Here is a 47,626-nt window from a genome sequence, read left to right as displayed (position 1 = left end):
GTGCGCTTCGAGGTGCTGCACTTCGCCGATACCGAGCCGCTGAGCCTCCCTCAGCCGCGCACCACCCGCCGATGAATCCTGTTCCCGAATCCCTGCCGCCCATCAAGACGGCGGTGCTGCTGTGCAACCTCGGCACGCCCGACGCGCCCACGCCCGAGGCCACCCGCCGCTACCTGGCCGAGTTCCTCGCCGACCCGCGCGTCGTCGAGATCCCGCGCCTCCTGTGGCTGGCCATCCTGCACGGCATCATCCTGCGCACCCGGCCGAAGAAGTCGGCCGCCAAGTACGCCTCGGTGTGGATGACCGAGGGCTCGCCCCTGAAGGTCTGGACCGAGCGCCAGGCCAAGCTGATGCAGGGCATCCTGGGCGAGCGCGGCCACCGCCTCACGGTGCGCTACGCGATGCGCTACGGCAGCCCGGCCATCGCCACCACGCTGGACGAGCTGATGGCCCAGGGCATCGAGCGGGTGCTGGTGCTGCCGGCCTATCCGCAGTACTGCGCGGCCACCACCGGCAGCGTCGTCGACGCCGTCTCGCGCTGGGCGCTGAAGACCCGCAAGCTGCCCGAGCTGCGCTTCGTCAACCGCTATCACCAGGACGGCGACTACATCAACGCGCTGGCCGACAGCGTGCGCCGGCACTGGCAGGCCAACGGCCAGTCCGAGCGCCTGGTGATGAGCTTCCACGGCATGCCGGCGCGCACCACCGCCCTCGGCGACCCGTACCACGCCGAATGCCTGGAGACCGGCCTGCGCCTGGCCCAGGCGCTGAACCTGAAGGCCGAGCAGTGCCTGGTCACCTTCCAGAGCCGCTTCGGCAAGGCCAAGTGGCTGGAGCCCTACACCGAGCCGAGCCTGGTGCAGCTGGCGCGCGACGGCATCCGCAGCGTGGACGTGATATGCCCGGGCTTCTCGGCGGACTGCCTGGAGACGCTGGAAGAGATCGACCAGGAGGCCCGCAAGGCCTTCCTCACCGCCGGTGGCCAGGCCTTCCACTACATCCCCTGCCTGAACGACAGCGCGCCGGGCATGCGCGCACTTAACGCGTTAGCTGAGCGGCATCTCCAGGGCTGGTCCTAAGCCCCAACTTCGACGGCGCCTCTACACTCCCCCCGAAGAATCTGCCGGGGGACGAGATGGCCGACAAACTGCTCACCGACGGGGCCTGGAAGGCCTTTGCCAAGAAGAAGGACTACAAGGACGCGGCGCTGCTGAAGGCCTTTGCGCGGCTGGATGCCGCCGAAGGCGAGAAGCGGCTGCAGGCGCTGGACGAACTGGAAAGCCAGTCCGAGCTGCTGCTCAAGGCCAACAAGGCCGACAAGGAACTCGCCGCCTACCTCGGCGACCTGCGCAAGGCGCTGGACAAGGAGCGCCGCGCGGCAGAGGACGAGGCGAAGAAGGCCGCGGCCGCCGCCAAGGCCTCGGCGGCGTCGGACGACGACGAATCCGGCCCCGCGGTGCTGACCACCAAGATGGTGCCGATCCTGCGCGAGGTGGCCAAGGGCGGCGAGGCCTTCGCCCGCATCGCCGTGGCCGGCAAGGTACTGGGCGTGCTGGTCTCGCGCAAGCCGCTGACCGGCGGCTCCAAGGCGGTGATGGCCGAGTACCTCGGTGTCGGCGGCCTCAAGTACTTCGATGCCAGCTGCATCTTCGAGGCCGGCATGCACACCTTCGTGATGGAGGCCCGTCCGTCCGGCGTGGCCAAGCTGCTGAAGAAGGCGCTGCTGGACCAGACCGGGCTGCGCTGGAAGGTGCGGGTGCGCGGCCAGGATCCGGCCGACGTCGAGGACGCCGGCGACGAGGAAGAAGAAGGCCGGCAGGCCGAGGGCGAGGAGGTCTCGGCCACCGGCACGACACCCGGCACGACACCCGACCCCGACGCCGCCCGCTACACGCAACTGCTCGCCGAGCTCGACCCCCGCCTGCAGGCCGCGCTGAAGCAGCCCGGCGCCGATGCCTCGAAGCTGCGCGCGGTCTCCGACTTCGCCCAGGGCAAGGCCGAGGCCAGCCAGTACGGCGCCGCGATCCAGGCGCTGCAGCGGCTGGCCGGCATGATCGACGCGCTGGCGGCAGCCCCGTCGCCGATGGACGAGATCAAGCGCCGCCTCGAAGCCGCCATCGCCGGCCTGCGCGGCGCCCCGGGCCTGCCCGGGCTGGACGGCCTGCGCCAGTCGCTGGCCGAGGCCGGCGCCGCCGCGCGGGACCGCCTGTTCGATGCCGCGCTGGAGCTGATCGGCAAGGTCGAGACCGCGCTGGCCAATGCGCCGCAAGGCGGCCCGGCCCGCGGCAGCGTGGTCGCGCTGCAGCAGGCGCGCCTATCCTGGGACGGCCTGCGCAAGGCCTTGCAGGGCCAGCTCCAGGGCCTGGAGAAGCAGCTGCTCGCCGACGTGCGCGCCCACAACGCCGACCCCGATGCGCCCGACCTGCTCGACGAGGCCGAGGTCACCACCGCCGTGCGCGAGGTCTACACCGTGCTGGACCTGCTCGACACCCGCCTGATCGACAAGCTCGACGAGGCGCTGAACGCCGAGGGCGCGGCCCGCCAGGCCCACCAGGCCGAGGCCGCCGCGCTGGTGCAGGAGTACCAGCGTCTCGTTGCCAGCGATCCCCGCATCGCCGACATCGACGACAACGGCTTCTTCCCGACCTCGATCCGCGCCGAGGCCCAGCGCACGCTGAACGCCCTGCTCCAACAGCTCTAAGAAGCGACCATCATGCCGCTCACCGAACACCAACGGGCCTTCGTCTCGCAATTCCTCAAGGTCGGCTTCCGCGCCAAGTCGAAGAACGAGAAGATCCTCGGCGCCTTCGAGGCCTATGCCGATCTGGAGTCGCGCTTCAAGGTGCTGGCCGCCGAGATCCCGCGCGACCAGGATCCGATGCCGGCACTGATCAGCGGGCTCACGCCGGTGCTGGCGCACAAGAACGCCGGCCGCTTTGCCGAGGCGACCGAGGGCTTCAAGCCGCTGGTGCGCGACGCCGAGGCGCTGAAGCTGCGCGTGGCCGAGCAGCGCAAGCAGCTGCGCGCGCGGCTGGAGCAACTGGTCGAACCGACCAATGCCGTGGACCCGGAACTGACGCAGATGGGCCAGCTGCGCGTGAAGATCCTGGAGCTGCTGGTGCCGGCGCTGCCGAGCAAGGCCGCCGCCGGCGAGGCCGGCACCAAGCTCGACGAGCTGCAGCAGCTGATCGACAAGTCGCTGAAGGCCTGGAAGGAAGCCGGCGCCGAGGCGCTGAAGAACCTCGCCGTCCCGACCAAGGGCAGCGGCCCCGACAAGGACACGCTGGCGAAGCTGCGCGAGCAGATCACCAGCCTGCAGGGCAAGACCCGACCCTCCCGCGAGGAACAGGCCGCCGCCAATGCCGCGCTGGAGCGGCTCAAGCGGCTCACCACCGACCTGGGCAAGGGCATCGCCGTGCGCGACAGCGACTCGGTGGATGCGCTCAAGAGCAGCGGCCGCGTGAAGACGGCCGCGAAGGCGCAGCTGCTGCTGGAGCAGGTTGGCGGCGCCCTGGGCGACACCGAGGTCACGCCCGAGCTGGTCTCGCAGGCCGACACCGCGATCGCCGAGGCCAAGCAGAAGCGCCAGCAGGCGCTGGACGCGCTCGACGAGATCAACAAGCGCACCGTCACCAACCCGCAGCAGCAGCAGCAGATGCTGCGCGACCGCGAGGCCAACCGGCTCAAGCGCGAGGAGGCCGATGCCGCCATCGCCGCCGCCAACAAGCGCCGCAACCAGATCGCCGCGCGCCAGCTGCTGCCGAACATGCTGGCCGGCGGCCCGCTCTCGTCCGAGGCCCGCGGGCCGCTGGACGACGACGACATGGAGAAGCTGGTCGGCGCCTACGGCAAGGACGCCCGCCTGGCCGACCAGGTGGTCAGCGACATCGGCAGCGCCAGCCATCCGAAGGCAGTCGCCGGCCACCTGGACCAGCTCTGCGACATGAGCGCCAGCGGCTTCGCCAGCAGCGGCGGCACCGCCTTCACCAACCCCGACTACGCGCGCAGCTACGCCGCCAACATCCTCAAGCAGGGCGGCAGCATCGGCGAGGAGGCCTTCAGCGGGCTGGACGACTACGTCCGCGCCGGCGAGCAGTTCAAGCCCAACCCGCTGGAGAACCCGGTGCCGGGCACCTTCGGCGAGCTGACCCAGGTGCGCACCCGCTCGCTCGCCAAGGGCATGGTCGGCGACGACGGCCAGATCAACCCCACCGCCGGCAAGCTCGCCGTGCAGCACCTGCTGTTCCATCCCAAGGTGCTCGGCAACCCGACGCCTGAGCTCGCCCGCAACGCGGTGCAGACGCTCAAGCTCTTCACCGACCCCGGCACCAAGGCCGGCGTCCAGCAGGTGCTGGACGGCGCCAATGCCTCGGCCAACGATCCGTCCGCCAATCAGCTGGTGAAGGGCGCGCTGGGCATGGGCACGAGCGACGTGGTCGGCGACAAGGACGTCAAGCACGCCATCGTCAGCGCCATGTTCGCGCCGCTGACCCAAGGCCCGGTGGGTTCCTGCTTCTCCACCGCGCCGTGCCGGCGCCAGCGCGAGATCGACCCGCTGGCCACGATGAAGAGCTACACCGAGCTGGCCACCAAGGGCAAGCTGACGCCGTCCAACGGCGTGCCGCCGGTGCCGGCCGTCACGCGCCTGCCGGACCACGAGAACCCGCTGATGCGCTCGCTGGAGTACACGCTGGCCAGCGCCGCGGCGCGCGCGCCGGGCAGCGACCGCGGCGGCAAGTTCAGCCGTGCGCTGCAGAGCGGCGTGGACGCGCTGCGCCCCGAGGGCACCGCCGGCGGCACCGCCTGGAACGCGCGCAAGGGCAAGCTGATCCAGGACGTCACCAAGGCGCTGACCTGGGTCTACGACCCGCTGATCAAGACCGCGCCGTCCAGCGACGGCTCCTCCAGCCAGGGCCGCTACGTGGTGCGCCGCGTCTCCGACGGCAAGGAGATCTCGACCAAGGAGGCCTTCATCTCCGTCATCACCGACATCGTGCTGGCCGAGCTGCAGAAGGACGACCCGAGCCTGGAGCGCTCGGCCATCGAGGCCAAGGTCAGCGCCCCCGCCTTCCTCGACCAGGTCTGCGCCGGCAACTACAAGCCCTGGGAGCTCAGCAGCGGCGGCTACGACAAGGAGATCATGCAGGCCATGGGCGGCGGCACGGTCAACGTCAAGCCGATGCTGGGCGTCGGCAACGGCACGCAGAGCGAGGGCGAGCGCACCACGGCCATCCTCGGCAACCTGCTCGGCAGCTTCCAGGGCCGCGGCGACAAGATGGCCATCATCAAGACCGAGACCCAGCACACCTTCAACGCCCTGCCCAACGATCCCTCGCTGGCTCCGCTGAAGGGCAGCAACCCGACCGAGACGGCCCAGAAGCTCAAGGACAAGCTGGTCGATCCGGGTAAGCGCATCAGCGAGACCGCGCTGTCCACCGAGCGCGCTGTCTTCCTCTACGAGCAGCAGCTCAAGGGCAAGCTGGCCGCCGAGAAGGTGGACGAGCTCAAGGAGCTGCTGAAGACCGCGCTGGCCGCCAAACCCACCAAGGCGATGACGCCGGCCCAGCTGGACAAGGCGCTCACCGATGCGCTGGCGCCCTACCAGGCGCGCAAGTCCGCGCTGGACACCGAGGCCTGGGTCACACAGCAGACCACCGCCGGCAAGACCGTCGACACGGTGGCCAAGGACAAGTACGCGGTCGAGCGCCTGGCCAACCTGAAGAAATGGCAGGCCGGCGACAACCAGGACCTGCTGGTCAAGGCGACCGGGGCGCCGGAGTTCGCCATCGCCGACTCCAACTGGGGCGACGGCACCAACTTCATCCAGTTCGTCATCGCTCCCGATCCGCGCACCGGCGAGCCCCTGTTGTTCAAGAAGACCCTGCCGCCCGGCAAGCTCTCGCCGCTGGGCCGCGAATGGACGGACAAGGCCTGGAGCATGGTCGAATGAGCAGGCAACGACAGCAAGAACACGACAACGCAACGCGTAGCGCAGGAGTCACCGCATGAGCAGCAGCAGCCCCGCCTCGAACATCATCCTCGGCATCAACGACGGCCGGTCGGTCGTGCTGCTGCCGGACGGCAGCGCGTTCGCCGAACTCGCCCCGCTGCTGGCCGCGGTGCCTAGCCTGCTGGAACCGGCCCAGGCCGGCCAGTTGGCCCTGGCGGTGAACCAGCTGGCCCACGGCATCGAGTACGAGGTGATCCTGGACCCCGCCGCCTATGAGGCCGCCAGCCGTGCGCGCCTGGCCGCGGAGGATCCGAACGAGCCCTGGCGCGAGGGCGTCGAGCGCCTGGGCGACTACGGCGTACCGGACTTCGCCGCCATCGTCCCGCCGCGCCGGATCGGCGAGGGCCTGCGCTTCTACGCGGCCGACCGGCTCAGCGGCGTGCCCTACCAGGTGGACCTGGCCGCGCTGGACCGGGCCCCGGCCTACGACCCGCTGCGCCTGACGCCGCTGCCGCGCACGCCGGCCGCCTCCGGCCCGCGCACCCAGCCGGACAGCGGCGACGACGACGCCACCGAGACCGTGCCGCGCGACCCCGGCTGAGCCGCCGGTCCGGTCCCTCCTTAGAATCCGCCCATGAAAGAGAAGGAACCGGGCGGAGTCCGTCTGGACAAATGGTTATGGGCGGCGCGCTTCTACAAGACCCGCGCGCTGGCCGTCGAGGAAATCGGCAAGGGCCGGGTGCTGATCAACGGCCAGGCGGCCAAGGCCTCGCGCGACATGAAGCCGGGCGACCGGGTGCAGCTGCGCCAGGGCGTGATCCAGCGCGAGGTGATCGTGCGCGGCCTGTCGCACATCCGTGGCCCGGCCCCGCAGGCTCAGGCGCTGTACGAGGAAACGGCCGAAAGCACCGCAGCGCGCGAGCAGGCGGCCGAGCAGCGACGCCTGGCGCCCGAGCCGGCCCAGACCATCACCCAGGGCCGCCCGACCAAGCAGGACCGGCGGCGCCTTGCCGACTGGGGCGACCGGTGGAGCGCCGGGATCGACCCGGACTGAGGGCTGCCTAGCACCCCGGGAAATCCCGCGGCGATAATTCGCAATTCCCCCTCTTGAAAAGCGGGACATCGGGCCCAGTTGGGCTCGATCGCCCCGTGCGGCATTGCCTTTTCCTCTTCGAGACATGACGACCGACAACACCAACCCCGCACCCGAGACCGCCGACGACGCCAGCGTCGCCCCGGAAGCCGCCGCAGCCACCTCGTCCCCCGAAGCCCAGATCGCCACGCTGGAAGCCCGCCTGGCCGAGATGTCCGACGCCTACCTGCGCGCCAAGGCCGAGGCCGAGAACACCCGCCGCCGCGCCGACGAGGACATGAGCAAGGCCCGCAAGTTCGCCGTCGAATCCTTCGCCGAGGCGCTGCTGCCGGTGATGGACTCGATGGAAGCGGCCATCGCCACGCCGGACGCCAAGGTCGAGACGGTGCTGGAAGGCGTGCATGCCACCAAGCGCCAGCTGGCCGCCGCCCTGGAGCGCAACAAGGTGCTGGAGATCAACCCGGCCGCCGGCACCAAGTTCGATGCCCACAAGCACCAGGCCATCTCGATGGTGCCCGCCGAACAGGAGGCCAACACCGTCGTGGCCGTGCTGCAGAAGGGCTACTCGATCGCCGAGCGCACGCTGCGCCCGGCCCTGGTCACGGTGGCTGCGCCGAAATAACGCGTTATCTGGATGCTCGTGAAGCCTTGAAACAGCGCGAGTTATCCACAGCTTAGAAGCATCGAATTCTTCAAATTCACGGAGCAAGAAAAATGGGAAAGATCATCGGCATTGACCTCGGCACCACGAACTCGTGCGTGTCCGTCATGGAAGGCAACACCACCCGCGTCATCGAGAACGCCGAGGGTGCCCGCACCACGCCGTCCATCGTCGCCTACCAGGAAGACGGCGAAGTGCTGGTTGGCGCCTCGGCCAAGCGCCAGGCCGTCACCAACCCGCGCAACACGCTGTACGCGGTGAAGCGCCTGATCGGCCGCAAGTTCACCGAGAAGGAAGTGCAGAAGGACATCGACCTGATGCCCTACACGATCGCCGCCGCCGACAACGGCGACGCCTGGGTGGAAGTGCGCGGCAAGAAGCTGGCGCCCCCGCAGGTCAGCGCCGAAGTGCTGCGCAAGATGAAGAAGACCGCCGAGGACTACCTCGGCGAGGAAGTGACCGAAGCCGTCATCACGGTGCCGGCCTACTTCAACGACGCCCAGCGCCAGGCCACCAAGGACGCCGGCCGCATCGCGGGCCTGGACGTCAAGCGCATCATCAACGAGCCCACCGCCGCGGCCCTGGCCTTCGGCCTGGACAAGCACGGCAAGGGCGACCGCAAGATCGCCGTGTATGACCTCGGCGGCGGCACCTTCGACGTGTCGATCATCGAGATCGCCGACGTCGACGGCGAGAAGCAGTTCGAAGTGCTGTCCACCAACGGCGACACCTTCCTGGGTGGCGAGGACTTCGACCAGCGCATCATCGACTACATCATCGGCGAGTTCAAAAAGGACCAGGGCGTCGACCTGACCAAGGACGTGCTCGCGCTGCAGCGCCTGAAGGAAGCGGCGGAGAAGGCCAAGATCGAGCTGTCGAACTCCTCGCAGACCGACGTCAACCTGCCCTACATCACCGCCGACGCGACCGGCCCGAAGCACCTGAACGTCAAGCTGACCCGCGCCAAGCTGGAGTCGCTGGTGGACGAGCTGATCGAGCGCACCATCGCTCCCTGCCGCACCGCCATCAAGGACGCCGGCGTGTCGGTCTCGGCCATCGACGACGTGATCCTGGTCGGCGGCATGACCCGCATGCCCAAGGTGCAGGAGAAGGTCAAGGAGTTCTTCGGCAAGGAGCCGCGCAAGGACGTCAACCCTGACGAGGCCGTGGCCGTCGGCGCCGCGATCCAGGGCCAGGTGCTGGGCGGCGAGCGCAAGGACGTGCTGCTGCTGGACGTGACCCCGCTGAGCCTGGGCATCGAGACGCTGGGCGGCGTGATGACCAAGATGATCGCCAAGAACACGACCATCCCGACCAAGTTCGCGCAGACCTTCTCCACCGCCGACGACAACCAGCCGGCCGTGACCATCAAGGTCTACCAGGGCGAGCGCGAGCTGGCCCAGGCGAACAAGTCGCTGGGCGAGTTCAACCTCGAAGGCATCCCGCCGGCCCCGCGCGGCACGCCGCAGATCGAGGTGAGCTTCGACATCGACGCCAACGGCATCCTGCACGTCGGCGCCAAGGACAAGGGCACCGGCAAGGAAAACAAGATCACCATCAAGGCGAACTCGGGCCTGTCGGAAGCCGAGATCGAGAAGATGGTGAAGGACGCCGAGGCCAATGCCGCCGAGGACAAGAAGAAGGTCGAGCTGGTGCAGGCCCGCAACCAGGCTGACGCGATGGTCCACAGCGTGCGCAAGTCGCTGGGCGAGCATGGCGACAAGCTGGAAGCCGGCGAGAAGGAAAAGATCGAGACCGCGCTGAAGGATGCCGAAGAGTCCATCAAGGGCGAGGACAAGGCCGACATCGAGGCCAAGACCGAAGCGCTGATGACGGCCAGCCAGAAGCTCGGCGAGAAGGTCTACGCCGAAGCCCAGGCCGCTGCCGGGGCTGCTGGAGCAGGCGCTGGCGCGGAAGGTGCTACGCATGCCGAAGCCCAGCCGCAAGCCGGCAAGCCCGCCCAGGACGACAACGTCGTGGATGCCGAGTTCAAGGAAGTCAAGGACACCAAGTAACTCGTTACCTGGACGTCAGAACGCCGCGCCGAGGCTCCAGGAGTCCGGCGCGGCGCTCTTGCTAGGAAGACCATGGCAAAGCGTGACTATTACGAAGTGCTCGGCGTCGCCAAGAACGCCGCCGAGGACGACATCAAGAAGGCCTACCGCAAGCTGGCCATGAAGTTCCACCCTGACCGCAACCAGGGTGACGGGGCGAAGGCAGCCGAAGAGAAGTTCAAGGAGGCCAAGGAGGCCTACGAGATGCTCTCCGACGCGCAGAAGCGCGCGGCCTACGACCAATACGGCCATGCCGGCGTCGACCCCAACATGGGCGGCGGGCGCGGCGGCCCGGGCGGGGAAGGCTTCGGCGGCTTCGCCGAGGCTTTCGGCGACATCTTCGGCGACATCTTCGGCCAGCAGGGCGGCGGGCGACGCGGCGGCGGGGGCCAGCAGGTCTACCGCGGCAGCGACCTGTCCTATGCGATGGAGATCACGCTGGAGGAAGCCGCCCGCGGCAAGGAAACCCAGATCCGCATCCCGAGCTGGGAAGGCTGCGAGACCTGCAAGGGCAGCGGCGCCAAGCCCGGCACCAGCGCCAAGACCTGCGGCTCCTGCCAGGGTTCGGGCACGGTGCACATGCGCCAGGGCTTCTTCAGCATCCAGCAAACCTGCCCGCACTGCCACGGCACCGGCAAGATCATTCCCGAGCCCTGCACCACCTGCAACGGCCAGGGCAAGGTCAAGAAGAGCAAGACGCTGGAAGTCAAGATCCCGGCCGGCATCAACGAGGGCATGCGCATCCGCTCGGCCGGCAACGGCGAGCCGGGCGTCAACGGCGGCCCGGCCGGCGATCTCTACATCGAGATCCGCATCAAGCAGCACGAGATCTTCGAGCGCGACGGCGACGACCTGCACTGCACGATGCCGGTGAGCATGACCACCGCGGCGCTGGGCGGCAGCATCGAGGTGCCCACGCTGGGCGGCAAGGCCGAGATCGACCTGCCCGAGGGCACGCAGCACGGCAAGACCTTCCGCCTGCGGGGCAAGGGGATCAAGGGCGTGCGCTCGAGCTACCCGGGCGACCTGTACTGCCACATCGCGCTCGAGACCCCGGTCAAGCTGACCGAGTACCAGCGCAAGCTGCTGAAGGACCTGGACAAGAGCCTGCGCGAAGCGGGGGACAAGCATTCACCGAATGCCAAGAGTTGGACGGATAAGGTGAAGGATTTGTTTAAGTGAGCCGCGGGGACTCACAAGACGGTTGCTGAATCGGTACTCCGGTACCGTCAACGTCATTTATGAGCGCCACGAGCCTGCCGGCCGTGGCGCTTTTTCGTTGACATCTGAATCAGTGGGAAACGGATTTGCAGAGCCAACATTTGGACAGATCAGGCAGAGGGCGGCGTTAGAGACTTACTCTTCCATTCATTCAAACCATTTTTCAGAATCCCAACATTCGAATAGTTATTATCCCTATCCCTAGCGCGAAACCAACCCGGAACGAATTTTGACGCCAACCACACGCCACCAGAAGTCAAGTCACGCACCCTAATCAATAAATTCTTATCCAACCTCCCACACTCATCAAAGCAAGCCACCGAGATCAATTCATTTTCCACATAGAATTGAAGCAAGGCGGCAAATTGAGCCTCAACCTGCGCCTTGTAGGATAAACTTTTTGAGGCCCCGAGAATTGCGGCAATATCAAATACAACACTTTCATCGTGATTAATATTTTCCATAAGACCTTCATTTAACTCTGATAATTCTCGACAACCCCGTCGTGGGAGCAAGTGTCTGGGAGCCTGGCAAGCGAATGAATATCCCGCCGGCACTTCGTATTCTGAGTTCCTTTGCAAGCTGCTCTGTCTTGGGGGCAGTTCTACTCGTAACTTCAACTGGATGCCATTGACCGTCGGCCAAGCGCACATGAAAGTCTGGACGCCTAGCTGTCCCGTCGCCCGATGCGCCTTTGTCCTGAACGACATTCCCTTTGGAATCCCTCAAGTATCTCTCACTCACCACGTTATCCTTCCCGAATCGAACTTCGAGTCGCCTCCTTACGCGTGTCTCTCTCGCAGTTCCGTTCGTCTTATTTAAGATGCAACTTAGACCCCAGGGATCAATCCATCCTAGGCTGTTTGGTGCGTAAGCGTATAGATTGAGCCCACCGAGCAACCCAATCGGATCCTGGCTGACAAACCTCCCACAATCCGGGTCGTAATACCTGAACGTGTTGTAGTGCAGCCCGACTTCCTCATCCGCATACTGCCCCTGGAAGCGGATCGGCTGGTGTTCCAGCTTCGGCTGCGCGAAGCGATCATCCTGCGCCTCGGGCTGTTCCTGCAAGGCCAGGTTGCCCCAGGTTTGGTAGCGCCCTCGCCAGGCCACGTGGCCGTCCTCGTCGGTTAGTTCTTCCGGCGCGCCGGCGGTGTTCGTATGAAACCAGTACATCCGCGGCTTGATGCTGCCATCGACGTCCTCGCGCGAGGCCCGTGCTTGCGGTGCCAGGCTGTCCACCCGTGCCATCGGCGCGTAGCTGTCCGAACTCTCGTAGACCAGCGTCGTGATCCGTGAACCTTGCTGTTCCTGCAACAGGCGAAGCCCGTCCCACACGAACTGCGTGGCGCCGAAGGCCCCGCTGCGCTTCTCGATACGTCGCCCGAGCGCGTCGTAGCTGAAGCTCACCGATTGTCGAATCCCGTGGCGCTCGCTGTGCACGGCGACCAGTTGGTGTTCGGCATTCCACTCGAAGCGCTGCTTCGTATGACTGCCGCTGCGCTTGAGGATGAGCCGCCCCAGCGTGTCGTAGTCGTAGCGCTTGTCCTCGAACACACGCAACCGGTTGTGCTCGACGCGACCTCGAGCCTCAACGCCGCGAGGCAGCGGGTTGGAGGCGGCGTCCCAGTCGAAGCGCTCCTCCTCCGGCGGTTCGGGCCGTAGCGGATCGGAGCGTACAGGCCAAGTCTGACAGCGAATGATCCGGCCACTGGCGTCATAACTCAGTTGCTGCTCGCCCAGCAGGTCATCGCGCCGCGCGACCAGTTCGCCATCCGGGCTCCAGCGCCAGGCCTTGCTCTGGCCCGTCAGCGAGGTCTCGCCAGCGGGGCGCAGCATCTCGGCCCAGCGCTGCTGTTCGGCCCGTCCAGGCACAGGCCGGTTCGCCTCGCTGACCAGTTGCGCTTGCACGCGGCCCAGCGGATCGCGCTGCCACCGCGTCCGCAGCCGGCCCTGGCTGCGCTGTTGCTCGCGATGCAGCGCGTCGCGCTCCACATCGCAGATCACCCGCCCGTCCAGATTCACCTGATGCAAGTGCCCCGCGCCATAGTGCAAGAAGTTCAGCACCTCGCCTTGCGGCAGCCTGGTCGCGGTGCGCACGCCCAGTGGGTCATGATGGTGGACAAGAGCCGTCACGCGCGGCGATGAACCCGGCGAGACCTCACGCGTCTGCGGCCAATGGCAGGCGTGCTCCTGGGTCAGGCGGCCGTGACCGTCATGAACGAAGCGATGCTCGTCCCACAAGGGGCCTGCCGCGTCATCGTCGCCATCGGTCGCCGCGGCCCAGCGTTTGATCGCGACAAGTTGCTCACCCCCATAGGTGTAGCGGGTCAGCGTCCCGCTGGTGCGCTTGACGGTCAGGCGACCGAGGAGGTCGCGCTGAAAGGCCGTTCGCTGCGCCTGCGCCGTCCCTGCTGCCTCGAGAATCTCAACCGGCAAACCTTCCGTGTCCAGTGTCAGCTCGGTGCGGAGCCCGTCTCCGGCGATCTGGGCAGACACCCGGCCGGCCTCGTCAAGCTCGAAGCGGGTGCGGTTGCCGGCCGGATCAACCAGTTCCTGCAACTCGCCCAGCGCGTTGTAGTGCCAACGCGTGGTCTCTCCCAGCGGGTCGATCTGGAGTCGAGGCAGGCCCTGGACCTGGTACTGCCAAGCCCGGCGGTGCCCCGCCGCGTCCAGGTGTTCCAGCAGCAGCCCGGCCCATCCCCATCGCCAGCGCTGGATCGATCCGTCGGCGGCGCGCTCGACCAGCGGCTGACCCTTGGCATCGCGCTCCCAGTGGGTCACCTGGCCCAGTGCATCGGTCTCCTGCAGCAGCTCGCCGTACGGGTTCCAATGCCAGCGGGTGGCCTGGCCGGAGCAATCTCGATGCTGGCGTAGCAGGCCTTGCGAGGTATAGGCGTAGTAGCGCAGGCCGCCAGCAGTATCGGTATGAGCAACGGTCTGACCGTACTCATCCAATGCCCAATGCTCATTCAGAGAAGCACTGCCGGCATCGCTGGCCAGGCGCTTGTAGCTGCATAGATTGCCGAAGTCGTCGTAAGCCCAGCGTTCGCCATGGCCGTCGGCATGCTCGCGCTCAAGAGGCAGGGAGAGCTCGGGATGCCAGCGGGTGCGGGTCGTTTGGCCCTGCGGGTCCTGCAAGGCCCTGATATTGCCGCGCTCGTCGTACGCCAACTCGAAGCGCGCGCCATTTGGTGATTGATAGGCGAGCAACACGCGTCGCTCAGGATGCCAACTGCACAGATGGCTGTGGCCCAGTGGATCGGTGTAGCGGGTCACACGCAGCAGTTCGTCCCACAGCCACGATTCGCTGCGGTCCACGCTAGGTGCTCGGGTGCGAGCCCGGGCCCGACGCAGCGGCAAGTCATAGTCGATATCGGTGCGTTCGCCCAGGCTGGTCTGCCACGCCGTGACACGCCAGTGGCCACCACTCTCAGCGCTGACCTGCATGGGCTGTGCTGGCACGTCGAAGCGCTGCCACTGGTAGTCGATCTCCAGGCCCGTCGGCAGACGCTGGTGATGCATCAGGCATTGTGCGTTGTAGGCGAAGCGACGGGTGATGTGAGGGATCGCATCGATGACTTCGATGAGCTGACCAGCGCAGCTGTAGCGGTAGCGCGAGAGAAGGCGCGATGCGCTCCCGTCGGCCGGGTTCAGCGTGATGACGCTGGGTTGGCGCTCGCCATCGGCGTAGTCCAATCGCAATGCCTGACCGCAGCTGGTGCTCACACGAATGAGCCGGCCGGCATCGTCATGAAACAGGAAATGGCGGTTGGCGTTGGTGTCTTCGATCACGCGCAGGCACAAGGTCTGCTTGTGACCACCGCCGGCGGCCTCATCGAAATCGAAGACCAGGCCCTCGTTGTTCATCACGACGTATCGGCCGGGCCCGTCCACGGCCATGCGGGCGAAGGTCAGGCCTTCCTGCACGAGCGCGAACTTCTCGCCGGGCGCGAGCGCTGGCAGCGGCAGCAAGCGCCCCTGCTCGTCCAGCAGCGCATGGGCAGCCGCATGGTCGCCAATGCCCAGCGCGTCCGGATGATTCAGAAGCAGGCGCGTGTCCCATCGCGTTGTCCAGCCGCGCCCGAACATGCCCTCATGGACATTGGCAGCGTTGTAGCGGCGAACCAGCAGCAGCGGAAGGCGCGCGGCGACCTCGAAGTCGAGGTCGTGTTCGCCATCCAGGATCTTGTTGCCGCTGGGCAGGTGGACCGGATAGCCCTTGACGGCCGATACGGTGCGGGCGAGGGCCGCGCCTGCAACCATGCCGAGGCCCATGTTCGTGCCGAAGCACAGGACCTTCTGCAGCAAGGGGCCACGGCCGCGCAGGGCCTGGCAGACAGCGAGCGCGAATCCGGCCCACTTGGAAACGAACCCCAGCCAGCCGGGTGTCTCCGACATGATCGTGCGGACGGTGACCGTGCCGCCACCGATGCCGACATTGCCGCGGCGGCCCGGCTTGACGCTGAGTACTGCGTCACAGGTGGTCCTGTCACCGGCGCGTGCGGCGGGCTGGCTGTTGATGAAGACGGTAGCCGAGCCTTGGGCGATGTACTGCGGAGGCGCGTGCTTCTTGCAGCTAACCTTGTCGTCGTCGGAGGGCGTGGTGCCTGCGTCGGCCGGTGTCTCGCCAAGGATGCCCAGGAAGGACTGAACGGCGTGCCAGGTGGGCTCCGGCGGCTGGGCTGGCGCGTCGCCACTGACCTTACCCGCGGCGCGCGCGGCCTTTCTGCTGTTGATGCGGACGTTGGGTGAACCCGTGGCGATGGAGCCCTTGACCTCGCCTGGCAAGGCCTTGTCGATGAGCGCCATCATCGGGGCCGTGATGAAGTCTTCCAGGCTATGCCCGGTCAAGGCTTCGGACGCCGCGTCAAGCCCAGCGCCGATGACCGCGCCAACCACCGCGCTGAGCACAAGAGCGCCCAGGCCCCCAGTGCCGACGATGAAAGCTGCGGCCAGACCAACTCCCGCGCCGACCAGCAGCCCCACGCCAATCGTCGCTGCGACCTTGAGAATCTGCCCCAGCAGTGGCGTGTGGCGAATGTCGTCGTCGATGCAGGCTGCGGCTGGCAGGCTCATGACGCAATGCGGGGATCCAGAGGCATGATCAGCTGCGACCAGAGGCGCTGGTGGCCCTCGTTGATCGGAATGGCGCTGGCTAGCGTGATGACCAGCAACTGGCGCGGCTTCGTCGTTTGCAGCATGGTCTGCAACTGATGCTGCAGCTTGCCCGCCTGGACGAAGCTGGTCGTGATCATGTGGATCGGCTGCATGCTGCCTTCACGTTCGGTGACGCTTCGACGGACCAGCTTGAATTGCTTGACGTGGCGGGTCAGCAGACCGATCTGGCGGTCGAAGCACTGCTCGATCGATTCGTCACCCAGCAACTCGTCGCGGTTGATCACGATCTGGAATGGCACCTGCGTGTCGGGCTCGACAAAGCTGAGCACGTTGACGCTGCGGTCCTTCAACGGTTCGGGGAGGACCAGGTCGGCTTCGGGAATGCGGTACATGGAATTTCGCTCGCGGCTGGGGGTGGACGACAGGCTTCTCTTGCGGTTCGATCACGCGAAGCCCGTGAAATTGCCCATCGCGTCGAACTGAGGCTCGGGCGGAGCGACTGACTCGCTCGGCACTGGTGCCGGGCTGGCATCCGGGTTGATGTCAACTTGTTCTGGCCCGTCGATCACGATGTTTCCGTCGGAGATCGTGATCGAGCTGGAGCCGACCTGCAGGCGGATCTGTTGTTCTGCGGTGATGAGGATCGACTGCGTCTTTGAGTCCAAGGTGATACCACCACCTTTCGAGGTGATCTTGACGTCGCCCTGGACCGTCTCAGTCGAGCCGGCGTCGGAGACGACCAGCGTGCGCTGCATCTTGATGACTTCGGTATGCGTGCCGCCTACTTGCTCATTGCGGTTGGACCCGACCGTCGTGTTCTCATGGCGGCCAATGGTCTTGCTCCGGTCAACGCCGACGCTGTGGGTCTCGCAGTGCTCGACCTCCGTGCGCAGATCCTTCTCCGCATGCAGCCACACCTCCTCGCTGCCCGCCTTGTCCTCGAACCTGAGCGCATTGGCGTTGGCCGGCCCGCCCCCTTCGCTGGAGCGGGTCAGGATCCCCGTCTGCGTCATGTTCGCCGGCAGCGCCCATGGCGGCATGTTCAGCCCGTTGTAGACCCGCCCCGTCACGATCGGCCGGTCCGGATCGCCGTTCTCGAAATCGACGACGACCTCCTGCCCGATGCGCGGCACCGCCATCACGCCGAAGTTCGTCCCCGCCCACAGGCTCGCCACGCGCACCCAGCAGGAGCTGTTCTCGTCCTTCGTGCAATAGCGGTTCCAGTGGAAGCTGAGCTTCACCCGGCCGTACTGGTCCGTGTAGATCTCGCGCCCCTCCGGCCCGGTGACGATGGCCGTCTGCGGGCCGTGCGTGTGCGGCTTGGGCCTCGTCTGCGCGCTGCGAAAGGTCTGGCTCGCCGCCTGCACCTCGAAGCTGCAGTGGCAGTGGTAGCCGCCTTGGCCGCTCGCGCCGCCCACTTCTTGGATTACCAGCGAGACCGACAGCAGCAGGTACTCGGTGTTGGCCTTGGCCTGCGGGTGGCGATCCAGCGCGAAGGTGTGGCCGCAGACCATGCCGCGCAGCTTGCCGCCGCCGCTGGCACGGCTGCCGGGCGCGCCTTCGTGTTCCATGCGAACGCGGGCCAATTCCTGGCCCTCTTGCGCATCCGCATAGTCCCCCGGCCAGCGATACAGCTCCTGCTCGGCGTGCCCGGTCTTGCGTGGCATCACCACCGTCTGCTGCAGCAGCGCGCGGGGACGCTTGAAGTCGAAGTCATCAGTCACCCAGCGGCCGGGCTGCAGGCCCTCGTGGGTGGTGAACTGATCGCAGTACTCCTCGTCGATCTTGTGGCCGGGCGGGTAGTAGCTGATCTGCTGATAGGCCAGGCTCGGATTCGGCGTATGGGCGGCCGGGTCGTCGACGATGGTCAGCCGGTGCACGCCGTCCGCATGGACGAAGAAGTAGTACAGGCCCCATTCCTGCATCAGCCGCTCGAGGAAGGCCAGGTCGGTCTCGCCGTACTGCACCTGGAACTCGCGGGGCGGGTACTGACGGAACAGGCGTATCTCGCTCGCGTACGGGTAGTCGGCCAGCACCTCGCGCAGGATCTGGTCCACGCTCTTGTTCTGGAAGATGCGGTGATCGCTGGTGCGCTGGGCCAGGGTCAGCCAGGGCTCCAGCAGCAGTTCGTAGACGGCGCGGCGGTTCTCCAGGCGCAGGAAGCGGGCGGCGGTGACGAGACCGTTGACCTGGCGTTCGCCGGCGCCGATGCCGGCCGGCGAGCCACCGGGCAGGCCGGCGACGAAGCTGCCGCGGCCTTCGAGCTCGATCGTGATGCAGGCCTCCTTGCCGACCAGCGCCTTCACGTCGACATTGGCGGCCAGCGATTCGGGGATCAGCGGGTTGTCGGGCGTGGCCAGCAGCAACTGGTAGCTGTACAGCTGCCCCAGCGACTCCTAGCCTTGCAGGGCCTGGAGCACCAGGGCCGGCGATCCCAGCAAGGCGGGCAGCGCGGGACTGGCAAAGGACAAGGTATGAGGCATGCCGGCGATTGCGCCTCAGCCCCCTGTCGGTCTCAAGCCCTAAGCCGGCAGTGAATTCTCTACATCCATCCAAGGCTTGACCTGCGACTGCGCCACAATCTCGCGCTTCCCGACACCGTCGACACCATGCGCCTGCCTTCCCTGAAATCGCCGCTCACCCTGGCCTGGCTGGCCGCGCTGTGGATGGGGCTGCTCTCCAACTGGCCGCTGTGGCAGCGCCTGCATTCGCTGCCCGAACTGGCCAATGCGCGCGGGCTCGTGTTCATCGGCGTGTTCGCCGCGATGGTCGTCGCGCTGCAGGGCGCGCTGCTGAGCCTGTTCGCGTGGAAGCGGGCGATCAAGCCGGTGCTCGCCGTCGTGCTGCTGACCGCCGCCTCGCTGGCCTACTTCATCTCCAGCTACGGCATCGTGATGGACCCGACGATGGTCGTGAACACGCTGCAGACCGACGCGCGCGAGACGCGCGACCTGCTGAGCTGGCGGCTGTTCGCCTCGCTGCTGCTGCTCGGCGGCCTGCCCATCGCATGGCTGTGGCGCCGGCCGCTGGACTCATCGGTGCGCTGGACGCGGCGCCTGGGCTTCAACCTGCTGGGTTTCGTGCTGGGCCTGGTGGCGGCGGCGCTGCTGATCCTGTCGACCTTCGCGGACTTCGCCGCCACGATGCGGACCTATCCGACGATCCGCTACATGATCAGCCCGGTCAATGCGTTTTACTCGTTAGGGACCGTGGCCGCGCGCAGCGGCGCCAAGCCCAAGGGCCCGCCCGAAGTGATCGGCGCCGACGCGAAGCTGGCGCCGCGGGCTGAAGGCAGCAAGCCGCCGCTGCTGATGCTGGTCGTCGGCGAGACGGCGCGCGCGGCCAACTTCTCGCTGGACGGCTATGCCCGGCCAACCAACCCGGAACTCGCCAAGCTGCCGATCCTGAACTTCAGCAACGCCTGGTCCTGCGGCACCAGCACCGCCGCCTCCCTGCCCTGCATGTTCTCGCCGCTGGGCCGCGAGGCCTACGGCAAGTCCAAGGGCAACCAGGAGACGCTGATGGACGTGCTGCAGCGCGCCGGCCTGGCGGTCCTGTGGATCGACAACCAGAGCGGCTGCAAGGGCGTCTGCGACCGCGTGCCGAACACCTCGACGGCCCAGCTGCCCGCCGGCGCCGCGCCGCTGCCGCAGGGCCTGTGCGACGGCGAGGAATGCCTGGACATGGCGCTGCTGCACGGGCTGGACGAGCGCCTCGCCACGCTGGACCCGGAGCGCGTCAAGCGCGGCGTCGTGCTCGTCATGCACCAGATGGGCAGCCACGGCCCGGCCTACTTCAAGCGCGCGCCGGCCGACCGCAAGCCCTTCATGCCCGAGTGCACGACCAACGCGCTGCAGCAGTGCCCGCGCGAGCAGGTCGTCAACGGCTACGACAACTCGATCGCCTACACCGACCATGTGCTAGCCAGCGCGATCGGCTGGCTCGACAAGAAGCAGGCGCAGTTCGACACGCGCATGTTCTATGTTTCCGACCACGGCGAGTCGCTGGGCGAGAACAACCTCTACCTGCACGGCGTGCCCTATGCCGTGGCGCCCGACGAGCAGAAGCACGTGCCGCTGATCCTGTGGCTGGGGCAAGACCTGGCCCCGGTGGGCGAGTGCCTGAAGCAGCGGCTCGCGGAGCCGGCCTCGCACGACAACCTGTTCCACACGGTGCTGGGTTTCATGGGCGTGCAGACGAGCCTGTACCGCGCCGACTGGGACCTGCTCACGCCCTGCCGCAAGTAAGCGGTCAGAACAGTTCCCCCTGGGGCGATGGCGGCGGTGGCGGCGATGGCGGTGCCGCGGGCCGCCTGAAGCGCGTCAGGTCCAGCGGCTGCCGCACCCGGTTCAGCCCCAGCCGCGCGCAGGCCTTCTTCATCCGCTGCGCCAGCAGCTCGGCCCACAGCCCCTCCCCGGTCATCCGCGCGCCGAAGCGGGCGTCGTAGTCCTTGCCGCCGCGCATGTCGCGCAGCCGCGCCATCACGCGCGCGGCCCGGTCCGGGAAGTGCAGCTGCAGCCAGTCCTGGAACAATGGATCGACCTCCCAGGGCAGCCTCAGCACGATGCTGAACGCCGAGCGCGCGCCCGCTTCCGCCGCGGCTTCGAGGATGCGTTCCAGCTCCGGCTCGTTGATGAAGGGAATGATCGGCGAGACGCTGACGCCGCAGCGCACGCCCGCCTCGGCCAGGGTCTTCAGCGTGCGCAGGCGCCGGTGCGGCGCCGCCGCGCGCGGCTCGAGGATGCGGGCCAGCTCGCCGTCCAGCGTGGTGATCGAGACGTAGACCGAGATCATCCCCTGCGCCGCCATCGGCGCGATCAGGTCCAGGTCGCGCTCGATGCCGGAGGACTTGGTGACGACCGAGAACGGGTGCGACGCCTCGCTCAACACCTCCACGAGCCCTCGCGTGATGCCCAGCTTGCGCTCGACCGGCTGGTAGGCATCGGTGGCGGTGCCGATGCACAGCGAGCGCGGTTCATAGCGCGGGTGGGCCAGCGCGGCGCGCAGGCGCTCGGGCGCATTGACCTTGGCGATGATCTTGGTCTCGAAGTCCAGGCCCGGCGACATGTTCAGGTAGCTGTGCGTGGGCCGCGCGAAGCAGTAGATGCAGCCGTGCTCGCAGCCGCGATACGGGTTGATCGACTGCTCGAAGCTGATGTCCGGCGACTGGTTGCTGGAGAGGATGGTCTTGGCCCGTTCCTCGATGATCTGCGTGGCCGGCGCCAGGTGTTCCTCGCTGGCCTCCTGGTCCAGCGAACCCCAGCCGTCGTCGTACTGCTCACGGGCCTCGCCGGCGAAGCGATGCGCGATCGCCCAGCCGCTGCCGCGGCCCTTCAGCGCCTCGGGCTGGATGTAGACGGGGCGGGTCTTGTCGACCGGGTGGAACTTCTTCGCTGACATAACTGTATTTTTATACAGTATTTAAGAAAATGCACGGCCCGGTCGCCTTCACGTTCCATGGCAGAGCAGGACATCAGCAGCACCCTCCCAGAATCCCTCGCGCAGGCGCTGGCCGAATGGGCCGGCGGGCTCGCGAAAAGCGCCGCCGCCCCGCTGCGCGAGCAACTGGCCGTGGCCACGGCCGAGCGCGAGGCCACCATCGAGCGGCTGACGATCGAGCTGCGCAATGCCCGCGACATCGCCTCCAACGCGCTGGTCGGCAAGGCCAAGGATCAACTGGCCATCGAGGGCAAGGACCGCCAGCTCGCCGATCTGCGCCGCCAGTTGGAGCAGCAGGTCGCCGCCTCGGCCGCGCAGTCGGATGCTTGCCTGGCGGCCGAGATGGAGCTGGTCGGGGCCACCACGGCGCGCGACAACCTGGCGGCCGAACTGGCCGAGGTGCGCGCCCAGCTGGACGCCTTTCGCGCCGGCCGCGTCGCGGCCTGATCGCCGATCAGTCGATCACTCCCCGCGCAGCGCGGGAAAGTCGTCCTCGAAGTACTCCTGCTCGCCGCGCGCGCCGTCGCTGCCGCGCAGCTTCACTTCCTGCGCCCGCAGCTGCACGCGGCGGATCTTGCCCGAGATGGTCTTGGGCAGCTCGCCGACAAACTCCAGCCGGCGCAGCCGCTTGTAGGGCGCCAGGCGCTCCCGCGAGAAGGCGAAGATCGCCTGCGCCAGCTCCGGCGCCGGCTCGCGCCCCGGCCGCAGCATCACGCAGGCCTTGGGCACGGCCAGGCGCAGCGGATCGGGGCTGGGGATCACCGCCGCCTCCATCACCGCCTCGTGCTCGATCAGCACGCTCTCCAGCTCGAAGGGGCTGATGCGATAGTCGCTGGCCTTGAAGACGTCGTCGGCGCGGCCGACGAAGGTGATGTAGCCGTCCTCGTCGCGCATCGCCGTATCGCCGGTGCGGTAGTGCCCGTTGCGCATCACCTCGGCGGTCTTCTCGGGACTGTCCTCGTAGGCGGTCATCAGGCCGATGGGGCGGTCGGCGAGGACGATGGCCACCTCGCCTTCCTGCGCCTCGTGCTCGTCCAGGTCCAGCAGCGCGATGCGGTAGCCGGGCAGCGGCCGCCCCATCGAGCCGGGCTTCAGCGGCTGGCCAGGGCTGTTGCCGACCTGGGCGCAGGTCTCGGTCTGGCCGTAGCCGTCGCGCAGGTCCAGGCCCCAGGCCTCGCGCACCTGGCTGATGATTTCCGGGTTTAGCGGCTCGCCGGCGCCGATCACCTCGCGCAGCTTCAGCCTGTCGCGATAGGCCGCGAGGTCCGCCTGGATCAGCATGCGCCAGACGGTCGGCGGCGCGCACAGGCTGGTCACTTCATGCGTGGCCAGCACCTCCAGCATCGTCGGCGCGTGGAAGCGGGTGTAGTTGTAGATGAACACGCAGGCCTGCGCGTTCCAGGGCGCGAAGAAGCAGCTCCAGGCGTGCTTGGCCCAGCCCGGCGAGGAGATGTTGAGGTGCCGGTCGCCGCGCTGCAGGCCCAGCCAGTACATGGTGCTGAGATGGCCGACCGGATAGCTCTGCTGGGTGTGCAGCACCAGCTTGGGCTTGGACGTGGTGCCGGAGGTGAAGTACAGCAGCAGCGGGTCGTCCGCCTGGGTGACGCCGTCGGGCTCGAAGCGCGCATCGGCTGCCCTCGAGTCGGCGAAGTCATGCCAGCCGGGGGCGGCCCCGTCGCCCACGGCGACGCGCGTGTAGTCGCCGGCCAGTCCGTCGAACTTGGCCGTCTGCCCCGTGGCCGCCACCACATGGCGCACCGCGCCGCGGTCGAGCCGGTCGCGCAGGTCGTCGACCGTCAGCAGCGAGGTGGCCGGGATCATCACCGCGCCGAGCTTGATGCAGGCCAGCATCAGCTCCCACAGCGCGATCTCGTTGCCCATCATCAGCAGCACGCGCTCGCCGCGCTTCACGCCGAGCCCGCGCAGATAACTCGCTACCTGATCGGAGCGGCGCGCCATGTCGTCGAAGCTGCGGCGCAACTCGCTGCCGTCCTCGCCGACGATGACGATCGCATCGGCCGCGTTGCCGCGCGCCATCGGGTCGAAGTAGTCGAGCGCCCAGTTGAACTCGGCCAGCTCGGGCCGCGGGTAGTCGCGATAGGCGGTAGCGTAGTCGCTGCGGTGGCGCTGCAGGAAATCGCGGGCCTGCAGGAAGGCGGCGGCGGTCATCGGCATGTCTCCTTGTCCTTGTCGGTGCCGGCCATTGTGGGCCAGCGCCGGCGAGGAAACAGGCCGCCGCCGATTCAGGTCGCCAGGGCCACCTGCGCCCGCCGAGGCAGCCGCGTGAAGGCCAGGGCGGAGAGGCAGGCGCCCAGGCCCAGCGCGAACGCGCCGATGAAGAGCCAGGCGTAGCTGGACGTGCTGTCGTAGATCAGCCCGCCCAGCACCGGCCCGAGCGCCATGCCCAGGCTGCTGGCCATCGTGCAGCTGCCGATCACCGTGCCCATCATGCGCAGCGGAAAGTTGTCGCGCGCGATCACGGCGAACAGCGGCATCACCCCCGCATAGGTGAAGCCGAACAGGCCGGCCACCGCATAGAAGCCCGCCAGCTGGGCCGCCGCCACATAGCCCAGCACCACCAGCGCCTGCGCCAGCAGCGCCAGCACCAGCACGCGCGCGGCGCCGAAGCGGTCGCCCAGCAGGCCGAACACCAGGCGCCCGCCCATGCCCGCCAGCCCTTCCAGGCTGTAGATCGACACCGCCGCCATCAGCGGAATGCCACAGGCCACGGCGTAGTTCACCGTGTGGAAGATCGGCCCCGAATGGGTGGCGCAGCTCAGGAAGCTGGTGAGCACCAGGATCAGGAAGGGCGCGGAGCGCATGGCCTGGGCGACGGACAGGGCGGGCTCAAGCGCCGGCGCCGCGCCACCACCGGGCGCCGGGGCGGCCAGCCCTGGCGGCCTGCGCACCAGCAGGGCCACCGGCAGCATCAGGGCCGCCACCAGCGCCGCGATGATCTGCAGCGCGCTGCGCCAGTAGTGCGTCTGCACCAGCCAGGCGGCCAGCGGGGACATGGTCATCGGTGCCATGCCCATGCCCGCCGAGACCAGCGACACGGCCAGGCTGCGCTGCGTGTCGAACCAGCCGGTGACGCAGGCCATCATCGGCGCGAAGATGGCGGCCGCGCTGAGGCCGACGACCACGCCGAACAGCAGCTGGAAGGCCGCCAGCGAGGTGGCCAGGCTGGCCAGCGCGAGGCCGCCGGCCAGCAGCACCGAACCGGCCAGCACCACCGGCCGCGGCCCCAGCCGGTCCGACAGCGTGCCCCAGACGATGCTGCCCAGCGCCAGCGCCAGGAAGGCCAGCGTCATCGCGGCGGAGATCCCGGTGGTGGACCAGCCGGTGTCCTGCGCGATCGGCCGCAGGAACACCGGCAGCGAGAACAGGCCGCCGATCGCCAGGCAGCCCAGCAGGCCGCCGGCGGCGACGATGATCCAGCGGTAGTGCTTCGTCGGGGTGCTCATCGCCGGCGCCGTTCAGGGCTGGCAGCCGAACTCGGGGCCGTCAAGCTGGCGCACCTCGCACTCGAGGTCCCAGTCGTCGCCGTGCACGCGCAGGAAGCGCCGGGTCAGCTCGACCGCCTCGGCCATCGACGCGGCCTCCAGGATCGCATAGCCGCCGATCACCTCCTTGGCCTCGGTGAAGGGACCGTCCGTCGTCGCCAGGCGGCCGCCGCGCTGCAGGCGCACCCGCACGCCTTCGGCGCTCGGCCGCAGGCCGGCGGTGCTCACCAGCTGCCCGCTGCGGGTGAGTTCGTCGATCAGCCGGCCCATGTCGGCCATCAGGGTCTCGCTGGGCGCCTGGCCCCGGCTCTCGTCGATCCGGATCATCGAAAGGAATCGCATGCTCGTCGCTCCCGCAGGAAGGTGGCGCGACGGAACGCTTCCGCCGCTTCATCCCCACGACGAACGAGCCGGCCGGCAATCGACACCGGCCGCTTCGATGCCCGTGATCAGTACTCGTCGCCGCCCGGGCTCACATAGCCGGGCGCCAGGTTCTCGAACTTGGTGTGCATCTTCTGGAAGGCCAGCTTCACCGTGCCCACCGGGCCGTTACGCTGTTTCGCAATAATGATCTCCGCCACGCCCGGTTCCTTGCACTCGGTCTTCGTGTAGTACTCGTCGCGGTAGATGAACATGATGATGTCCGCGTCCTGCTCGATGGCGCCGGATTCGCGCAGGTCGGACATCATCGGACGCTTGTCGGGCCGGGTCTCCACCGAGCGGTTCAGCTGCGACAGCGCGATCACCGGGCACTTCAGCTCCTTGGCCAGCGCCTTCAGGCCGCGCGAGATCTCGCCGATCACCGTGGCGCGGTTTTCCTCGTTGCCGCCGTTGCCGCTCATCAGCTGCAGGTAGTCGATGATGATCAGGCCCAGCTGGCCCGAGATGCGGGCCTGCCGGCGCGCACGCGCGCGCACTTCGGACGGGCTCAGGCCGGGGCTCTCGTCGATGTAGATCGCGGCCTTGCCGAGCTTGTCCACGGCCTCGGAGAGGCGGCTCCATTCGTCGTCGGCCAGGCGGCCCAGGCGCAGGCGGCTCTGGTCGATGCGGCCGACCGAGCCGACCATCCGCAAGGCGAGCTGCGCCGCGCCCATTTCCATCGAGTAGATGACGACGGGCAGGCCTTCGTTGATGGCGACGTTCTCGCCGATGTTGACGACGAAGGCGGTGTTGTGCGTCACCACGTCCTGGTCCGTGATGTACAGGTGCGAGGGGTGGCTGACCGCAATGCACTGGCAATCGGCCCGGCGGCTCGGCTCGATGCACGAGACGGTCAGCCGCTTCTCGCGCTGCCAGCGCTGCGGCGCCCGGGCCTGCTTCTCCGACAGCAGGAACAAGGACCGCGGCTCGGGATGCGAGATGTGCAGCACATGGGCCGGCAGCCCGGCGACACGCAGGCCGGCCACATCACGGTAGTGCGGCTGCTTGACGCTGGTGCTGCACCAGCCGCCCAGCGAGCGCACCAGTTCGGCCATGTCGGCTGCCAGCCTTGCGCTGCTCGTCGAGAAGCGCACGCTGCCCCAGCGCTCGATCCAGCCATCGGTATCCAGCAGGCCGCGCAGCAGTTCCAGCCGGCGTTCGCGGCTGGCCGTCAGGTACAGGCGCGGAATGAATTTCTGGTCGCTGGACAGGCCCGAGAGTTCCAGCGCCTCCAGCGCGACGCGCAGCGGATTGCCCTGGGCGCCGAAGAATCCTGTGGGATGGTCCCGGTCCTGGCGCACGATGCGGTAGTCGTAGCCGCCCGCGGCCGTCACCATCATCCCAACGCCGGCACGCGCGCCCACTTCTTCAAGCACTTGCGTCGAGGCCGTGGAAAAGCGCACCGACCCGGTCCCCGTCAGGTTGCCGTCGCCCAGCAGGCAACCGAGCAGCCAGGGGTCGACCGGCAACGGTTCATCGTGGCCGAAGTCCCCGCTGGCCCGCTCGATCCACAGGCGGCCCTGATAGCGCTTGAAGGCCAGCAGACGCCGCAGTTCCGCCGTGCTCACGACCCGCGGCGCCGACCACTCTCGGTACATCACCTGCCACAGGTGCTCATCGCAGCATTCGGCCGACCGCCCATCGGAAAAATGGACGCGCCAGACGTCCTTGACGCCCTGCGGGAAGATGCCCTGCACGATCGATGGCCGGCCGTCGACCGAGGCCAGCGCATCGCCTACCTCCAGATCGCCCATGCGCTTCCAGCCGGTACGGGTGCGCACCTGGGCGTCCATCGGCTGAGCCTTGCCCATCGAGGGCCGGGCCGCCAGGATGATCAGGTCGCCGGGCTGGAAGCCGGCGGTCATGTTGTCGAGGTCGTAGAAGCCGGTGCGCACGCCGGTGACGTCCTCGGCGCCGTTTTCTGCCAGTTCGTTGACGCGGTCGATCAGGTCCACCACCAGCCGGTCCATGCTGTGGAAGCCCTGCTGGCTCTTGCCGCCGTCCTCGTTGATCTTGAAGATCTTGCCCTCGGCCTCGTCGACGATGTCCTTGGCCACGCGGCCCTGCGGGCTCATCGCGGCGCTGGCGATCTCGTCGCAGGCGGTGACCAGCTTGCGCAGCACCGAACGCTCGCGCACGATCTCGGCATAACGCACAAGATTGGCGGCACTCGGGACGCTCTGCGCGAGCGCGTTCAGGTAGGCCAGGCCGCCGCAATCCTCGGCGCGGCCCAGCGAGGTCAGTTCCTCGAACACGGTCACCACGTCGGCTGGCTTGCCGGCGTTGATCAGCTTGCCGGTGGCGAGATAGATCTGCTTGTGCTCGTAGCGGTAGAAGTCCGACTCGGCGAGCATGTCGCCGGCGCGGTCCCAGGCGGAGTTGTCGATCAGCAGGCCGCCGAGCACGCTCTGCTCGGCCTCGACCGAGTGCGGCGGGATGCGCAGGCGGGCGACTTCGGGATCCTGGGAAGCGTTGTTGATCGTGAGCGAGGACATGGGGAGGAACTATAAGCCGCGACCCCAATTCCGACCTGTGGACAGGTCTGGGGAAAAGCGGTGAACTGCGCGGGAAAACTCGTCCACGAAAGTGAAAGAGCCGATGGCCTCGCGGCCATCGGCTCTTGTCGTTCAGGTGCGAACGAAATCGAGTTTTTTACTTCTCGGTTTCGGCGACGACCTGCACCGTCACGTCGACGACCACGTCGTGGTGCGGCGCGACGCCGACGGTGAACTCACCGACGGTCTTCAGCGGGCCCAGCGGCAGGCGGACCTGAGCCTTGGCCACGGCGAAGCCCATCTTGGTCAGCGCTTCGGCGATGTCGGCATTGGTGACCGAGCCGAACAGGCGACCGTCGACGCCGGCCTTCTGCTCGATGCGAACGGTCTTGCCATTCAGGCTCTCGCCCAGGGCTTGAGCGGCGGCCAGCTTCTCGGCGGCAGCCTTTTCCAGTTCGGCGCGCTTGGCTTCGAATTCCTGGATCGCGGCGGCCGTGGCACGGCGTGCCTGGCGGGTCGGGATCAGGAAGTTGCGTGCGTAGCCGTCCTTGACCTTGACGACGTCGCCCAGGTTGCCCAGGTTAGCGACCTTTTCCAGCAGGATGATTTGCATGGTGGTGGCTCCTTAGACCTTGTGCTGGTCGCTGTACGGCAGCATGGCCAGGAAGCGCGCGCGCTTGATGGCGACCGTCAGTTGACGCTGGAAGAACGCGCGGGTGCCCGTCAGGCGAGCCGGCGTGATCTTGCCGTTTTCGCCGACGAAGTCGCGCAGCGTGTCGATGTCCTTGTAGTCGATCGACTCAACGCCGGCGACCGTGAAGCGGCAGAAGCGCTTGCGACGGAACAGCAGGGATTGTTGGTTGCGCTTGGGCTTCTTGTCTTTCGAGAAGCGACCTTTTCCGCGGGGTGGTGCCATTTTGGACCTCGTTTAATTTCTATCCGGAACGAACATAACGGTGAATCAGAGCGGCTCTTCGGCGAGTGCCGTGACGTGGAAGACGATTCCCCGTCCGTTGCGCTGGTTGCTGAGGAAGCCCGTGAATCGGGCCTGGCCTCCTGCGCCCAGCGCCAGCAATCGCTTGCAGATCTCGCCGATCGCCACCGCCTTGATCTCCATCGAGACCTTGCGTGGCTTGCCAGCTTCCTGCGCCTCGCCCTCGTGCTTCAAGCCGAGGTCCAGCGCCATCAGTCCGGCCGGCGTGTATCTGATCTGCCCCACTTCAAGCAGTGACGCTTGCAGGGTGAGCTGATTCACCAGGCTTTATCAGGCCGCTTCTTGCTGCGCAGGAGCCTTGCGGGCTTCTTCGCGCTCGACGCTCTTCATCATGACCGACGGGGTCGTCTCGGCCTTGGCCTTGACCACGGTCAGGTGACGCAGCACGGCGTCGTTGAAGCGGAAGCCGGTCTCGATTTCAGCCAGGGTTTCCTTGCTGCACTCGATGTTCAGGCACAGGTAGTGCGCCTTGGCCAGCTTCTGGATCAGGTAAGCCATCTGGCGACGGCCCCAGTCCTCGACGCGGTGAACCACGCCGCCACCGGTGGTGACGAGGCCCTTGTAGCGCTCCAGCATGGCCGGAACCTGCTCGCTTTGATCCGGATGGATCAGCAGAATGATTTCATAGTGACGCATTGATGCTCCTTGTGGATTCCAGCGCCTGCGCCAGGATGGCGCGGGCTCTGTGGAAGCCGTGTCACAGCGTCAAAACTTGTGAGCACGGCAAGGGGGAACCCGCGATTCTAGTACGAAATTCCCTAACTGCCTAATCAGACGGCAGGCGGGCTGCGCAGCAGGCGCACGAAGTCGGCCTGCTCGGCGCGCGGCGCCGGGGTCAGCAGGCTCACCGCCAGGGTCGCGGCGAAGCCCGCCGGGATGCCGAACAACCCGGCCGAGATCGGCTGGATGCCCCACCACAGCGTGGCCGCGCCGGGGATGCCCAGGGCCGCGCGCAGCGGCCCGTGGGCGCAGGCCAGGTACCAGGCCGTCACACCGATCCCCAGCAGCATGCCGGCCAGCGCGCCGGCCGCGTTGGCGCGCTTCCAGAACACGCCCAGCACCAGTGGCGGCACGAAGCCTGCGCCCGCGAAGGAGAAGGCGGCGGCCACCATGAAGAGGATGTCGGCGGGCTTCTGGGTGGCGATCGCACCGGCCGCCAGCGCGGCCGCCAGCAGCAGCGCCTTGGACAGCGTGACCCGCCGCGTCGGCGAGGCGCCCGGGTTGACGACGCGGAAGTAGATGTCGTGCGACAGCGCGGCCGAGATCGTCAGCAGCAGGCCGTCGGCGGTGGACAGCGCCGCCGCCAGCCCGCCTGCCGCCACCATGCCCGAGACGACGAAGGGCAGCCCGGCCAGCTCCGGCGCGATCAGCGTGATGATGTCCCCGTTGATGCGCAGTTCGGCCAGCTGCAGCACGCCATCGCCGTTCACGTCGGCCACCGACAGCAGCGAAGGATCGACCCGGGCCCACTGGCCGATCCAGCCCGGCAGCTGGTCGAAGCGCATGCCCACCAGGTGGTTGAAGACCTCGTACTTGACCATCACCGCCAGCGCCGGCGCGCTCAGGTACAGCAGGCCAATGAAGAACAGCGACCAGGCGACCGAGCTGCGCGCCTCGCGCACCGTCGGCGTCGTGTAGTAGCGGGCCAGCAGGTGCGGCAGGCCGGCCGTGCCGACAACGAGGCAGAACACCAGGGCCAGGAAGTTGCGGCGCGATTCGTCGAACTGCCGGCGCTGCTCGGGCGTGCCTGCCGGGTCGCCGGCGAAGGCCTGCGCATGCGGCGGCATGCCGGCCAGCGGCAGGGCGCGCGCCTCGTTGTCGGCCTGTTGCCGGCGCCAGCGTTCCGCGGCCTCGGCGGGCGTGTGGGGCAAGGCGGCCAGGCGCTTCTCGGCCGCCTGGATCTGCGACAGCGGCGCCTCGCCGGACTTCAGTGTGAGCACGGTCCGCTCGGCCTCGAGCCGCTCGGCCGCCAGCGCCGCGGGCACGTCGGCCAGGCGGCGGCCCAGCGCTTCCGCGCGCTGCCGGTAGAGCGCCCTCACCTGCTGCTCGCGCGGGTCGGCGAGCAGCTCCTGCTCGCGGCGGCCGATCTGCTCCAGCTGCCAGCCGTACACCGCCTGCGGCACCGGCGTGCCGCCCTGCTGCAGGCCCATCCAGACGACCGGCAGCAGGTAGGCCACGATCAGCACGATGTACTGCGCCACCTGTGTCCAGGTCACGGCCCGCATGCCGCCGAGGAAGGAGCACACCAGCACGCCGCCCAGGCCCACGAACACGCCCACCTCGAAGCTCATGCCGGTGAGCCGGGTCGTGATCAGGCCGACGCCATAGATCTGTGCGACGAGATAGAGGAAGGAGACGCCGATCGCCATGCCGGCCGCCAGCAGGCGCAGCGCGCCGCTGCCGTAGCGGGCGCCGATGAAGTCCGGCACCGTGTACTGCCCGAAGCGCCGCAGGTAGGGCGCCAGGCACAGCGCCACCAGGCAGAAGCCGCCGGTCCAGCCGAGCACGAAGGCCAGGCCGCCGTAGCCGCTCAGGTACAGCGTGCCGGCCATGCCGATGAAGGAGGCGGCGCTCATCCAGTCGGCGCCGGCGGCCATGCCGTTGAAGATGGCCGGCACGCGGCGGCCGGCGACGTAGTACTCGGCCGAGTCGGTCGTGCGACTGACGATGCCGATCACCGCATAGACGCCCACCGTGGCCGCCAGGAAGCTGAAGCCGATCCAGCTCTTGGACAGGCCGGCCCGCTCCAGCAGGGCCAGCGCCAGCACGAAGAGCAGGAAGCCCACGGTGTAGCGAACGTAGGCGCGCGTGAGGCGCCGCGCGAAGGAGGAATCCTGTGTCACGCCGCGATCATCGCGACCGCGGCGTGAGCCGTCGATTCAGGCGAACCCGCCCGGAACCGATCAGCGGCGAGCAGCCAGGCGCTGCCAGGTATCAATGACCGTGTCCGGGTTCAGCGACATCGACTCGATGCCCTCGGCCGCCAGCCAGTCGGCGAAGTCCGGATGGTCGCTGGGGCCCTGGCCGCAGATGCCCACGTACTTGCCGGTGGCGCGGCAGGCGGCGATGGCGCGCGAGATCATCGCCTTGACGGCCGGATCGCGTTCGTCGAAGTCGCCGGCCAGTTGCTCCAGGCCGGAGTCGCGGTCCAGGCCCAGCGTGAGCTGGGTCAGGTCATTGGAGCCGATGGACATGCCGTCGAAGTGCTCAAGGAACTGCTCGGCCAGGATGGCGTTGCTGGGCACCTCGCACATCATGATCACGCGCAGCTGGTTCTCGCCGCGCTTGAGGCCCTTCTCGGCCATCATCTCGACGACGCGGGCCGCCTGCTTCACCGTGCGCACGAAGGGCACCATGATCTCGACGTTGGTCAGGCCCATCTCGCTGCGCACGCGCTTGAGCGCCTCGCACTCCATCGCGAAGGCATCGCTGAACTCGCCGCTGATGTAGCGCGAGGCGCCGCGGAAGCCCAGCATCGGGTTCTCTTCGTCCGGCTCGTAGCGCGAGCCGCCGATCAGCTTGCGGTACTCGTTGCTCTTGAAGTCCGAGAGACGAACGATCACCGGGCGCGGGAAGAAGGCCGCCGCGATCGTCGCGATGCCCTCGACCAGCTTGTCCACGTAGAAGGCGCGCGGCGAGGCATGGCCGCGGGCCACCGACTCGACCGCCTTCTTCAGGTCCGCATCGATGTTCGGATAGTCCAGGATCGCCTTCGGGTGGACGCCGATATTGTTGTTGATGATGAACTCGAGGCGGGCCAGGCCCACGCCGCCGCCGGGCATCTGCGCGAAGTTGAACGCCAGCTGCGGGTTGCCGATGTTCATCATGATCTTGATCGGGCAGTAGGGCAGCTCGCCGCGATGCACCTCGCTGACCTCGGCTTCCAGCAGGCCGTCGTAGATGTAGCCGGTGTCGCCTTCGGAGCAGGCCACCGTCACCAGCTGGCCGTCCTTCAGCGTCTCGGTCGCGTCGCCGCAGCCGACCACGGCCGGGATGCCCAGCTCGCGGGCGATGATGGCCGCGTGGCAGGTGCGGCCGCCGCGGTTCGTCACGATCGCCGCGGCGCGCTTCATCACCGGCTCCCAGTTCGGGTCGGTCATGTCGGTGACCAGCACGTCGCCGGGCTGCACGCGTTCCATCTCGGCCACGCTGGAGACCAGGCGGACCGGGCCGGTGCCGATCTTCTGGCCGATCGCGCGGCCTTCGGCCAGCACCGTGCCCTGGCCCTTCAGCTTGTAGGCCATCTCGACCTGGCCTTCGGCCTGGCTCTTCACCGTCTCCGGGCGGGCCTGCAGGATGTAGAGCTTGCCGTCGACGCCGTCGCGGCCCCACTCGATGTCCATCGCGCGGCCGTAGTGCTGCTCGATGATCAGCGCGTACTTGGCCAGCTCGATCACCTCGGCGTCCAGCAGCGAATAGCGGTTGCGGGTCTCGGGCGCGGTGTCGATGGTCTTCACCAGCTTGCCGCTGGCGGCCTTCTCTTCGGGCGTGGCGAACTCCATGCGGATCAGCTTGGAGCCCAGGTTGCGGCGGATGATCGGCAGCTTGCCGGCACGCAGCGCGGGCTTGTGGACATAGAACTCGTCCGGGTTCACCGCGCCCTGCACCACCGTTTCGCCCAGGCCGTAGCTGGACGTGATGAAGACGACGTCCTTGAAGCCGCTCTCGGTGTCGATCGTGAACATCACGCCGGCAGAGCCGAGGTCGGAGCGCACCATGCGCTGCACGCCGGCGGAGAGCGCCACGTCAGCGTGCGCGAAGCCCTTGTGCACGCGGTAGCTGATCGCGCGGTCGTTGTAGAGGGAGGCGAAGACCTCCTTCATCTTGTGCAGCACTTCCTCGATGCCGACGACGTTCAGGAAGGTCTCCTGCTGGCCGGCGAAGGAGGCGTCGGGCAGGTCCTCGGCGGTGGCCGAGGAGCGCACGGCGAAGGACACGCCGGGGTTCTCGGCGGTCAGCTTGGCGAAGGAGTTACGAATCTCCTTTTCCAGGTCGGCCGGGAAGGGCTGCGCCTCCAGCCAGCCGCGGATCTCGGCGCCGGCCTCGGCCAGCGCGCGCACGTCGTCGGTGTTCAGCGTTTCCAGGCGGGCAGCGATGCGCTGGTCCAGACCCTCGTGCTTGAGGAACTGGCGAAAGGCATGGGCCGTGGTGGCGAAGCCGCCGGGCACGCGGACCCCGGTGGCGCTGAGCTGGGAGATCATCTCGCCGAGGCTGGCGTTCTTACCGCCAACGACCTCGACGTCGTCCATTCTCAGGTTCTCAAACGGTACGACCAGGGCGGTCGACTCATAGCGTGCAGACATGGGAAAGCTCCGTAAGGTTGTGAATTCCGGGCTCCCGCGCAGAACGACACAACCACGCTTGTGGATTCGAGTTGTGGGTGGGGCGTCGTCATGGCTGCTGGCGAGATGTTGCGCGCGATTCTAGAGCCTATGATCGAAAAACACTCAAGAAGTCCGGACATGACCGATCGCACCGTCTATTTCGTCTCCGATGGCACCGGGATCACCGCCGAAACCTTCGGCAACTCGATCCTGGCGCAGTTCCCGATCAAGCCGCGCCACGTCCGCCGCCCCTTCATCGACACCTCGGAGAAGGCCTACGCCGTGGTGCGCGAGATCAACGACATGGGCGAGCGCGAGGGCAAGCGCCCGATCGTCTTCCTGACGCTGGTGGACCGCGAGGTGCTGAAGATCGTCCGCGACCACTGCAAGGGCCGCATCATGGACATGTTCGGCACCTTCATCGAGCCGCTGGAGGAAGAGTTCGAGGTCAAATCGAACCACCGGGTCGGCCGCTTCTCCGACGTGGCGCGCAGCCAGGAGTACCACGACCGCATCGAGGCGATCAATTTCTCGCTGGCCCACGACGACGGCCAGTCGGCCAAGAACCTGGACGTGGCCGACGTGATCCTGGTCGGCGTATCGCGCAGCGGCAAGACGCCCACCTCGCTGTATCTCGCCATGCAGCACGGGATCAAGGCCGCCAACTACCCGCTGATCCCCGAGGACTTCGAGCGCGGCAAGCTGCCCGCCTCGCTGGCGCCGCACAAGCGCAAGTGCTTCGGCCTGACGATCGACCCCGACCGCCTCAGCCAGATCCGCAACGAACGCCGCCCCGGCAGCAAGTACGCCGACCTGATCAACTGCCGCTACGAGGTCAACGAGGCCGAGAAGATGATGAAGCGCGACGGCATCAACTGGCTCTCCTCCACCCACAAGTCGATCGAGGAGATCGCGACGACCATCCTCAACGACATCCGGCCGGACCGCCTCGTCTACTGATGCTGGCGGCGCTGCTGGCAGCGGCGGCCGCCACGACCTGCGGCGGCTTCCCTGCCCTCCCCGTCAAGCCCCGCCCGGCACCTGCGTGGCCGTGATCGCGGACGCGAAGTCCGGCCTGCGCTTCCCGCGCGGCCTGCTGGTGGTGGGCGACGACGAGGTGCTGCTGACCGATCCCGGCGGCTGGGAGCCCCGGCGGGGCCGGCTGTGGTGGGTGAAGGCCGGCGCGAAGCCGGTCGAACTGCTGAAGGGCCTGGACCGGCCGCACGGCATAACGCGCAGCCCGGACGGCGCCGTCGTCATCGCCGAGACCAATCGCATCCAGCGCTTCGCCTGGCCCTCACCCGGGCCCTTGAAAACTGAAGTCGTGGTCGACGGCCTGCCCGGCCGCGGCCGCCACCTGCTCAAGCAGATCGTCTTCGACCGCGACGGCGCGCTGCTGATCAACGTCGGCTCCGCCACCGACCGCTGCGACGGACCGAACGGCCAGCCGCCCTCGCCGCCGCATTGCGACGAAGCCGGCGGCGCGCGGCCGCTCGGCGCGGTCTACCGGCTGGCCCGCGGTGCTCCGGCGGCCCAGCCCTGGGCCACCGGCCTGCGCAACTCGATGGCGCTGGCGGTCCACGCCTCGGGCACGGTGCTGGAAGCCGACAACGGCATCGACCTGCCCGACGCGGACCAGCCGCCCGAGGAGATCAATGTGCTCAAGGGCGGGCTGGACTACGGCTGGCCCTTCTGCGTGGGAAAGAGCCAGCCGCTGCTCGGCGCCACCGCCGCGCAGTGCGCGAAGACCGCGCCGGCGCTGCTGACGATGCCGGCCCATGCCGCCCCGCTGGCGATGCGTTACACCAGGCGTTGGGCCGGGCCCAGCCAGGCCGAGGCGCTGCTGATCGGCTTGCATGGCTACCGCGACAGCGGCCATCGCATCGTCCGCTACGCCGTCAACGCCGACGGCACGCCGCGCGGCCGGCCCGAGCTGCTGCTGGATCTCGTCTGGCAGGACGACAAGGGCCAGCGCCACAGCGGCGCGCCGGTGGACCTGGCCGAGGACGAGCAGGGCCGCCTCTGGTTCACCGACGACCGCAACCGCCTGCTGCTGCGCCTGCAAAAACAGTAGATGCCGCTGCACGCCCTCGCCCTCGTCCTGCTCGCCGCCCTGCTCCATGCCGCCTGGAACCTCGGCGCCAAGAAGGCCGGTGGCGACCATCACTTCGTGCTGGCCGGCGCGCTCGCCGCCGCGCTGCTGTGGCTGCCGCTCGTCGCGCCGGCGGCATGGGAGATGCTGCCGCGCTGGAGCGCGCTGGCCTGGACGATGGCGCTGGCCAGCGCGCTGCTGCACCTGGTCTATTTCCGCACGCTGCTGCTGGGCTACCGGGTCTCGGACCTGAACATCGTCTACCCGGTCGCCCGCGGCAGCGGCCCGGCCATCTCCGCGCTGGCCGCGCTGGCGCTGCTGGACGAGCAGCTGGGGCTGGCCGGGGGGCTCGGCCTGGCCGCGGTGATCGCCGGCATCGTGCTGATGGCCGCCGGTCCCGCGCTGTGGAAGCCCGGCGATGCCGCCGCGAAACGCCGCCGCTGGCTCGGCATCCTCTGGGGCTCAGCCACCGGCCTCACCATTGCCGGCTATACCGTGGCCGACGGCTACTCGGTCAAGGTGCTGCAGCTCTCGCCGCTGCTGCTGTACTACATGAGCAACCTGCTGCTCGTGCCCTTCGGCCTGCCCGCGGTGCTGCGCGAACGCGCCGGCTTCCTGCCCGCGCTGCGCAGGCAGTGGCCCTATGTGCTGATGATGGCGGTGCTGAGCCCGCTGGCCTATGTGCTGGTGCTGTACGCGCTGCAGCTGGCGCCGCTGTCGCGGGTGGCGCCGGCGCGGGAACTCTCGATGCTGGTGGCGGCGCTGGCCGGGGGCAAGTTGCTGGGCGAAGGCGAGCGCGGATGGCGGCTGGTCGGCGCCGCGCTGATCGCCGGCGGCGTGATCGCTCTATCGGTCGTCTGAGCGTTCTTCCCTGAGACTCGTCGCCAGCGCCTCGCGCACCGCCGGCCATTCGCCGGCCAGGGCCACGGCCACCCGCGCATCGTCGCGCCCCTCGGGCCGCTCGCCCAGCCAGCGGCAGAAGCGGTCGGCCTCGATGTAGAAATGGGTATGGCCACGCGGTTGGGCCTGCCAGTACAGCGTCACCAGGCCCGGCAGCCGCTCGCCCAGCGCATGCAGCGTGGCGCGCAGGTTGATCGCCAGCGGCGTGATGCGGTTCATCCGGTACACGCTGCAGGCGGCCTGCATGCCGCTGTGGCGGGCCAGCGCGACGAGGCGGCGGCGCTCGCGCTCGTCCAGCACATAACGGCCAGACAGGACGGCCTCGTCCTCGCGCACCGCATTGCACCAGGCGGGCGAGGCCACGATGTCGGCCATGGCCTGCTGGAAGTCGCTCAGCATGATGGCGCGGGCGCCGTCGAGGCGCAGTGCTCGGCCAGCTCGTGCATCAGCTCCAGTTCGCGGGCCAGCGCCGCCAGGCCGATCTGCTCGAAGTAGCTCTCCTGGTACTCCAGCGTGATCGCGCGCAGCCGCCGGCAGCGCGGCAGGAACTCGCGCGCCAGCTCCCAGACCGGCTGCGGCGTGACGGTGGCATGGCTGTCCATGTAGAAGCCGCCGAACTCGTCGCCGCCGGCGAGGTGCACCTCCTCCACGCTGTCCGGGTCCAGGGCCTCGAGGTAGGCGAGCGGATCCGTCACGCCGTTGCGCTGGCAGACATAGAGGTTGTGCAGGTCCAGCAGCGTGCCCGACAGGCCGGCCCGGTACAGCCGGTTCAGGAACTCCGGCTCGCTGCAGTCGAGATCGGTCAGCGGCGAGAACTGCGCCGGGTTCTCCAGCAGCACGCGGCAGCCTAACGCGTCTTTCAAGCGGCGCAGCTTCGGCGCCAGCAGCGCGAAGCTTTCGTCGCCATAGACGACCGGCAGCCCCAGGCCCGCCTGCGCGTTAGGCACCGCGGCACCGCCCGGCGTGACGAACACGCTCAGGTGCTCGCTGTACCACTCGAAGCCGCCGACGCCCTCCGCCACCTGCACCACCGCACCCAGCATCGCGCCGTCCAGCGGCATCGCGCTGGGCAGCGAGAGCCCGAGCCCATGACCGGCGAGGCTGCGCCCGCGCGCATGGCCGGCCAGTTCGGCGATGGCGCCGTGCGCATGGCGAAAGCGCTGGCCGACCGGCTCGTCGCCGAAGTCGAACCACATGCGGTCCGGCATGGCCGAGAGGTGCTCGACCAGGCCGGGCGCATGGGCCAGCAGGGCCGGCGTGCTCGGGTTGTAGAGCAGGCCGACGGCAGGTCGCATGGCGGCTTCAGCCGGTGATCAGCTTGTCGGCGACGAGGTCCACCGCCATCGCGCGATTGACGAACAGGTCCTCGAACTCGAAGCGGAAGCGGCCCGACAGGCAGGGGTGGCCGGTCAGCTTGGAGATCAGGTCGAAGGCATGGGCGGTGACCTTGCCGAAATCGGCACGGCCGGAATCCGGCGGCATCGAGGCCCGCAGGACGGGCATGTCCGCGCTGGGCACCAGGCGCAGCGTGGCAGTACGGGCGGCGACATCGACTTTCGTGACCATGGGGAACTCTCCTCCAGCCGGCACGACAGCAGCGCATCGAGATGAATGAGCGCCCGAGCCGGTCAGCCGATGGTCAGGAAAATAACGCTGAGAGTCATCAGCACGCCGACGGAGCCTGGCAAGTAACAGTTCCTTGAATTCGGCCGATCAGCGGCTATGAGCGGAGTCGCGCTGGCGCGCGCTCTCGTACAGGCAGATCGCAGCGGCCGCCCCGACGTTCAGCGACTCCTCGCCGCCCGGCTGCGGAATGCCCACCGTCAAGGCGCAGCGCTGCATCAGCCCCGGCTGCACGCCCTGCCCTTCGTGGCCCATCACCCAGGCGCAGGGCTGGGGCAGCACCGTCCGATGGACCTGGGCATCGGCGTGGGAGCTGGTCGCGATCATCGGCACCTGCAGGGCATCGAGATCCTCCGGCGCCAGGCCCTCGATCAGGCGCAGGCCGAAATGCGCACCCATGCCGGCGCGCAGCACCTTGGGCGACCACAGCGCGGCCGTGCCCTTGAGCGCGAGGATCTGGCGGAAGCCCAGCGCCGCGGCGCTGCGCAGGATGGTGCCGACGTTGCCGGCGTCCTGCAGCCGGTCCAGCACCACGGAATCGAGGCCCGGCGTCAAGACCTGACCCCCGTCGTGCGGCACCTCGAAGCCGATCTGCGCCGGCGACTCCAGGCCGCTGATGGCCTTGAACAGGGCTGTCGGCACGACCAGCATCCGCGGCGCTGCTTCAGCGAGCGCACGCAGCGCCGGATCGGCGGCCGCGGCCTCGGTCAGCACCGCTTGAGTCACGGGGTACTTGCGCAGCAGGCAGGCACGCGCCAGGTGGTCACCCTCGAGCCAGATCAAGCCCAGCTTGCGGTAGGCGCCGCCATCCTGGCTCAGCTTGCGCAGGCGCTGCAGGACCGGGTTGTCCTTGGACGTGATGTGCAGGACCGTCGAACTCGTCATCTTCTTTCACTCTCGCGCACCGGCGCGAAGCTGCGGCGGTGCCAGGCAGAGGGCCCGTGCTCGCGCAGCGCCGCCAGGTGCTCGGCCGTGCCATAGCCCTTGTGAGCGGCAAAGCCGTAGTGCGGCAACGTCTCGTGCATCTGCAGGCACTGGCGGTCGCGGTGGACCTTGGCCAGGATGGACGCCGCCGAGATCGCCTGCACCTTGGCATCGCCACCGACGATCGCCTCGGCCGGGATGCGCAGCACCGGGATGCGGTTGCCGTCCACCAGCACCTTGATCGGCTTCAGGCGCAGGCCCTCGACGGCGCGGCGCATCGCCAGCATCGTCGCGTGCAGGATGTTGAGCCGGTCGATCTCCTCGACGCTGGCCTCGGCGATGCAGAAGCACAGGGCCTTGGCGTGGATCTCGTCGAACAGGCGCTCGCGTTTCTTCTCGGTCAGGACCTTGGAGTCGTCGAGGCCCTTGATCGGGTTCTCGTCGTCGAGGATCACCGCCGCGGCCACGACCGGGCCGGCCAGCGGGCCACGGCCGGCCTCGTCGACGCCGGCCATCAGGCCGATGCCGTCCCAGCTGAGGCCCAACTGCTCAGGCTTTGCCAATGACTTGCGCGATCGCATCGCTGGCCCTTTGCGCGGTATTGCAGCGCAGCAGCTGGTGTTGTTCCTGGAAGCGGGCCCGGACGGCGGCGCAGCGCGCCGGGTCGTCCAGCCAGGCCAGGCCTTCGCGCGCCAGATTCTCCGGCGTGCACTCGTGCTGGATCAACTCCGGCACGATGAATTCGCGCGCCAGCACGTTCGGCAGGCCGACCCAGGGCTGGTAGTTCCTGCCCTTCATCCGCCACCAGTTCAGCGCATTCATCCGGTAGGCGATGACCATCGGCCGCTTGAACAGCGCGGCTTCCAGCGTGGCGGTGCCGCTGGCGACCAGCGTGATGTCGCAGGCGGCGAGCGCTTCGTGGGAATGGCCGTCGAGCAGCGTCACGGGCAGGCTCGCGGGCACCAGCGGCTCGATCAGTTCGCGCAGGCCCGGGGCCACCGGCACGATGAAGCGCAGGTTCGGGCGGGCCTTGTGCATCAGCGCGGCGGCCTCGAGCAGCGGGCCGGCGATGTACTTCACCTCGCTGCGGCGGCTGCCGGGCAGCAGGGCGACGACGGTCTCTTCGTCGCCTAACGCCAAGGCTCGACGGGCCGCGGCACGCGGCGGCTCCAGCGGGATCGCGTCGGCCAGCGGATGGCCCACATAGCTCGCGCCGATGCCATGCGCCTGCAGCAGCTCGGGCTCGAAGGGGAACAGGCACAGCACATGGTCGGCCGAGCGCCTGATCTTCTCGACCCGCTCGGCGCGCCAGGCCCAGATCGACGGGCAGACGAAATGGATCGTCTTCACGCCGTCCTGCTTGAGCCGTTCCTCGAGGCCGAAGTTGAAGTCCGGCGCGTCGATGCCGATGAAGGCCGCGGGCCGGTCGACCAGCAGCCGGTCGCCCAACTGCCTGCGGATCGCCAGCAGCTCGCGGATGTTCAGGAGCGCATCCACGTAGCCGAAGATCGACAGCTTGCTGTGCGGCCACCAGGTCTGGAAGCCCTGGGCGATCATCTTCGGGCCGCCGATGCCGTGGCTCTGCAGCTCGGGCCAGCGCGTGCGCAGCCCCGCGAGCAGCAATCCGCCGAGCAGATCGCCGGACGCCTCGCCAGCGACCAGGCCCAGTTTCATCAGCGGACGATCCCGCGCTTGGCCGTGGCCAGGAAATCGCGCATCAGCAGCGCATCCTCGCCGCCCAGTTGCCCGATCTGCTGAATCGCCTCATCGAGGGTCAGGCCTTGCCGGTACAGCAGCTTGTAGACCTGGCGGATCGTGGCGATGCGCTCGTCGCTGAAGCCGCGGCGCTTGAGGCCGACGATGTTGACCGCGCGCGCGGACAGCGGATTGCCGTCCACCGTCATGAAGGGCGGCACGTCCTGCGAGACATGGGCCTGGAAGCCGATCATCGCCTGCGAGCCGATGCGCATGCGCTGCAGGATGCCGGTCAGGCCGCCGATGGTGACGTGGTCGCCCACCTCCACATGGCCGGCCAGCGTGGCGCCGTTGGCCAGCACATTGTGGTTGCCGAGCACGACGTCGTGGGCCAGATGGCAGTAGGCCATGATCCAGTTGTCGTGGCCGACCGTGGTCACGCCCTTGTCCTGCACGGTGCCGATGTTAAAGGTGCAGAACTCGCGCACGACGTTGCGGTCGCCGATGACGAGCCGGGTCGGCTCGCCGGCGTACTTCATGTCCTGGTTGTCGGCGCCGATCGAGCTGAACTGGTAGAACCTGTTGCTCTCGCCGATCGTCGTGTGTCCCTCGATCACGCAGTGCGGGCCGACCTTGGTGCCGGCGCCGATCTTCACATGCGGGCCGATCAGGCTGTAGGCCCCCACCGTCACCGACGGGTGCAGCTGCGCGCCGGCTTCGACGATCGCGGTCGGGTGGATGTTGGCCATGCTGTTCTTCAGGGCGTGATGCGGCGCATCGTGCACATCAGCTCGGCTTCCGCCGCGAGCTGGTCGCCCACCAGCGCCTTGGCGCCGAACTTGTAGATGCCGGCCTTGGCGCGGTCCAGCGTGACGTCGAGGAACAGCGCGTCGCCCGGCTCGACCACGCGCTTGAAGCGGGCGTTGTCGATGCCGGCGAAGTAGACGACCGTCGTGTCGTCCAGCACGAGGTCGGTGCTGGCCAGCGCGAGCAGCGTCGCCGCCTGGGCCAGTGCCTCCAGGATCAGCACGCCGGGCATCACCGGGCGGTGCGGGAAGTGGCCGTTGAAATGCGGCTCGTTGATGGACACGTTCTTCAGCGCGCGGATGCGCTTGCCCTTCTCGACTTCGAGCACGCGGTCCACCAGCAGGATCGGGTAGCGGTGCGGGAGTCTCTTGAGGATTTCGTGGATGTCCATGGTCTTGTCTTCTCTAGCGATTCTTCTCTAAGGCGCGGATGCGCTCGCGCAACCCGTGCAGCTGCCGCAGCGTCGCCGCGTTCTTCTCCCAGCTCGCGTTGTCGTCGAACGGGAACACGCCGCTGTACTGGCCCGGCTGGGTGATGCTGCGGGTGATGGCCGTGCCCATCGAGATGTGCACGTGGTCCGCCAGGGTCAGGTGGCCGATGATCATCGCGGCGCCGCCGATCGTGCAGTGGCGGCCGATGGTCGTGCTGCCGGCGATCGCCGAGCAGCCGGCCATCGCCGAATGCGCGCCGATGCGCACGTTGTGACCGATCTGGATCTGGTTGTCGAGCTTGACGCCGTCCTCGATCACCGTGTCGGCCAGCGCGCCGCGGTCGATGCAGGTGTTGGCGCCGATCTCGACGTCGTCGCCGATCGTCACCGCGCCGAGCTGCTCGATCTTCACCCAGGTGCCCTTGTCGGGCGCGAAGCCGAAGCCGTCGGCACCGATCACGACGCCGCTGTGGATGATGCCGCGCGCGCCGACCTTGCAGTCGAAGCCCAGCGTCACGCGCGGCGCCAGCCGCGTGCCGGCGCCGACCACCGCGTTGCGCTCGACCACGCAGTGCGCGCCGATGCGCGCGCCGTCGCCGATGCGGGCGCCGGCCTCGATGACGGCCAAGGGGCCGATGTCGACGCCCTCGCCCAGCACCGCGGCCGGGTCGATCACCGCGCTCGGATGGATGCGCGCCGGCGGCACCGGCCGCACGCGCGCCGCCCACCACTGGGTCAGGCGAGCGAAGTAGAGGTAGGGGTCGGGCGTGACGATCGCGGCGCCGCGAGCCGCTGCCGCTTCGGCGAAGGCCGGCGCGACGATCACGCAGGCCGCGGCGCTGCTCGTCAGCTGCGACTGGTAGCGCGGATTGGCAAGGAAGCTCAGCGTCGTTGCGTCGGCTTCTGCCAATGGGCCGATCTTGCCGATCAGCGTTTGCGAATCACCAAGCAAATCGCCGCCCAAGGCGGCGATCACATCGGCCAGTGTGACTGGCTGGGACATAACGAATTACTTCTGCGCATTCAGCGCGTCGATCACCTTCTTGGTGATGTCCACGCGGGCGCTGAACCAGGGCGCATCCTGCAGGATCAGGTCGTACTTCTCGTTGTCGAAGATCTGCTTGATGACCTTGTTCGCGCGGTCGACCACGGCGGACAGCTCTTCCTGCTTGCGCTGGTTCAGGTCTTCCTGGAACTCGCGGCGCTTGCGCTGCAGGTCGCGGTCCTGCTCGACCAGGTCGCGCTGGCGGCGGCCCTTCTCGGCCTCGGACAGCGTCGGGGCGTCCTTCTCGAGCTTGTCGGCGGCGCCGCGCAGCTTGGTTTCCAGATCCTTCAGGTCCTTGTCGCGCTTGCCGAACTCGGTCTCAAGCTTCAGCTGGGCGGCCTTGGCCAGGTTGGCTTCACGCAGAACCCGGTCGCTGTTGACGAAACCGATCTTGAGGGGGCCGTCCTGCGCCTGGGCGGTGAGGGCCGAGAGGGTGACCACGGCAGCCACGGCCAAAGACTTCAACAGCTTGCTCTTCATCAGAATGCAGTCCCGATCTGGAATTGGAATTTTTCGATTCTATCGCGCGGATCCTTGCGGATCGGCGTGCCGTAGGACAGCCGCAGCGGGCCCATCGGCGATGTCCACGAAAGACCGATACCGGCCGAGGCGCGGATCATGTTCGGGTTCTGGCTGGTCAGCACATTCCAGTTGAGCTTGGTGTCCTCGCTCCACACGCCGCCGGCGTCCATGAAGCCGAACAGGCGGAAGGTCTTGTCATTGCCGGTGCCGGGCACAGGCAGGTAGAGCTCGGCGTTCAGGTTGAAGCGGCGATTGCCGCCGACGTAGGAGCCGGTGACGTCGGGCGTGCCCAGCGTACCGGCCTCGAAGACCCGCACCGAGCCGAGGCCGCCGCCGTAGAAGTTCTTGAAGATCGGGTAGGCCTTGCCTGCCAGGCCCACGCCCCAACCCAGTTCGGAGTTGATGCCCAGGCTGATCTTGCGGGTGATGTCGAAGTATTCCTGGTACTGCAGGTTGGCGCGCGCGTACTTGGCCTGGCCAGCGCCGCTCAGTTCCAGGTTGACACGCTGGTAGCGGCCCTTCTGCGGTGCCAGCACGCTGTCACGGCTGTCGCGCTGCCAGCCGATCGTCAGCGGGAAGCCGGTGGCGTCCTGGCCGATCTCGTTGATGTAGATCAGGTAGGTGTTGGGCAGGCCGGCGCTGGTCGAGATGCGGGTGCGCTCGTAGCCGAGGCCGAAGAACACCGTGTCCAGTTCCGAGAAGGGCACGCCGAAGCGCACCGAGCCGCCGTGCGAGATCAGCTCGTACTGCTCGCCCAGCGAGTTGTAGGGCTTGGTGGTGCGGTAGAACACATCCACCGCGCGCGAGACGCCGTCCACCGTGAAGTACGGGTCCACCGTCGAGATCACCGCCGAGCGGCCGGTGTAGGCGGTGTTCAGGTCGATGCCGAGGTAGTTGCCCGAGCCGAACACGTTGTCCTGCCGCACCGAGCCGGTCAGCGAGAGCTTCTGCTGGCTGGAGTAGCCGGCGCCCACGCTGATGTTGCCGGTAGGACGCTCGGTGACGTTGAGGATCACGTCCACCTGGTCCTGGGCGCCCGGGACTTCCTGCGTGTCGACGGTCACTTCCTTGAAGTAGCCCAGGCGCTCGACGCGGTCGCGCGAGTTCTTGATGCGCTGGCCGTCGTACCAGGCCGATTCGAACTGGCGGAACTCGCGGCGGATGACTTCGTCCCGGGTCCGGGTGTTGCCCGACACGATGACCTTGCGCACATAGACGCGGCGCTGCGGCTCGGCGGTGAAGGTGACGACGACCTGGCCAGTGGCGCGGTCGATCTCGGGACGGCTGTCCACGCGGGCAAAGGCGTAGCCGTAGGTGCCGAACAGGTCGGTGAAGGCGCGCGTGGTCTGGGCCACCGCCTCGCCCTGGTAGGCCTCGCCCGGCTTGAGCTTGATCAGGCGCTTGAAGTCTTCCTCGCGGCCGAAGAACTCGCCTTCCAGCTTGACGCCTGTCACCGTGTACGGCTGGCCTTCGCTGACCGTGACCGCGACGATGATCTTCTGCTTGTCCGGCGAGATCGTCACCTGCGTGGAGGTGACCTGCATCTCCAGGTAGCCGCGGTTCAGGTAGTAGGAGCGGATCGTCTCCAGGTCGGCGTTGAGCTTGGCGCGCGAGTAGCGGTCGGTCTTGGTGTACCAGGTCAGCCAGCCGCTGGTGGTCTGCTCCAGCAGGCCGGTCAGCGTGCTCTCGGAGAACACCTTGTTGCCGGTGATGTGGATCTCGGCGATCTTGGCAGGCTCGCCTTCGGCCACGTTGAAGGAGACGTTGACGCGGTTGCGCTCCAGCGGCGTGATGGTGGTCGTGACCTCGGCGCCGTAGAGGCTGCGCGTCAGGTACTGGCGCTTGAGCTCCTGCTCGGCGCGGTCGGCCAGGGCCTTGTCGAAGGGCTTGCCTTCGCCGATGCCCACGTCCTTCAGCGACTTGGTCAGCGCCTCGGTGTCGAACTCCTTGAGGCCGACGAAGGAGACGTTGGCGATGATCGGCCGCTCTTCCACGACGACGACGACCGAGGTGCCGTCGATGTCGATGCGCAGGTTCTTGAACAGGCCGGTGGCGAACAGCGCGCGCAGCGCGGCCGCGCTCTTGTCGTCGTTGTAGGTATCGCCGATGCGGAAGGGCAGCGAGGCGAAGATCGTGCCGGGGTCGGTACGCTGCAGGCCCTCGACGCGGATGTCCTTGATGACGAAGGGTTCGACCGCCCATGCGGCGCCCGACTGCACTGTGGCGACGATGGCAACGGCAGCCAAAGTCGGAAGTGTGGGGCGCAGGGGCGCTCCAGGCTTGAAGAATGAGGACATGGAGGGGATCAATGCAGGCCCGGCAGGCGGGCAACGACGTCGTTGGAAAGGGCCAGAACCATCATCAGGACCAGGATCAGCGCGCCGGCGCGCTGCAGTTGCTGTTGCCACCATTGCGAGAGCGGGCGGCCGGTCAGACCCTCGAAAAGATAATACATCAGGTGTCCGCCATCGAGCATCGGCAGCGGCAGCAGGTTGAAGACCCCGAGACTCACGCTTACAAAGGCGAGAAATCCCAGAAACGCGGGCAGGCCGAGCCTCACCGACTGGCCCGCGTAATCCGCGATGGACAGCGGCCCGCTGAGGTTCTTCAGCGAGGCCTCGCCGATGATCATGCGGCCGAACATCTTCAGCGTCATCCAGGCGGTGTCCCAGGTGCGCTCGGCGCCGCGGACGATGCCTTCCACGAAGCCGTAGCTGACGCGGGTCATCGCGGGCTTGCCGCCGATCTGGATCTCCAGGCGGCCGACCTTGCTGCCCGCATCGTCGACGACGGCCGGGGTCACCTCCAGCGGCAAGACCTGCCCCCCGCGCTCGACGCGCCACTGCATCGTGCGCCCCTGGCCATCGGGGCCGATGGCCGCGCGGATCAGCTCGCGCAACTGGGCGCCGTCGCTGATCGGCTGCTCGTCGATGGCCAGCACGCGATCGTCCACGTGCAGGCCTGCACGCTCACCGGCGCCGCCCAGCACGATGCGCCCGACCACCGGCTCGCCGAACAGCGCCAGGCCGAGCCGGCGCTGGGTGGCCGCGTCGATCTCGCGGGATTCCAGCGTGTCGGTCGCCAGCACCAGCGTATGCCGGCCGCGGCCGGCGGCGCTGCCGTCGACCTGCAGGTAAAGCTTGCGGCCGTCGGCGATGGCGGCCAGCGCCTCGCTGGTCAGTTCGGGCAGCGACTGCAGCGCCTGCCAGTCCATGCCATCCGCCGAACTGGCCAGCACCTTGTCGCCGGAGTGCAGGCCCGCCCGCTCGGCCAGCGAACCGGCCGGCGGCGTGCCCATCAGCGCCACCGGCTC

General features: G+C 68.0%; 40 protein-coding genes. 13 read left to right on the top strand and 27 right to left on the bottom strand.

Annotation, left to right across the window (positions count from 1 at the left end; all coding sequences use genetic code 11):
- Window positions 1–71: 71 nt before the first annotated feature.
- From hemH to dnaJ, 8 genes are all read left to right on the top strand, one after another.
- Window positions 72–1,079 (top strand): ferrochelatase, encoded by a 1,008-nt coding sequence (gene hemH, locus B0W88_RS03925; protein WP_077033350.1) that lies wholly within the window; start codon window positions 72–74, stop codon window positions 1,077–1,079.
- Window positions 1,080–1,135: 56 nt separating this feature from the next.
- Window positions 1,136–2,701, top strand: a complete 1,566-nt coding sequence (locus B0W88_RS03920; RefSeq protein ID WP_077033349.1) for a hypothetical protein — start codon at window positions 1,136–1,138, stop codon at window positions 2,699–2,701.
- A gap of 12 nt (window positions 2,702–2,713) precedes the next feature.
- Window positions 2,714–5,950, top strand: a complete 3,237-nt coding sequence (locus tag B0W88_RS03915; protein ID WP_077033348.1) for a hypothetical protein — start codon at window positions 2,714–2,716, stop codon at window positions 5,948–5,950.
- A 55-nt stretch (window positions 5,951–6,005) separates the two neighbouring features.
- Window positions 6,006–6,551, top strand: a complete 546-nt coding sequence (locus tag B0W88_RS03910; RefSeq protein WP_077033347.1) for a hypothetical protein — start codon at window positions 6,006–6,008, stop codon at window positions 6,549–6,551.
- A 33-nt stretch (window positions 6,552–6,584) separates the two neighbouring features.
- Entirely contained in the window at window positions 6,585–7,004 is a 420-nt protein-coding gene (locus tag B0W88_RS03905) for an RNA-binding S4 domain-containing protein (RefSeq protein ID WP_077033346.1), read from the top strand.
- Window positions 7,005–7,128: 124 nt separating this feature from the next.
- Window positions 7,129–7,665, top strand: a complete 537-nt coding sequence (grpE, locus tag B0W88_RS03900; RefSeq protein WP_077033345.1) for a nucleotide exchange factor GrpE — start codon at window positions 7,129–7,131, stop codon at window positions 7,663–7,665.
- A gap of 92 nt (window positions 7,666–7,757) precedes the next feature.
- On the top strand, window positions 7,758–9,719 hold the full coding sequence (gene dnaK / locus B0W88_RS03895) for a molecular chaperone DnaK (protein WP_077033344.1): 1,962 nt from the start codon (window positions 7,758–7,760) through the stop codon (window positions 9,717–9,719).
- Window positions 9,720–9,791: 72 nt separating this feature from the next.
- Window positions 9,792–10,940 (top strand): molecular chaperone DnaJ, encoded by a 1,149-nt coding sequence (dnaJ, locus tag B0W88_RS03890; protein ID WP_077033343.1) that lies wholly within the window; start codon window positions 9,792–9,794, stop codon window positions 10,938–10,940.
- 149 nt (window positions 10,941–11,089) lie between these two features.
- Here the strand turns inward: dnaJ and B0W88_RS32830 are convergent, their stop codons facing one another.
- Genes B0W88_RS32830 through B0W88_RS03875 form a run of 4 tightly spaced genes read right to left on the bottom strand, consistent with a single transcriptional unit; the run spans window position 11,090 to window position 18,490 of the window.
- Window positions 11,090–11,443: a hypothetical protein gene (locus B0W88_RS32830; protein ID WP_144006589.1), complete on the bottom strand. Its 354-nt coding sequence runs from the start codon at window positions 11,441–11,443 to the stop codon at window positions 11,090–11,092.
- A gap of 7 nt (window positions 11,444–11,450) precedes the next feature.
- Complete coding sequence (locus tag B0W88_RS03885; protein WP_077033342.1) at window positions 11,451–16,058, bottom strand: RHS repeat-associated core domain-containing protein; 4,608 nt, start codon at window positions 16,056–16,058, stop codon at window positions 11,451–11,453.
- Window positions 16,055–16,492, bottom strand: coding sequence for a DcrB-related protein (locus B0W88_RS03880; RefSeq protein ID WP_077033341.1), 438 nt, complete (start codon window positions 16,490–16,492; stop codon window positions 16,055–16,057). Before B0W88_RS03880 ends, B0W88_RS03885 begins: the two co-directional genes overlap by 4 nt.
- A 51-nt stretch (window positions 16,493–16,543) precedes the next feature.
- On the bottom strand, window positions 16,544–18,490 hold the full coding sequence (locus B0W88_RS03875; RefSeq protein WP_083748561.1) for a type VI secretion system Vgr family protein: 1,947 nt from the start codon (window positions 18,488–18,490) through the stop codon (window positions 16,544–16,546).
- A 219-nt stretch (window positions 18,491–18,709) separates the two neighbouring features.
- Here B0W88_RS03875 and B0W88_RS03870 point away from each other — a divergent pair, with 219 nt between their 5' ends.
- A complete protein-coding gene (locus B0W88_RS03870; protein WP_077033339.1) occupies window positions 18,710–20,347 on the top strand; it encodes a phosphoethanolamine transferase in 1,638 nt (545 codons plus the stop codon).
- 4 nt (window positions 20,348–20,351) lie between these two features.
- Here the strand turns inward: B0W88_RS03870 and B0W88_RS03865 are convergent, their stop codons facing one another.
- Entirely contained in the window at window positions 20,352–21,500 is a 1,149-nt protein-coding gene (locus tag B0W88_RS03865) for a PA0069 family radical SAM protein (RefSeq protein ID WP_077033338.1), read from the bottom strand.
- 57 nt (window positions 21,501–21,557) lie between these two features.
- Between B0W88_RS03865 and B0W88_RS03860 the strand changes: the two genes are divergently transcribed.
- A complete protein-coding gene (locus tag B0W88_RS03860; RefSeq protein ID WP_077033337.1) occupies window positions 21,558–21,986 on the top strand; it encodes a hypothetical protein in 429 nt (142 codons plus the stop codon).
- A gap of 15 nt (window positions 21,987–22,001) precedes the next feature.
- Here B0W88_RS03860 and B0W88_RS03855 read toward each other — a convergent pair whose 3' ends face one another.
- From B0W88_RS03855 to ppsA, 10 genes are all read right to left on the bottom strand, one after another.
- The gene (locus B0W88_RS03855; protein ID WP_077033336.1) at window positions 22,002–23,708 is read right to left on the bottom strand and encodes an AMP-binding protein; all 1,707 of its coding nucleotides are present in this window, start codon (window positions 23,706–23,708) and stop codon (window positions 22,002–22,004) included.
- 74 nt (window positions 23,709–23,782) lie between these two features.
- Entirely contained in the window at window positions 23,783–25,003 is a 1,221-nt protein-coding gene (locus B0W88_RS03850; RefSeq protein WP_077033335.1) for an MFS transporter, read from the bottom strand.
- A gap of 12 nt (window positions 25,004–25,015) precedes the next feature.
- On the bottom strand, window positions 25,016–25,384 hold the full coding sequence (locus B0W88_RS03845; RefSeq protein ID WP_077033334.1) for a YciI family protein: 369 nt from the start codon (window positions 25,382–25,384) through the stop codon (window positions 25,016–25,018).
- Window positions 25,385–25,491: 107 nt separating this feature from the next.
- Window positions 25,492–27,957, bottom strand: coding sequence for a replicative DNA helicase (gene dnaB, locus B0W88_RS03840; RefSeq protein WP_077033333.1), 2,466 nt, complete (start codon window positions 27,955–27,957; stop codon window positions 25,492–25,494).
- 157 nt (window positions 27,958–28,114) lie between these two features.
- Entirely contained in the window at window positions 28,115–28,570 is a 456-nt protein-coding gene (rplI, locus tag B0W88_RS03835) for a 50S ribosomal protein L9 (protein WP_077033332.1), read from the bottom strand.
- A 12-nt stretch (window positions 28,571–28,582) separates the two neighbouring features.
- Window positions 28,583–28,873 (bottom strand): 30S ribosomal protein S18, encoded by a 291-nt coding sequence (gene rpsR / locus B0W88_RS03830; RefSeq protein WP_077033331.1) that lies wholly within the window; start codon window positions 28,871–28,873, stop codon window positions 28,583–28,585.
- A 45-nt stretch (window positions 28,874–28,918) separates the two neighbouring features.
- Window positions 28,919–29,212, bottom strand: a complete 294-nt coding sequence (gene priB, locus B0W88_RS03825; protein WP_077033330.1) for a primosomal replication protein N — start codon at window positions 29,210–29,212, stop codon at window positions 28,919–28,921.
- Between the two features lie 9 nt (window positions 29,213–29,221).
- Window positions 29,222–29,587 carry a 30S ribosomal protein S6 gene (gene rpsF, locus B0W88_RS03820; protein WP_077033329.1) on the bottom strand — a complete coding sequence of 122 codons (366 nt, stop codon included), beginning with the start codon at window positions 29,585–29,587 and terminating at the stop codon, window positions 29,222–29,224.
- Between the two features lie 134 nt (window positions 29,588–29,721).
- Window positions 29,722–31,794, bottom strand: coding sequence for a sodium:solute symporter family protein (locus B0W88_RS03815; RefSeq protein WP_077033328.1), 2,073 nt, complete (start codon window positions 31,792–31,794; stop codon window positions 29,722–29,724).
- 60 nt (window positions 31,795–31,854) lie between these two features.
- Window positions 31,855–34,254 carry a phosphoenolpyruvate synthase gene (ppsA, locus tag B0W88_RS03810; RefSeq protein ID WP_077033327.1) on the bottom strand — a complete coding sequence of 800 codons (2,400 nt, stop codon included), beginning with the start codon at window positions 34,252–34,254 and terminating at the stop codon, window positions 31,855–31,857.
- Window positions 34,255–34,413: 159 nt separating this feature from the next.
- Here ppsA and B0W88_RS03805 point away from each other — a divergent pair, with 159 nt between their 5' ends.
- The 3 genes from B0W88_RS03805 (at window position 34,414) to B0W88_RS03795 (ending at window position 37,228) form a co-directional block, all read left to right on the top strand.
- Entirely contained in the window at window positions 34,414–35,235 is an 822-nt protein-coding gene (locus B0W88_RS03805) for a pyruvate, water dikinase regulatory protein (RefSeq protein ID WP_144006588.1), read from the top strand.
- 85 nt (window positions 35,236–35,320) lie between these two features.
- Complete coding sequence (locus tag B0W88_RS03800; protein ID WP_077033325.1) at window positions 35,321–36,349, top strand: sorbosone dehydrogenase family protein; 1,029 nt, start codon at window positions 35,321–35,323, stop codon at window positions 36,347–36,349.
- Entirely contained in the window at window positions 36,350–37,228 is an 879-nt protein-coding gene (locus tag B0W88_RS03795; protein ID WP_077033324.1) for an EamA family transporter, read from the top strand.
- Here B0W88_RS03795 and B0W88_RS03790 read toward each other — a convergent pair.
- The 12 genes from B0W88_RS03790 to rseP all read right to left on the bottom strand — a co-directional run.
- Window positions 37,214–37,666, bottom strand: a complete 453-nt coding sequence (locus B0W88_RS03790) for a hypothetical protein (protein ID WP_077033323.1) — start codon at window positions 37,664–37,666, stop codon at window positions 37,214–37,216. The two genes, B0W88_RS03795 and B0W88_RS03790, sit on opposite strands and share 15 nt — an antisense overlap.
- Window positions 37,660–38,562, bottom strand: a complete 903-nt coding sequence (locus B0W88_RS03785; protein ID WP_077033322.1) for a DUF692 family multinuclear iron-containing protein — start codon at window positions 38,560–38,562, stop codon at window positions 37,660–37,662. The genes B0W88_RS03790 and B0W88_RS03785 overlap by 7 nt, the downstream gene beginning before the upstream one ends.
- Window positions 38,563–38,569: 7 nt before the next feature.
- A complete protein-coding gene (locus B0W88_RS03780) occupies window positions 38,570–38,833 on the bottom strand; it encodes a hypothetical protein (RefSeq protein ID WP_077033321.1) in 264 nt (87 codons plus the stop codon).
- Between the two features lie 147 nt (window positions 38,834–38,980).
- On the bottom strand, window positions 38,981–39,775 hold the full coding sequence (locus tag B0W88_RS03775; RefSeq protein WP_077033320.1) for an RNA methyltransferase: 795 nt from the start codon (window positions 39,773–39,775) through the stop codon (window positions 38,981–38,983).
- On the bottom strand, window positions 39,772–40,395 hold the full coding sequence (gene rnhB, locus B0W88_RS03770; protein ID WP_077033319.1) for a ribonuclease HII: 624 nt from the start codon (window positions 40,393–40,395) through the stop codon (window positions 39,772–39,774). Before rnhB ends, B0W88_RS03775 begins: the two co-directional genes overlap by 4 nt.
- Entirely contained in the window at window positions 40,364–41,488 is a 1,125-nt protein-coding gene (gene lpxB, locus B0W88_RS03765; RefSeq protein WP_077033318.1) for a lipid-A-disaccharide synthase, read from the bottom strand. The genes rnhB and lpxB overlap by 32 nt, the downstream gene beginning before the upstream one ends.
- Window positions 41,488–42,258, bottom strand: a complete 771-nt coding sequence (gene lpxA / locus B0W88_RS03760; RefSeq protein ID WP_077033351.1) for an acyl-ACP--UDP-N-acetylglucosamine O-acyltransferase — start codon at window positions 42,256–42,258, stop codon at window positions 41,488–41,490. The genes lpxB and lpxA overlap by 1 nt, the downstream gene beginning before the upstream one ends.
- Window positions 42,259–42,266: 8 nt before the next feature.
- Entirely contained in the window at window positions 42,267–42,707 is a 441-nt protein-coding gene (gene fabZ / locus B0W88_RS03755) for a 3-hydroxyacyl-ACP dehydratase FabZ (RefSeq protein ID WP_077033317.1), read from the bottom strand.
- A 13-nt stretch (window positions 42,708–42,720) separates the two neighbouring features.
- Window positions 42,721–43,749 carry a UDP-3-O-(3-hydroxymyristoyl)glucosamine N-acyltransferase gene (gene lpxD, locus B0W88_RS03750; RefSeq protein WP_077033316.1) on the bottom strand — a complete coding sequence of 343 codons (1,029 nt, stop codon included), beginning with the start codon at window positions 43,747–43,749 and terminating at the stop codon, window positions 42,721–42,723.
- A gap of 6 nt (window positions 43,750–43,755) precedes the next feature.
- Complete coding sequence (locus B0W88_RS03745; protein ID WP_077033315.1) at window positions 43,756–44,271, bottom strand: OmpH family outer membrane protein; 516 nt, start codon at window positions 44,269–44,271, stop codon at window positions 43,756–43,758.
- Window positions 44,271–46,610: an outer membrane protein assembly factor BamA gene (gene bamA / locus B0W88_RS03740; RefSeq protein ID WP_077033314.1), complete on the bottom strand. Its 2,340-nt coding sequence runs from the start codon at window positions 46,608–46,610 to the stop codon at window positions 44,271–44,273. The genes B0W88_RS03745 and bamA overlap by 1 nt, the downstream gene beginning before the upstream one ends.
- A gap of 8 nt (window positions 46,611–46,618) precedes the next feature.
- On the bottom strand, window positions 46,619–47,626 hold a 1,008-nt coding region (rseP, locus tag B0W88_RS03735), incomplete at its 5' end, for an RIP metalloprotease RseP (RefSeq protein WP_077033313.1).

Origin of the sequence: Pelomonas sp. KK5 (genome assembly GCF_001984095.1) — a bacterium.
GTDB lineage: Bacteria > Pseudomonadota > Gammaproteobacteria > Burkholderiales > Burkholderiaceae_C > KK5.
The sequence above is the reverse complement of the archived record's forward strand: the minus strand, read 5'-3'. Positions and strand labels throughout refer to the sequence as shown.

Excerpts from the sequence above, each read along its gene's own strand:
- B0W88_RS32830 (WP_144006589.1), bottom strand. The coding sequence starts at position 11,443 with ATGGAAAATATTAATCACGATGAAAGTGTTGTATTTGATATTGCCGCA.
- B0W88_RS03920 (WP_077033349.1), top strand. The coding sequence starts at position 1,136 with ATGGCCGACAAACTGCTCACCGACGGGGCCTGGAAGGCCTTTGCCAAG.
- rpsF (WP_077033329.1), bottom strand. The coding sequence starts at position 29,587 with ATGCGTCACTATGAAATCATTCTGCTGATCCATCCGGATCAAAGCGAG.
- grpE (WP_077033345.1), top strand. The coding sequence starts at position 7,129 with ATGACGACCGACAACACCAACCCCGCACCCGAGACCGCCGACGACGCC.
- B0W88_RS03855 (WP_077033336.1), bottom strand. The coding sequence starts at position 23,708 with ATGACCGCCGCCGCCTTCCTGCAGGCCCGCGATTTCCTGCAGCGCCAC.
- B0W88_RS03885 (WP_077033342.1), bottom strand. The coding sequence starts at position 16,058 with ATGAGCCTGCCAGCCGCAGCCTGCATCGACGACGACATTCGCCACACG.
- B0W88_RS03845 (WP_077033334.1), bottom strand. The coding sequence starts at position 25,384 with ATGCGATTCCTTTCGATGATCCGGATCGACGAGAGCCGGGGCCAGGCG.
- B0W88_RS03785 (WP_077033322.1), bottom strand. The coding sequence starts at position 38,562 with ATGCGACCTGCCGTCGGCCTGCTCTACAACCCGAGCACGCCGGCCCTG.
- dnaK (WP_077033344.1), top strand. The coding sequence starts at position 7,758 with ATGGGAAAGATCATCGGCATTGACCTCGGCACCACGAACTCGTGCGTG.
- lpxD (WP_077033316.1), bottom strand. The coding sequence starts at position 43,749 with ATGTCCCAGCCAGTCACACTGGCCGATGTGATCGCCGCCTTGGGCGGC.
- B0W88_RS03860 (WP_077033337.1), top strand. The coding sequence starts at position 21,558 with ATGGCAGAGCAGGACATCAGCAGCACCCTCCCAGAATCCCTCGCGCAG.
- bamA (WP_077033314.1), bottom strand. The coding sequence starts at position 46,610 with ATGTCCTCATTCTTCAAGCCTGGAGCGCCCCTGCGCCCCACACTTCCG.
- ppsA (WP_077033327.1), bottom strand. The coding sequence starts at position 34,254 with ATGTCTGCACGCTATGAGTCGACCGCCCTGGTCGTACCGTTTGAGAAC.
- B0W88_RS03915 (WP_077033348.1), top strand. The coding sequence starts at position 2,714 with ATGCCGCTCACCGAACACCAACGGGCCTTCGTCTCGCAATTCCTCAAG.
- hemH (WP_077033350.1), top strand. The coding sequence starts at position 72 with ATGAATCCTGTTCCCGAATCCCTGCCGCCCATCAAGACGGCGGTGCTG.
- B0W88_RS03910 (WP_077033347.1), top strand. The coding sequence starts at position 6,006 with ATGAGCAGCAGCAGCCCCGCCTCGAACATCATCCTCGGCATCAACGAC.
- B0W88_RS03870 (WP_077033339.1), top strand. The coding sequence starts at position 18,710 with ATGCGCCTGCCTTCCCTGAAATCGCCGCTCACCCTGGCCTGGCTGGCC.
- lpxA (WP_077033351.1), bottom strand. The coding sequence starts at position 42,258 with ATGGCCAACATCCACCCGACCGCGATCGTCGAAGCCGGCGCGCAGCTG.
- dnaJ (WP_077033343.1), top strand. The coding sequence starts at position 9,792 with ATGGCAAAGCGTGACTATTACGAAGTGCTCGGCGTCGCCAAGAACGCC.
- B0W88_RS03865 (WP_077033338.1), bottom strand. The coding sequence starts at position 21,500 with ATGTCAGCGAAGAAGTTCCACCCGGTCGACAAGACCCGCCCCGTCTAC.
- B0W88_RS03880 (WP_077033341.1), bottom strand. The coding sequence starts at position 16,492 with ATGTACCGCATTCCCGAAGCCGACCTGGTCCTCCCCGAACCGTTGAAG.
- dnaB (WP_077033333.1), bottom strand. The coding sequence starts at position 27,957 with ATGTCCTCGCTCACGATCAACAACGCTTCCCAGGATCCCGAAGTCGCC.
- B0W88_RS03780 (WP_077033321.1), bottom strand. The coding sequence starts at position 38,833 with ATGGTCACGAAAGTCGATGTCGCCGCCCGTACTGCCACGCTGCGCCTG.
- fabZ (WP_077033317.1), bottom strand. The coding sequence starts at position 42,707 with ATGGACATCCACGAAATCCTCAAGAGACTCCCGCACCGCTACCCGATC.
- B0W88_RS03745 (WP_077033315.1), bottom strand. The coding sequence starts at position 44,271 with ATGAAGAGCAAGCTGTTGAAGTCTTTGGCCGTGGCTGCCGTGGTCACC.
- B0W88_RS03775 (WP_077033320.1), bottom strand. The coding sequence starts at position 39,775 with ATGACGAGTTCGACGGTCCTGCACATCACGTCCAAGGACAACCCGGTC.
- B0W88_RS03905 (WP_077033346.1), top strand. The coding sequence starts at position 6,585 with ATGAAAGAGAAGGAACCGGGCGGAGTCCGTCTGGACAAATGGTTATGG.
- B0W88_RS03850 (WP_077033335.1), bottom strand. The coding sequence starts at position 25,003 with ATGAGCACCCCGACGAAGCACTACCGCTGGATCATCGTCGCCGCCGGC.
- B0W88_RS03805 (WP_144006588.1), top strand. The coding sequence starts at position 34,414 with ATGACCGATCGCACCGTCTATTTCGTCTCCGATGGCACCGGGATCACC.
- rnhB (WP_077033319.1), bottom strand. The coding sequence starts at position 40,395 with ATGCGATCGCGCAAGTCATTGGCAAAGCCTGAGCAGTTGGGCCTCAGC.
- B0W88_RS03790 (WP_077033323.1), bottom strand. The coding sequence starts at position 37,666 with ATGCTGAGCGACTTCCAGCAGGCCATGGCCGACATCGTGGCCTCGCCC.
- lpxB (WP_077033318.1), bottom strand. The coding sequence starts at position 41,488 with ATGAAACTGGGCCTGGTCGCTGGCGAGGCGTCCGGCGATCTGCTCGGC.
- rpsR (WP_077033331.1), bottom strand. The coding sequence starts at position 28,873 with ATGGCACCACCCCGCGGAAAAGGTCGCTTCTCGAAAGACAAGAAGCCC.
- B0W88_RS03795 (WP_077033324.1), top strand. The coding sequence starts at position 36,350 with ATGCCGCTGCACGCCCTCGCCCTCGTCCTGCTCGCCGCCCTGCTCCAT.
- rplI (WP_077033332.1), bottom strand. The coding sequence starts at position 28,570 with ATGCAAATCATCCTGCTGGAAAAGGTCGCTAACCTGGGCAACCTGGGC.